At 69.6% G+C, this 55137-nt stretch carries 56 protein-coding genes (1 of these 56 running past the window's edge); 41 read left to right on the forward strand and 15 right to left on the reverse strand.

Annotated elements, in window-relative coordinates; translation table 11 throughout:
• The first annotated feature begins 1 nt into the window (after position 1).
• The 9 genes from SB816_RS12585 (at position 2) to SB816_RS12625 (ending at position 8088) form a co-directional block, all read left to right on the forward strand.
• The gene (locus tag SB816_RS12585; protein WP_410547080.1) at positions 2-760 is read left to right on the forward strand and encodes a peptidylprolyl isomerase; all 759 of its coding nucleotides are present in this window, start codon (positions 2-4) and stop codon (positions 758-760) included.
• Complete coding sequence (gene moaA, locus SB816_RS12590) at positions 757-1803, forward strand: GTP 3',8-cyclase MoaA (RefSeq protein WP_410547081.1); 1047 nt, start codon at positions 757-759, stop codon at positions 1801-1803. Before SB816_RS12585 ends, moaA begins: the two co-directional genes overlap by 4 nt.
• A gap of 3 nt (positions 1804-1806) precedes the next feature.
• Positions 1807-2466, forward strand: coding sequence for a carbonic anhydrase (locus tag SB816_RS12595; protein WP_372412409.1), 660 nt, complete (start codon positions 1807-1809; stop codon positions 2464-2466).
• Entirely contained in the window at positions 2463-2960 is a 498-nt protein-coding gene (mobB, locus tag SB816_RS12600; RefSeq protein ID WP_410547082.1) for a molybdopterin-guanine dinucleotide biosynthesis protein B, read from the forward strand. The genes SB816_RS12595 and mobB overlap by 4 nt, the downstream gene beginning before the upstream one ends.
• A gap of 89 nt (positions 2961-3049) precedes the next feature.
• The gene (locus SB816_RS12605) at positions 3050-4987 is read left to right on the forward strand and encodes a type IV pili methyl-accepting chemotaxis transducer N-terminal domain-containing protein (protein WP_116791127.1); all 1938 of its coding nucleotides are present in this window, start codon (positions 3050-3052) and stop codon (positions 4985-4987) included.
• Between the two features lie 12 nt (positions 4988-4999).
• Positions 5000-5671 carry a response regulator gene (locus SB816_RS12610; protein WP_116791128.1) on the forward strand — a complete coding sequence of 224 codons (672 nt, stop codon included), beginning with the start codon at positions 5000-5002 and terminating at the stop codon, positions 5669-5671.
• Between the two features lie 82 nt (positions 5672-5753).
• Positions 5754-6770: a peptidase U32 family protein gene (locus SB816_RS12615; RefSeq protein WP_054504250.1), complete on the forward strand. Its 1017-nt coding sequence runs from the start codon at positions 5754-5756 to the stop codon at positions 6768-6770.
• Positions 6767-7657: a U32 family peptidase gene (locus SB816_RS12620; RefSeq protein WP_410547128.1), complete on the forward strand. Its 891-nt coding sequence runs from the start codon at positions 6767-6769 to the stop codon at positions 7655-7657. The genes SB816_RS12615 and SB816_RS12620 overlap by 4 nt, the downstream gene beginning before the upstream one ends.
• On the forward strand, positions 7654-8088 hold the full coding sequence (locus SB816_RS12625; RefSeq protein ID WP_144657512.1) for an SCP2 domain-containing protein: 435 nt from the start codon (positions 7654-7656) through the stop codon (positions 8086-8088). Before SB816_RS12620 ends, SB816_RS12625 begins: the two co-directional genes overlap by 4 nt.
• Before the next feature lie 38 nt (positions 8089-8126).
• Here SB816_RS12625 and SB816_RS12630 read toward each other — a convergent pair whose 3' ends face one another.
• Entirely contained in the window at positions 8127-10286 is a 2160-nt protein-coding gene (locus SB816_RS12630) for an ABC transporter permease subunit (protein ID WP_144657510.1), read from the reverse strand.
• Positions 10287-10379: 93 nt separating this feature from the next.
• Positions 10380-11420: an amino acid ABC transporter substrate-binding protein gene (locus tag SB816_RS12635; RefSeq protein ID WP_064525386.1), complete on the reverse strand. Its 1041-nt coding sequence runs from the start codon at positions 11418-11420 to the stop codon at positions 10380-10382.
• A gap of 169 nt (positions 11421-11589) precedes the next feature.
• On the opposite strand from SB816_RS12635, the gene SB816_RS12640 reads away from it, so the two are divergent.
• Genes SB816_RS12640 through SB816_RS12650 form a run of 3 tightly spaced genes read left to right on the forward strand, consistent with a single transcriptional unit; the run spans position 11590 to position 14888 of the window.
• The gene (locus tag SB816_RS12640; protein WP_410547083.1) at positions 11590-12729 is read left to right on the forward strand and encodes an aminotransferase class V-fold PLP-dependent enzyme; all 1140 of its coding nucleotides are present in this window, start codon (positions 11590-11592) and stop codon (positions 12727-12729) included.
• Positions 12730-12768: 39 nt separating this feature from the next.
• On the forward strand, positions 12769-14064 hold the full coding sequence (locus tag SB816_RS12645) for an O-acetylhomoserine aminocarboxypropyltransferase/cysteine synthase family protein (RefSeq protein ID WP_269872600.1): 1296 nt from the start codon (positions 12769-12771) through the stop codon (positions 14062-14064).
• A gap of 5 nt (positions 14065-14069) precedes the next feature.
• A complete protein-coding gene (locus SB816_RS12650) occupies positions 14070-14888 on the forward strand; it encodes an alpha/beta fold hydrolase (RefSeq protein ID WP_231132949.1) in 819 nt (272 codons plus the stop codon).
• A gap of 94 nt (positions 14889-14982) precedes the next feature.
• Here the strand turns inward: SB816_RS12650 and SB816_RS12655 are convergent, their stop codons facing one another.
• A complete protein-coding gene (locus SB816_RS12655; protein ID WP_410547084.1) occupies positions 14983-15906 on the reverse strand; it encodes a cupin domain-containing protein in 924 nt (307 codons plus the stop codon).
• Between the two features lie 211 nt (positions 15907-16117).
• Between SB816_RS12655 and SB816_RS12660 the strand changes: the two genes are divergently transcribed.
• From SB816_RS12660 to SB816_RS12680, 5 genes are all read left to right on the forward strand, one after another.
• Entirely contained in the window at positions 16118-16675 is a 558-nt protein-coding gene (locus tag SB816_RS12660; RefSeq protein WP_054504242.1) for a carboxymuconolactone decarboxylase family protein, read from the forward strand.
• On the forward strand, positions 16672-17784 hold the full coding sequence (locus SB816_RS12665) for an acyl-CoA dehydrogenase family protein (RefSeq protein WP_343720349.1): 1113 nt from the start codon (positions 16672-16674) through the stop codon (positions 17782-17784). Before SB816_RS12660 ends, SB816_RS12665 begins: the two co-directional genes overlap by 4 nt.
• Complete coding sequence (locus SB816_RS12670; RefSeq protein ID WP_054504240.1) at positions 17781-18590, forward strand: ABC transporter ATP-binding protein; 810 nt, start codon at positions 17781-17783, stop codon at positions 18588-18590. The genes SB816_RS12665 and SB816_RS12670 overlap by 4 nt, the downstream gene beginning before the upstream one ends.
• Positions 18580-19770 (forward strand): ABC transporter substrate-binding protein, encoded by a 1191-nt coding sequence (locus tag SB816_RS12675; protein WP_175143838.1) that lies wholly within the window; start codon positions 18580-18582, stop codon positions 19768-19770. Before SB816_RS12670 ends, SB816_RS12675 begins: the two co-directional genes overlap by 11 nt.
• A gap of 128 nt (positions 19771-19898) precedes the next feature.
• Positions 19899-20597, forward strand: coding sequence for an ABC transporter permease (locus SB816_RS12680; protein WP_410547129.1), 699 nt, complete (start codon positions 19899-19901; stop codon positions 20595-20597).
• A gap of 12 nt (positions 20598-20609) precedes the next feature.
• Here the strand turns inward: SB816_RS12680 and SB816_RS12685 are convergent, their stop codons facing one another.
• Entirely contained in the window at positions 20610-21185 is a 576-nt protein-coding gene (locus SB816_RS12685; RefSeq protein ID WP_144657501.1) for a surface-adhesin E family protein, read from the reverse strand.
• Between the two features lie 173 nt (positions 21186-21358).
• Here SB816_RS12685 and SB816_RS12690 point away from each other — a divergent pair, with 173 nt between their 5' ends.
• Together SB816_RS12690 and SB816_RS12695 are read left to right on the forward strand one after the other, a co-directional pair.
• Positions 21359-22717, forward strand: a complete 1359-nt coding sequence (locus SB816_RS12690; RefSeq protein ID WP_410547085.1) for a hypothetical protein — start codon at positions 21359-21361, stop codon at positions 22715-22717.
• A 3-nt stretch (positions 22718-22720) separates the two neighbouring features.
• Entirely contained in the window at positions 22721-23176 is a 456-nt protein-coding gene (locus SB816_RS12695; protein ID WP_410547086.1) for a GNAT family N-acetyltransferase, read from the forward strand.
• A gap of 11 nt (positions 23177-23187) precedes the next feature.
• On the opposite strand, the gene SB816_RS12700 is transcribed toward SB816_RS12695, so the two are convergent.
• Complete coding sequence (locus SB816_RS12700; protein ID WP_054504235.1) at positions 23188-23877, reverse strand: GntR family transcriptional regulator; 690 nt, start codon at positions 23875-23877, stop codon at positions 23188-23190.
• Positions 23878-24032: 155 nt separating this feature from the next.
• Between SB816_RS12700 and araD the strand changes: the two genes are divergently transcribed.
• The 3 genes from araD to SB816_RS12715 all read left to right on the forward strand — a co-directional run bounded on the left by araD (position 24033) and on the right by SB816_RS12715 (position 27574).
• Positions 24033-25763 (forward strand): L-arabinonate dehydratase, encoded by a 1731-nt coding sequence (gene araD / locus SB816_RS12705; protein WP_410547087.1) that lies wholly within the window; start codon positions 24033-24035, stop codon positions 25761-25763.
• Between the two features lie 46 nt (positions 25764-25809).
• Positions 25810-26520 carry a ribonuclease activity regulator RraA gene (locus tag SB816_RS12710; protein ID WP_049073996.1) on the forward strand — a complete coding sequence of 237 codons (711 nt, stop codon included), beginning with the start codon at positions 25810-25812 and terminating at the stop codon, positions 26518-26520.
• Positions 26521-26584: 64 nt separating this feature from the next.
• A complete protein-coding gene (locus tag SB816_RS12715; protein WP_006395211.1) occupies positions 26585-27574 on the forward strand; it encodes a Bug family tripartite tricarboxylate transporter substrate binding protein in 990 nt (329 codons plus the stop codon).
• A 101-nt stretch (positions 27575-27675) separates the two neighbouring features.
• On the opposite strand, the gene SB816_RS12720 is transcribed toward SB816_RS12715, so the two are convergent.
• A complete protein-coding gene (locus SB816_RS12720) occupies positions 27676-28650 on the reverse strand; it encodes a tripartite tricarboxylate transporter substrate binding protein (RefSeq protein WP_395756532.1) in 975 nt (324 codons plus the stop codon).
• Between the two features lie 13 nt (positions 28651-28663).
• A complete protein-coding gene (locus tag SB816_RS12725) occupies positions 28664-29566 on the reverse strand; it encodes a dihydrodipicolinate synthase family protein (RefSeq protein ID WP_144657491.1) in 903 nt (300 codons plus the stop codon).
• Between the two features lie 277 nt (positions 29567-29843).
• Here SB816_RS12725 and SB816_RS12730 point away from each other — a divergent pair, with 277 nt between their 5' ends.
• Positions 29844-30566 (forward strand): GntR family transcriptional regulator, encoded by a 723-nt coding sequence (locus tag SB816_RS12730; protein WP_374700862.1) that lies wholly within the window; start codon positions 29844-29846, stop codon positions 30564-30566.
• A 212-nt stretch (positions 30567-30778) separates the two neighbouring features.
• On the opposite strand, the gene SB816_RS12735 is transcribed toward SB816_RS12730, so the two are convergent.
• A complete protein-coding gene (locus SB816_RS12735; protein WP_144657489.1) occupies positions 30779-31765 on the reverse strand; it encodes a Bug family tripartite tricarboxylate transporter substrate binding protein in 987 nt (328 codons plus the stop codon).
• 82 nt (positions 31766-31847) lie between these two features.
• Positions 31848-32972, reverse strand: coding sequence for a muconate/chloromuconate family cycloisomerase (locus SB816_RS12740; protein ID WP_006385347.1), 1125 nt, complete (start codon positions 32970-32972; stop codon positions 31848-31850).
• Between the two features lie 107 nt (positions 32973-33079).
• Here SB816_RS12740 and SB816_RS12745 point away from each other — a divergent pair, with 107 nt between their 5' ends.
• Together SB816_RS12745 and SB816_RS12750 are read left to right on the forward strand one after the other, a co-directional pair.
• Positions 33080-33964, forward strand: coding sequence for a LysR family transcriptional regulator (locus SB816_RS12745; RefSeq protein ID WP_047990854.1), 885 nt, complete (start codon positions 33080-33082; stop codon positions 33962-33964).
• Between the two features lie 99 nt (positions 33965-34063).
• Positions 34064-34561: a hypothetical protein gene (locus tag SB816_RS12750; protein ID WP_054504231.1), complete on the forward strand. Its 498-nt coding sequence runs from the start codon at positions 34064-34066 to the stop codon at positions 34559-34561.
• Positions 34562-34645: 84 nt separating this feature from the next.
• Here SB816_RS12750 and SB816_RS12755 read toward each other — a convergent pair whose 3' ends face one another.
• Positions 34646-35803 carry a hypothetical protein gene (locus SB816_RS12755; protein ID WP_269872614.1) on the reverse strand — a complete coding sequence of 386 codons (1158 nt, stop codon included), beginning with the start codon at positions 35801-35803 and terminating at the stop codon, positions 34646-34648.
• A gap of 295 nt (positions 35804-36098) precedes the next feature.
• Here SB816_RS12755 and SB816_RS12760 point away from each other — a divergent pair, with 295 nt between their 5' ends.
• Complete coding sequence (locus tag SB816_RS12760) at positions 36099-36707, forward strand: class I SAM-dependent DNA methyltransferase (RefSeq protein ID WP_410547088.1); 609 nt, start codon at positions 36099-36101, stop codon at positions 36705-36707.
• 26 nt (positions 36708-36733) lie between these two features.
• Here SB816_RS12760 and SB816_RS12765 read toward each other — a convergent pair whose 3' ends face one another.
• Together SB816_RS12765 and SB816_RS12770 are read right to left on the reverse strand one after the other, a co-directional pair.
• A complete protein-coding gene (locus SB816_RS12765) occupies positions 36734-37309 on the reverse strand; it encodes a hypothetical protein (RefSeq protein WP_269872616.1) in 576 nt (191 codons plus the stop codon).
• Positions 37306-38271, reverse strand: coding sequence for a LysR family transcriptional regulator (locus SB816_RS12770; RefSeq protein ID WP_410547089.1), 966 nt, complete (start codon positions 38269-38271; stop codon positions 37306-37308). Before SB816_RS12770 ends, SB816_RS12765 begins: the two co-directional genes overlap by 4 nt.
• A gap of 140 nt (positions 38272-38411) precedes the next feature.
• On the opposite strand from SB816_RS12770, the gene SB816_RS12775 reads away from it, so the two are divergent.
• Positions 38412-38810 (forward strand): RidA family protein, encoded by a 399-nt coding sequence (locus SB816_RS12775; protein WP_054430560.1) that lies wholly within the window; start codon positions 38412-38414, stop codon positions 38808-38810.
• An 84-nt stretch (positions 38811-38894) separates the two neighbouring features.
• Here the strand turns inward: SB816_RS12775 and SB816_RS12780 are convergent, their stop codons facing one another.
• Together SB816_RS12780 and SB816_RS12785 are read right to left on the reverse strand one after the other, a co-directional pair.
• A complete protein-coding gene (locus tag SB816_RS12780) occupies positions 38895-40436 on the reverse strand; it encodes a hypothetical protein (protein ID WP_410547090.1) in 1542 nt (513 codons plus the stop codon).
• Between the two features lie 248 nt (positions 40437-40684).
• Positions 40685-41251, reverse strand: coding sequence for a hypothetical protein (locus SB816_RS12785; protein ID WP_054504225.1), 567 nt, complete (start codon positions 41249-41251; stop codon positions 40685-40687).
• Between the two features lie 305 nt (positions 41252-41556).
• Between SB816_RS12785 and SB816_RS12790 the strand changes: the two genes are divergently transcribed.
• Positions 41557-42390, forward strand: coding sequence for a DUF4189 domain-containing protein (locus SB816_RS12790; RefSeq protein WP_054504224.1), 834 nt, complete (start codon positions 41557-41559; stop codon positions 42388-42390).
• 83 nt (positions 42391-42473) lie between these two features.
• On the opposite strand, the gene SB816_RS12795 is transcribed toward SB816_RS12790, so the two are convergent.
• On the reverse strand, positions 42474-43400 hold the full coding sequence (locus SB816_RS12795; RefSeq protein WP_054504223.1) for a LysR family transcriptional regulator: 927 nt from the start codon (positions 43398-43400) through the stop codon (positions 42474-42476).
• Positions 43401-43493: 93 nt separating this feature from the next.
• Here SB816_RS12795 and pcp point away from each other — a divergent pair, with 93 nt between their 5' ends.
• From pcp to SB816_RS12860, 13 genes are all read left to right on the forward strand, one after another.
• On the forward strand, positions 43494-44141 hold the full coding sequence (gene pcp, locus SB816_RS12800; protein ID WP_054430555.1) for a pyroglutamyl-peptidase I: 648 nt from the start codon (positions 43494-43496) through the stop codon (positions 44139-44141).
• 13 nt (positions 44142-44154) lie between these two features.
• On the forward strand, positions 44155-45042 hold the full coding sequence (locus SB816_RS12805; RefSeq protein ID WP_054504222.1) for an alpha/beta fold hydrolase: 888 nt from the start codon (positions 44155-44157) through the stop codon (positions 45040-45042).
• Positions 45043-45223: 181 nt separating this feature from the next.
• Positions 45224-46249: a Bug family tripartite tricarboxylate transporter substrate binding protein gene (locus tag SB816_RS12810; protein WP_410547091.1), complete on the forward strand. Its 1026-nt coding sequence runs from the start codon at positions 45224-45226 to the stop codon at positions 46247-46249.
• Positions 46250-46354: 105 nt separating this feature from the next.
• Positions 46355-47194 carry a transporter substrate-binding domain-containing protein gene (locus SB816_RS12815; RefSeq protein WP_054416957.1) on the forward strand — a complete coding sequence of 280 codons (840 nt, stop codon included), beginning with the start codon at positions 46355-46357 and terminating at the stop codon, positions 47192-47194.
• 34 nt (positions 47195-47228) lie between these two features.
• Complete coding sequence (locus SB816_RS12820) at positions 47229-48089, forward strand: transporter substrate-binding domain-containing protein (protein ID WP_410547092.1); 861 nt, start codon at positions 47229-47231, stop codon at positions 48087-48089.
• On the forward strand, positions 48086-49513 hold the full coding sequence (locus tag SB816_RS12825; RefSeq protein WP_410547093.1) for an FAD-binding oxidoreductase: 1428 nt from the start codon (positions 48086-48088) through the stop codon (positions 49511-49513). The genes SB816_RS12820 and SB816_RS12825 overlap by 4 nt, the downstream gene beginning before the upstream one ends.
• The gene (locus SB816_RS12830; RefSeq protein ID WP_410547094.1) at positions 49510-50754 is read left to right on the forward strand and encodes an aminotransferase class I/II-fold pyridoxal phosphate-dependent enzyme; all 1245 of its coding nucleotides are present in this window, start codon (positions 49510-49512) and stop codon (positions 50752-50754) included. The genes SB816_RS12825 and SB816_RS12830 overlap by 4 nt, the downstream gene beginning before the upstream one ends.
• On the forward strand, positions 50751-51488 hold the full coding sequence (locus SB816_RS12835; RefSeq protein WP_410547095.1) for an amino acid ABC transporter permease: 738 nt from the start codon (positions 50751-50753) through the stop codon (positions 51486-51488). Before SB816_RS12830 ends, SB816_RS12835 begins: the two co-directional genes overlap by 4 nt.
• On the forward strand, positions 51478-52296 hold the full coding sequence (locus SB816_RS12840) for an amino acid ABC transporter permease (RefSeq protein ID WP_054504219.1): 819 nt from the start codon (positions 51478-51480) through the stop codon (positions 52294-52296). Before SB816_RS12835 ends, SB816_RS12840 begins: the two co-directional genes overlap by 11 nt.
• Positions 52283-53134 carry an amino acid ABC transporter ATP-binding protein gene (locus SB816_RS12845; RefSeq protein WP_064525320.1) on the forward strand — a complete coding sequence of 284 codons (852 nt, stop codon included), beginning with the start codon at positions 52283-52285 and terminating at the stop codon, positions 53132-53134. Before SB816_RS12840 ends, SB816_RS12845 begins: the two co-directional genes overlap by 14 nt.
• A gap of 25 nt (positions 53135-53159) precedes the next feature.
• Positions 53160-53786: a cysteine dioxygenase family protein gene (locus SB816_RS12850; RefSeq protein ID WP_020927797.1), complete on the forward strand. Its 627-nt coding sequence runs from the start codon at positions 53160-53162 to the stop codon at positions 53784-53786.
• Positions 53783-54988, forward strand: coding sequence for a cystathionine beta-lyase (gene metC / locus SB816_RS12855; protein WP_410547096.1), 1206 nt, complete (start codon positions 53783-53785; stop codon positions 54986-54988). Before SB816_RS12850 ends, metC begins: the two co-directional genes overlap by 4 nt.
• Positions 54989-55110: 122 nt before the next feature.
• A protein-coding gene (locus SB816_RS12860; protein ID WP_049077856.1) for a VOC family protein crosses the window boundary here: on the forward strand, positions 55111-55137 show its beginning. It continues 321 nt past the right edge of the window; the window shows 27 of its 348 coding nt (coding positions 1-27); the start codon lies at positions 55111-55113; its stop codon lies off the right edge, out of view.

Here is a 55137-nt window from a genome sequence, read left to right on the forward strand (position 1 = left end):
CATGCCTGTGACGATCAATGGCGTCGAACTGACCGACGCCGACATGGAACAAGAACTGCCGCTGCACGCGGACGCGCCCAACCCGATACGCGCCGCCACCACGGCGCTGGTGCTGCGGCGGGTGCTGCGGGACGAGGCGGCGCGGCAGGGATTGGACCTCGCCTCGGAAGACGACGCCATCGGCGCCTTGCTGGCCCGCCAGGCGCCGGCGCCCGAGGCCGACGAGGCCGCCTGCCGCCGCTACTACCAGGCCAACCCGCAGCGCTTCATCGTGGGCGAGCTGATCGAGGCCGACCACATCCTGTTCCAGGTCACCCCCGGAGTGAACCTGGACCTGCTGCGGGCCCACGCCAGCGCGGTGCTGGCCGACCTGCTGGCCGATCCGTCCGGTTTCGCCGAGGTCGCGCGGCGACAGTCGAACTGCCCGTCGGCGACGGTGGGCGGCAACCTGGGGCAACTGGGGCGCGGCGACACCGTGCCCGAATTCGAAAAGGCCGTGTTCTCCCTGCCGGCCGGCGGCCTGCTGCCGCAGGTGCTGGAAACCCGCCACGGACTGCACATCGTGCGCGTGACGCGGCGCATCGAAGGGCGCCTGCTGCCGTTCGAGCAGGTGCGCGAATCGATCGCCTCGGCCCTGGCCGCCGCCAGCCGCGACACCGCCTGGCGCCAGTACGCCAGGCTGCTGGTGGATCGCGCCGACGTGCGCGGCATCGACCTGGGCGCGGCCGAGGACGACCGGGTGTTCGGGAGCCTGTCATGACACCCGCGCCCGCCCTGGCGGCGGCTCCGGCGGCCCCGGTCGCCCCTGTGGCGCCGACCGCGCCGCAAGGGCTGATTGACGGCTTCGGCCGCCGTATCGACTACCTGCGGGTCTCGGTCACCGACCGCTGCGACCTGCGCTGCGGCTATTGCATGCCCAAGGGCTTCAAGGGCTTCGAGGAGCCCGCCAACTGGCTGCGCCACGACGAGATGGCGCGACTGTCAGGTCTGTTCGCCGGCCTGGGCGTGCGCCGCGTGCGGCTGACGGGCGGCGAACCGCTGCTGCGCCGCGGCGTGGCCGACCTGGCGGCGGCGATGGCCGCGCTGCCAGGGGTGGACGACCTGTCGCTGTCGACCAACGGCACCCAACTGGCGCGCCATGCCGCCGCGTTGCGCGCGGCCGGCGTGGACCGTCTCAACATCAGCCTGGACACGCTGGACGCGGCCGCGTTCGGCCGCATCACCGGCCGCGATTGCCTCGACGCGGTGCTGGCCGGCCTGCGCGCCGCGCGCGAGGCCGGTTTCGCGCCGATCAAGCTCAACAGCGTGGTGCATGCCGCCACGCCCGAGGCCGACGTGCGCCGGCTGCTGGACTACGCGCTGGCGCAAGGCTTCATCCTGCGCCTGATCGAGCCGATGCCGGTGGGCGATTGCGGCCGCCGCTATGCCCATGCCGACCTCGGCGAGCTGGGCGCGCGGCTGGCGGCCGACGCCGGCCTGGTGCCGGCGCTGGCGGGGCAGGGCGCGGGCCCGGCGCGCTACTGGGGCACGGGCAGCGGCGCGCCGGCGCTGGGCGTCATCACCCCCATGTCGCGCCATTTCTGCGCCGCCTGCAACCGCGTGCGGCTGGGCGTGGACGGCACCCTGTACCTGTGCCTGGGCCAGGAAGACCGGGTGCCGCTGGGCCGGCTGCTGCGCGACGGCGCCAGCGACGCCGAACTGGAACAGGCGATCCGCGCCGGCATCGCCGCCAAGCCGGAACGCCACGAATTCACCACCCGGCCCGAGCGCATCGTGCGTTTCATGTCGCAGACCGGAGGCTGAACCATGCGCGACATCGAACGGCTGGTGGACGGCTTCCAGCGCTTCCAGCATCAATACTACGAAGAGGCGCCGTCGCTGTACCGCAACCTGCGCGACGGCCAGCACCCCAGCACGCTGCTGGTGGGCTGCTGCGATTCGCGGGTCGATCCGGCCATGCTGCTGGGCTGCGATCCGGGCGACATCTTCACCGTGCGCAACGTCGCCAACCTGGTGCCGCCGCCCGACCGCGACCAGGGCCACCACGGCGTGCTGGCCGCTATCCAGTTCGCGGTCGAGCAACTGGCGGTCAGCCGCATCATCGTGCTGGGCCATGCCCAGTGCGGCGGCATCCGCGCGCTGATGGAGCGTCCGGCGCGCGGCGGCGGCGAGCCGGACTACCTGGACCGCTGGATGGATATCGCCGAGCCGGCGCGCCTGCGCGTGTTGAGCGAGATGCCGACGGCGTCGCTGGCGGAACACCGGCGCGCCTGCGAGCAGGCGTCCATCCTGATCTCGCTGCGCAACCTGGAGGCGCTGCCGTGCGTGCAGCGGCGCCTGCAGGCCGGCGACCTGACCCTGCACGGCTGGTACTTCGACCTGGTGGCGGGCGCTTTGCTGGCATACTCGGCCCGGGCGGACGCGTTTCTGCCCATCGTCTGTCCCTTGTTCACGGAGCCCGCATGACCCCCGTTTTCGGCATCGCCGGCCGCTCAGGCAGCGGCAAGACCACCCTGATCGAGGCCATGCTGCCGCTGCTGGGCGCGCGCGGCCTGAAGGTCAGCGTCATCAAGCACAGCCACCACGATTTCGAAATGGAGCCGCCCGGCAAGGACAGCGCGCGCTTTCGCCAGGCCGGCGCGCAGGAGGTGATGGTGGCGTCGCCGTTCCGCTATGCCATCGTGCACGAGCTGCGCGGCGCGTCCGAGCCGTCGCTGGCCGAGCAGGTGGCCCGCCTGGCGCCGGCCGACCTGGTGCTGGTCGAAGGCTTCAAGCAGGCCGCCATTCCCCGCATCGAGGTCTACCGCCCGGCGCTGGGCAAGCCGCCGCTGCATGCCGAGGACGGCGGCTTCCTGGCCATCGTGTCCGACGCGGCGCTGGAGACGGATCTGCCCTGCCTGCCGCTGAACGACCCGGCGGCGGTGGCCGATTTCATCGTCCGCGCGCTGGGGCGGGGCTGAGCGAAAGGACTACACTAGATCCGGTAAACCGCGCCGCGCGCCGCCGCCGGCCACCGCCGCCACGCCCATCCACCCGCCAGTCCTTCCCGATGTCCATGCCCGATCCCGCCGCCGACGCCCACGGCCTGCCGTCGCCGCGCCACCGGCTGTCGACGCGCATCGTCGCCAGTTCGCTGGTCGCGTTGATCGTGGTGCTGGGCATGATCGGCCTGACGCTATGGCTGTCGTGGCAGTTGGAAGGGGCGGGCGCGGCCATCAACGACACCGGCAGCCTGCGCATGCGCGCCAACCGCGTGGCGGTCGAGCTGATGCGGCCCGAGGCCGGGCGCCAGGCGCGCACGGAGGAGCAGGTGCGGCTGATGGATGACACCATCGCCCGGCTGGCGCGCGGCAACCCGGCGCGGCCGCTGTTCATTCCCAACGACCCGCTCATCCGCCGGCACTGGGCGGGCGTGGCCGACTACTGGCGCGACATCATGCGGCCGGCGGCGATGCGCGCCATCGCCCGCGACGACGCGGCCGAGTACCTGCGGACGCTGCCCGATTTCGTCGCCCGCGCCGACGAACTGGTGCGCATGATCGAACAGGACAACGCCGGCAAGACCACCTCGCTGCGCCTGTCGCAGGGCGTGCTGGCGGCCATCGCCAGCGCCGGCACCCTGGCCATGATCTACCTGCTGTACTTGTGGATCATCGCGCCGGTGCTGCGCCTGCGCGACGGCCTGCAGCGCATGGCCGCGCGCGAATTCAGCACCCGCCTGCCGGTCGAGAGCCAGGACGAATTCGGCGTGCTGGCGCGCGGTTTCAACCGCATGGCCGATGAGTTGCAGAGCCTGTATGCGGGGCTGGAGCAGCGCGTGGGCGAAAAGACCGCCCAGCTCGCGGCGCAGAACCGCGACATCGGCGCGCTGTACGACATGGCGGCATTCCTGAACCAGCCCAACGACATCGAGGCGATGTGCCAGGGGTTCCTGCGCCGCGTCATGCTGCAGTTCGACGCCGAGGGCGGCAGCATCCGCGCGCTTGACCCCGACAACGAAAAGCTCAACCTGGTGGTGTCGGTGGGGCTGTCCGAGGAACTGGTGGAATCCGAGCACTGCATGCGGGTCGACGACTGCTACTGCGGCGTGGCCACCCGCCAGGCCGGCGTCATCGTGATCCAGGATCTGCGCCAGGCGCCGTCGCAGGCGGAGCTGAACTGCCAGCGCGACGGTTTCGCCAGCGTGGCGGTGTTCCGCATCGTCACGCGCGACGAGGTGCTGGGCTCGTACTCCCTGCATTTCCGCCAGCCGCGCAAGCTGGCCGCGTCCGAATCGCAGTTGCTGGAAACGCTGGGGCAACTGCTGGGCGTGGCGCTGGACAACCGCCGCCTGGGCGCCCAGGCGCGTCAACTGGCGGTCGTGCAGGAGCGTGGCCTGGTCGCGCAGGGCCTGCACGACAGCCTGGCGCAAGGCCTGAATTTCCTCAACCTGCAATTGCAATTGCTGGACGCCGCCGTCAAGCGCGGCGACCAGGCCGAGGTCGAGGAGATCCTGCCGCTGCTGCGCACCGGCGTGGACGAAAGCTACAAGGACGTGCGCGAACTGCTGACCAATTTCCGCGACAAGCTGGGCCAGGGCGACCTGAAGACGGCCATCGAGGACACGGTCGAGCGCTTCCGCCGCCAGACCGGCGTGCGCACGGAGCTGGCCTTCAGCCAGGGCGTCGGCGCGCCGCTGGCGCCGGAGCAGCAATTGCAGGTGCTGTTCATCCTGCAGGAAGCGTTGTCCAACGTGCGCAAGCATTCCGAGGCCGACCGGGTCGACGTGGTGGTGCGCAACGACCGCGACTTCAACCTGCTGATCGCCGACAACGGCCAGGGCTACGATCCGGACGAAGTGGCGCGGCGTGGCGAGGCCCACATCGGCCTGCACATCATGCGCGAACGCGCCGCCCGGATGCATGCCTTGATTACAATGAAGTCCCGGCCCGGCGGCGGCACGCGCATCGCGTTGACCCTGCCCGACGCCGAACGCCAGGCCGCCTGACCCATCAAGACCATGCCCATCCGTATCCTGCTCGTCGACGACCACACCCTGTTCCGCTCGGGGATGCGCCTGCTGTTGCAGCGCCAGCCCGATTTCGAGGTCGTGGCCGAGGCCGGCGACGGCGTCGAGGGCCTCAAGCGCGCCAAGGAACTCAAGCCCGACGTGGTGCTGCTGGACCTGAACATGCCGGGCCTGTCGGGGCTGGAGACGCTGCAACTGCTGACCCAGGATCTGCCTTCCTGTGCGGTCATCATCCTCACCGTGTCGGAAGAGGCCGACGAACTCGGCCAGGCGTTGCGCGACGGCGCGCGCGGCTACCTGCTCAAGAACATCGACGCCGAGGCGCTCACCACCGCCGTCCGCCGCGCCGCCGGCGGCGAGCCGGTCATCGCCGAAAGCATGACGGCCAAGCTGGTCGAGCAGTTCCGCGGCCAGGCCAGCCTGGCCGCGCAGGCGCCGGCGGGGCAGGCCGAGCGCCATCGCCTGACGGCGCGCGAACGCCAGATCGTGCAGTGCCTGGCGCGCGGCGCCAGCAACAAGGTCATCGCGCGCGAACTCGACGTCAGCGAAAGCACGGTCAAGATCCATGTGCAGAACGTGCTGAAGAAGCTCAACCTGACCAGCCGCGTGCAGGTGGCGGTCTACGCCGTCGAACACGGGCTGCACGGCGACGACCCGGTCTGACGGCGCCGCGCCGGCTCGCGCTGGCCGCGCGGTTTGATCTGCGACAAGGCCACGGGCCGCGCCGGCCCCTAGACTGGCCGGCATGCAAATCCGAACCACTCCCCTGGAACTGGTGGCGCCGGCCGGCAGCCTGGCCGCGCTGAAGGCGGCGGTCGAGGCCGGCGCAGACACGGTCTACCTGGGCCTGAAGAACGCCACCAACGCCCGCAACTTCGCCGGGCTCAATTTCACCGAACGCGACATCCGCGCCGGCGTCGAACTGGCGCACAGCCGCCAGCGCAAGGTGCTGTTCGCCATCAACACCTTCGTGCAGGCCGGCCGCGGCCAGGAATGGCGCGAGGCGGTCGACGCCGCGCACGGGCTGGGCGCGGACGCGGTCATCATGGCCGATGCCGGCCTGCTGGCCTACGCCCGCGACCGCTATCCCGACCTGCGCCTGCACCTGTCGGTGCAGGGCTCGGCCACCCACACCGACGCCATCGAACTGATGAAGGAGCAATTCGGCATCCAGCGGGTGGTGCTGCCGCGCGTGCTGACGCTGGCCGAGATCGCCCGCATCTGCGCCAACGTCAGTGTCGAGGTCGAGGTGTTCGGCTTCGGCAGCCTGTGCGTCATGGCCGAAGGGCGCTGCCTGCTGTCGTCGTACGCCACGGGCGATTCGCCCAACAACAAGGGCGTCTGTTCGCCCGCCGGCGCGGTGCGCTGGGTCGAGCAGGACGGCCGCCTCGATGCGCGCCTGAACGGCATCCTGATCGACCGCTATGGGCCTGGCGAAGCCGCCGCCTATCCGACGCTGTGCAAGGGGCGCTTCGAGGTCGAGGGCCACGCCGACCACGCGCTGGAGGAACCCACCAGCCTGAACGCCATCGGCCTGTTGCCCAGACTGGCCGAGATGGGCGTGGCGGCCATCAAGATCGAAGGGCGCCAGCGCAGCCCGGCCTACGTCACGCAGGTGGTGTCCACGCTGCGCGCCGCGCTCGACAGCGCCCACGGCGACCCCAATCGCTATTCCCCCCGCCCCGAATGGAACGCCATGCTGGCGCGCCATGCCGAGGGTTCCCAAGTCACGCAAGGCGCATTCGAACGTCCATGGAAATGAATCCCAAGGCTTTCCGCATCTCGGTCGGCCCGTTGCTGTACTACTGGCCGCGCCAGCGCACGCTGGCGTTCTACGCTGAACTGGCCGACAGTCCGGCCGATATCCTTTACGTCGGCGAAACCGTCTGTAGCCGGCGCCATGAACTGCGCGCCGACGACTGGCTCGACCTGGCGCGCGACCTCGCGGCCGCCGGCAAGGAAGTGGTGCTGTCCGGCCGCACCCTGATCGAGACCGGCGCCGAGGCCTCGGCCCTGCGGCGCCTGTGCGAGCAGCAGGATTTCATGGTCGAGGCTGGCGAGGCCGGCGCCATGCGCCACCTGGGCGGCCGGCCGTTCGTGGCCGGACCGCACATGAACGCCTACCACGGCGGCACGCTGGAATGGCTGGCCGCGCGTGGCGCGACCCGCTTCGTCGCGCCGCTGGAAATGCACGTCAATGCGCTGGCGCGGCTGCTGGCCGAGCGGCCGGCCGGGTTGCAGGCCGAGATCATGGTGTGGGGCCGCATGGCGCTGGCGTTCTCGGCGCGCTGTTTCACCGCGCGCCACTTCCGGCTGAAAAAGGACGAGTGCGGCTTCCGCTGCATCGAGCATCCCGACGGCCTGGACATGCGCACGCGTGAATCGCGCGAGTTCCTGGCGATCAACGGCATCCAGGTGCAGTCGGCCGCCTGTCTCGACCTGCTGGACCAGGCCGCATACCTGGCCGACATGGGCGCCGACGTGCTGCGCGTCAGCCCGCAGTCGGCCGGCACGCTCGAAGCCATCGCGGCGCTGGACGCCGCGCGCGGCGGCCGCGCGCCGCAAACGGTGCAGCCGCCGGCCGGCATCAGCCGCTGCAATGGCTATTTCCATGGACAGGCGGGGATCGCCTGGCAGGAGGCGCTATGAGCGACAGCCGATTCGCCGTGCCGGGTCTGGTCGCGCGCCTGGGCCGGCGGCTGCCCGCGCCGCTGGTGTCGCTGCACTTCGTCGCCGGGCTGGAGTTGGCGCGGCGTTTGAACTGGCTCAGCCCGCCGCCGGAACTGGAGGGCCGCAGCTTCGCCATCACCATCGAGGACCTGGGCCTGTGCAGCCGCTTCACCGTGCGCGGCGGCGTCTTTCGACCGATGTGGAGCCGCGAGGCCTGCGAGCTGGAGCTGGGCGCGGGCGTGGCGGAACTGCTGGCCCTGATGCGCGGCGAGACTGATGCGGACACCTTGTTCTTCCAGCGTCGACTGCGTATCTCCGGCGACACCGAACTGGGGTTGATCGTCAAGAACTGGCTGGACGCGGCGCCGCGTCCGGCCTGGCTGCAGCGGCTGGGCGCAGGGGTGCAATAGGCGTGGCCGCGAAGGCGGCACGCGCGCGGCCGCGGATCTCAGGACGCCGCCGGTCCTTCCATGCGCCGCGCCACCCGCGACAGCGCCAGGCTGGCGCCGAAGTACAGCAGCGCCACCGCCAGGTAGACCTCGACATGGTACGGTCGCCAGTCGGTGCCCGCCACCACCGCCTTGGCCGCGCCCAGCACGTCGAATACGCCGATGATGCTGACCAGCGAGGTGTCCTTGACCGCGCCCACGAACACGCCCAGCGCGGCCGGCGCCGCGATGCGGCGGGCCTGCGGCCAGATCACCGTCCAGTAGGCCACTGCCGGGCGCATGCCGAGCGCGCGCGCCGCCATCATCTGGCCCGGCGGAATCGCCTGCAGCGCGCCGCGCAGCACTTCGGCCAGCAGGCAGGCGGTATGCAGCGTCAGCGCGGCCAGCGCCATGCCGAACTTGGACACGCCGCCGCCCAGCAGCAGCGGCAGCACGAAGGATGCGAACAGCAATTGCGTCACCAGCGGCACGCCGCGCACGGCCTCGATCAGCGCGGCGGCGGCGAGCGACCCGCCCGGGCTGCCGCCGCGACGTAGCAGCGCCAGGCCGAAGGCCAGCGGCAACGCGGCCAGCAACGCCGCGATCGCCAGGATCAACGTCACCAGCAGGCCGCCCCAGCGCAGCGGGCCGATGGCGCTGCCGCCCCACGGCCAGCCGCCCAGCGCGGCCGCCGTGACGGCGACCATCAGTGCGATCCACGCCAGGCGCGGGCGGGCCGCGAGCCGACCCACCCCCAGCGCGACCGCCACGGCGGCGAGCAGGGCGGCGCAGGCGACCAGCGCCTGCGCGCGGTCGGCCGGCGCCATGGCGCCGAACAGCAGCAACGGCAGGTTCTCGCCCACGGCGGCCCAGCAGGCGCCCGCGGCGGCGGCGCAGGTGGCCGGGCTGCCGCTCCAGACGGCGCGCAGCAGCGCCCAATCGAGCAACGCCCAGCCGGCGGCGGCCAGCAGCAAGACCGTCAGCGCCGCGCCCAGCCAGCCGTTGATGCCGCGTCCCTCGCGCGCCAGCAGGCGCAACGCGGGCCGCTCGCCCAGGCGGGCGCCGTGGCTGTCGCCGGGGCCGTGGCGGGCGTGGCGCGCGTTCCAGGCCGACAGCGCGCCGCCCAGCGCCAGGGCCAGGCCCAGGTAGACGGCCACGGCCAGCGTGATGCCTTCCAGCGCCAGCCCGGTCTGGGTGATGGCGGTGTTGATCACGGCCATCAGCTCCTGGTAGCCGATGGCGATGGCCAGGGTGCTGTTCTTGACCAGCGCCAGGCACTGGTTGGCATACGGCGGCAGCGCTACGCGCGCGGCGTAGGGCGCGACGACGTGGCGCAGCACGCCCCAGGGCGTCAGCGCCATGGCCTGGCCGGCTTCCACCAGGCCCACCGGCACCGCCCGCACGGCGGCGCGCACGATGTCGGCGATGTAGGCGGCATGGAACACCACCAGGCCGATCACCAGGGCGGCGAATTCGATGCTGGGCTGCCAGCCGCCTTGCAGGCCCAGGCCGCGCTTGACGGGCAGATCGATGGTGACGCCGGGCAACAACGCCCAGGCCAGCGCCGTCGCCGCCAGCGCGGCCCACGGCGCGGCGCGGCCGAGGCGATGACGCAGGCGCCAGCCGAGCAGCACGGCGCCCGCCGCCGCCAGCGCGTACGGCAGCCAGCCATGCAGCGCCGGCAATGCCAGCCCGCGGTTCGACAGCAGCACGGACGGCAGCGGCGTCCACGCCTGTCGCGCGTCCGGCAGGCGCAGCAAGAGGCCGTACCAGACGAACAATTGCAGCAGTACCGGGGTGTTGCGCAACGGCGCGATGACGAGCGCGGCAGTGCGCGATGCCAGCGGCTGCGACGACAGCCGCAGCAGGCCCAGGCCGACGCCGAGCAGGGTGGCGAGCGGAACCGCCACCAGCGCGACCGTCAGCGTGTTCACCAGCCCGGCGGCGATCGACATCCAGTAGGGATCGTCGGGCGTCACCGGCAGCAGGCTTTCCGAAATGCGGAAGCCCGCCGGCTGGAACAGGAAGCCGAAGCCGCCGCGGATGCCGCGGGCCGACTGCGTGGCCTCGATGTGCAGCAGCAGTAACGCCACCAGGGCGGCAAGCCCCAGGGTCCAGGCGGCGGCTGGCCACCAGCGCCGCAGCGCGGCGTTCCAGGGCGAGGGGTGAAGGGCAATCATGTCTGTCCTGGCCTGCGCCGGAAGGCCCGGCGACTTCTCAAAAGCGCGCAGGCGAGCCGTCGGCCCGCCTGGCGGCAGCGCGTGCGTGAAGGCTTATTGGAACGGCGGCGAATACAGCAGGCCGCCCTGGTTCCATTGCCGGTTCAGGCCGCGATCGAGCTTGAGCGGCGTGGCCGCGCCCAGGTTTCGGTCCCACACCTCGCCATAGTTGCCGACGGCCTTGATCACGTTGCGGGCCCAGCCTTCGTCCAGCCCGAAACTCTTGCCGATGCCGGGGTCCAGACCCAATAGGCGGCGCACCTGCGCGTCGCTGCTTTGCGCCTGGCTGTCGACGTTCCTGGAGGTGATGCCCAGTTCCTCGGCGGCCACCAGCGCGTTGACGGTCCAGCGCACGATGGCGGTCCAGTTGGGATCGTCCTGGCGCACGAAGGGGCCGAGCGGCGACTTGTTGATGCGTTCGGGCAGGATGACGAAGTCGTCCGGATTGGCGGCGCGCGCGGCGCGGCTGGCGGCCAGCGTCGAGGCATCCGACAGGTAGACGTCGCAGCGGCCGGCGTAGAAGGCCTGTTCCAGCTCGACCAGGTTCTCGATCACCACCGGCCGATAGTTGAGCTTGTGCTTCTTGAAGTAATCGACCAGGTTCTGTTCGTTGACGGTGCCGGGCTGCACGCAGACCTGCGCGCCGTCCAGTTCGGTGGCGCTTTTCACGCCCAGCTTCTTCGGCACCAGGAAGCCCTGGCCGTCATAGAACACGATGCCGGCCGAGACGATGCCCAGGCCCGCGTCGCGGCCGGAGGTGATGGTGGTGTTGCGGTTGAGCACGTCGATCTCGCCGCCTTGCAGAGCGGGAAAGCGCTGCTGCGAGCTGAGCGGCACGAAGCGCGTTTTTTCCGGATCGCCCAGCACCGCCGCAGCCAGCGCGCGGCACAGGTCGGCGTCCAGGCCGGTCCAGCGGCCCTGCTTGTCGGCGATCGACAGGCCGGCCGAGCCCTGGCTCACGCCGCACACCAGTTCGCCGCGCTTCTTGATGGCGTCGACCGTGGCGCCCGCCGTGGCGGCGTTGGCCGTGGACATCGTCATATGCGCCAGCGCCGCCGCCACCCCGGCGGCTTTGAGTAGAGAGATCAACCGCATGCCGTTCCCGTATTTGAAGTATGCAAGAAAGGCATGAATTCTAGGGCTGCGCATCGCCATTGTGAGCGACTGTATCGTCATATGGTTATGAGAACTTAGCCTTATCCAAATTCGCGTCATATACCTAGAATCCGTCCATACCAAGTTGCAGGATTGAAGAAGGTTGCGCATGAGCTGGCAGGATGAATTCCGGGAATGGTTTCCCATCACTCGCGACAAGGCCTACGCCAACATCGCCTACACCAGCCCGCTGGCGCCCAAGGTGGCCGACGGCGTGGCCGCCTTCTTCGACGACATCACCCATGCCCGCAGCGACAAGCCGCAATGGCTGCGCGATGCCGGCGCGCTGCGCGCGCGGCTGGCGCGGCTGATCGGCGGCGACGCGCGCCGGCTGGCCTTCACCAAGAACACCACCGAGGGCCTGAATACCGTGGCGCAGGGCCTCTCCTGGCAGGAGGGCGACAACCTGGTGGTCGACGACCAGGAACATCCCACCAATGCCTTGCCCTGGCTCAACCTGCGCCGTCGCGGCGTGCAGGTGCGGGTGCCGCCGTCGCGCGCGCGCCGCTATACGGTCGATGACCTGTGGCAGCACGTCGACGCGCGCACGCGGCTGATCGCGGTGTCGTGGGTGCAGTACGGCACGGGCCTGCGCACCGACATTGCCGAACTGGGCCGGCGCTGCGCCGAGCGCGGCATCTGGCTGGTGGTCGATGGCATCCAGGGCGCGGGCCTGTTGCGCGCCGAGGTCGATGCCTGGGGCGTGGACGCGTTCGCCAGCGGCGCCCACAAGGGCTTCCTGGGACCGCTGGGCGTGGGCCTGCTGCACGTGTCGCCGCGGCTGCTCGACGCGCTCGATCCGCTGTATGTCGGCCCCTCGGAAGTCACCACGCTCGACAAGGCCGGCCTGCAGTGGCAGGTGGGCGTGTCCGACGCCGGCGACGCCCGCCGCCTGGAGACCGGCAACCTCAACTATCCCGGCATCGCCGGCTGGGCCGCGGCGCTGGACCTGATCGAGTGGGCGCGGCCAGAGCGCATCGAGCCGTGGGTGCTGGAGCTATCCGCCGCATTGAGCGACGGTTTGCGCGCCCAGGGCCTGCAGGTGGTATCGCCGGCCGACACGGCGCTGCGCAGCACCACCACCGCCGTGCGCGTGCCCGATCCCGCCGCGGCGCTGGCGCACCTGGCCCGCGAGGGCGTGGTGGCCAGCATTGTGGAGTATGGTTACCTGCGCCTGTCCGTGGGCGCCTATAACAATCACGGGGACATCGACCGCATCCTGCGCGCCGCGCGCGGGTTCGCCGCCTGATCCCATCACCGATAACGCATTTTCGAGGAGCACTACATCATGACCGAAGCGAAGAAGCCCGACTGGCGGCTGGAAACCATCGCCGTGCACGGCGGCTACAAGCCGGACCCGACCACGCGCGCTGTGGCCGTGCCGATCTACCAGACCGTGGCCTACGCCTTTGACGACACCCAGCATGGCGCCGACCTGTTCGACCTGAAGGTCGCGGGCAACATCTACACCCGCATCATGAACCCGACCACCGACGTGCTGGAGCAGCGCGTCGCGGCCCTGGAAGGCGGCATCGCCGCGCTGGCGCTGGCCTCGGGCCAGGCCGCCGTGACCTACGCGATCCTGACCATCGCCGAGGCGGGCGACAACATCGTCTCGTCCAGCACGCTGTACGGCGGCACCTACAACCTGTTCGCCCACACGCTGCCGCAGTACGGCATCACCACGCGCTTCGCCAACCCCAGCGACCTGGCCGCCTTCGAGGCGCAGATCGACGAGCGCACCAAGGCCATCTTCGCCGAATCGGTCGGCAACCCGCTGGGCAACGTCACCGACATCGCCGCGCTGGCCGAGCTGGCCCACCGCCACGGCCTGCCGCTGATCGTCGACAACACCGTGCCGTCGCCGTACCTGCTGCGACCGATCGAGCATGGCGGCGACATCGTGGTGCAGTCGCTGACCAAGTACCTGGGCGGCCACGGCACCAGCCTGGGCGGCGCCATCATCGACTCGGGCAAGTTCCCCTGGGCCGAGCACAAGGCCCGCTTCAAGCGCCTGAACGAACCCGATGTCAGCTACCACGGCGTGGTCTACACCGAAGCCTTCGGCCCGGCCGCCTACATCGGCCGCGCCCGCGTGGTGCCCCTGCGCAACACCGGCGCGGCGATCTCGCCGTTCAATGCGTTCCAGATCCTGCAGGGCATCGAGACGCTGGCGCTGCGCGTGGACCGCATCGTCGAGAACGCGGTCAAGGTGGCCGGCTATCTGCGCGAGCATCCCAAGGTCGAGTGGGTCAACTACGCCGGCCTGCCGGACCACCCGGATCACGCCCTGGTGCGCAAGTACCTGGGCGGCAAGGCGCCCGGCCTGTTCACGTTCGGCGTGAAGGGCGGCCGCGAAGCCGGCGCGCGCTTCCAGGACGCGCTGCAGTTGTTCACGCGCCTGGTCAACATCGGCGACGCCAAGTCGCTGGCCACGCACCCGGCGTCCACCACCCATCGCCAGCTCAATCCCGAAGAGCTGCAGAAGGCGGGCGTGCGCGAGGAAACCGTGCGCCTGTCGATCGGCATCGAGCACATCGACGATCTGCTGGCCGACCTCGACCAGGCGCTGGCAAAGGTGTGAGGGGCATGAACATGATTTCCCGCAGGACCCTGTTGCAACTGGCCGCCGGGCTGCCCGCCCTGGCGGCGGCCCCGTCCATCGCGGCCCAGCCGGCCGCCGGCCGCGCCAAGACCTACGTGCTGGCGCACGGCTCCTGGCATGGCGGCTGGTGCTGGCGGCCGGTGGCCGAGCGGCTGCGCGCCGCCGGCCATCGCGTCCACGCGCCCAGCTTCACCGGCATGGGCGACCGCGCCCACCTGCTGCACAAGGGCATCACCATCGACACCTTCGTCGAGGACCTGGTGCAGGTGATCCAGAGCGAAGAACTGAACGACGTGATCCTGGTGGGCCACAGCTTCGGCGGCATCCCGATCTCGGGGGTGGCCGACCGCATTCCCGAGCGGCTGGCGCACCTGGTGTACTTCGATTCGATCGTGCTGCAAAGCGGCCAGGATGCGTTCTCGGTGTACCCCAAGGCCGACGCCGAGGCGCGCATCGCGGCCGCGTCCAAGGCCACCAACGGCCTGGCCGTGCCGATTCCCGACCCGCTGCCGGCGGCCTGGGGCTTCAAGCCGGGCAGCGCCGACGAGGCCTGGGTCAAGCGCCGCCTGACGACGCACCCGCTGGCCAGCTACACCACGCCCTTGACGCTCAGGCATCCCATCGGCAACGGCCGGCCGCGCACCTACATCCATTGCACCCAGCCCGAGCTGCCGGTGCTGGAGCAGTCGCGCCAATTGGTGAAGTCGCAGCCGGGCTGGAATTGGGTCGACATCGCCGCCCCGCACGAGGCCCACATCACGCACCCGCAGGTGCTGGCCGACCTGCTGCTGGGCCTGTCCTGACGCGCGGGCAAGTTGGGGGCCACGGCGCGCCCGATAGCGAGTGTGCCAGGGTGCGCCGCGCGCCCGCCGGCCGCGGACGGCACCGGCGTTCAGTTCAGGCGCCGCCGCGACGCCAGGCCGAGGGCGCCACGCCCTCGGTGCGTTGGAACACGCGGCTGAAGGCCGCCTGCGAGCGATAGCCGACCCGTTCGGCGGCGTCCGCGATGGCGGCGCCCTGGGCCAGCAGGCGCCGCGCCACGCGCATGCGCAGCAGTTGCAGCAATTGCGCCGGCGTGGTGCCGCTTTGCAGCGTGAAGCGGCGGTGGAAGGTGGCTTTGGACATGTGCACGTGGCGCGCCATGTCGTCCATGCTCCAGGGATCCGCCGGCCGCGCCAGGATCGCCTGCAGCAGGCCCGCCATGGCCGGGTCGCGCGCCAGCACGAACAGGCCGTGGGCCTGGCGGTCGTGGATCGCCAGGTGGCGCAGCATGAAGAAGATCAGCATGTCGGTGAGCCGCTCCAGCACCACCTCGGATGCGCCACCGTCGCGCGCGGTCTCGCCCAGGATCAGGTCGAACACACCGCGCGCGCTCGCGTAGCGGGCATCGTCGGCGCGCAGCACCAGTATGTCGGGCAGCGTCTCGGCCACCAGGTCCGCCAGGCCCGGGCGGAACTGGAAGAAGCCGCAGGCCAGGCCGGTGCCGTCGGGCTGGCGCGGCAGCAGCGGCCGCATGTCCCGGCATGCGGGCGCGGCCGGAGCGGGCGCATCCAGTGGCGTCAGCGTGTGCGGCTGGTCGCGCAAAAAGAATATGCCGTCGCCCGCCGCCAGGGTCAGCGGCGCCTGACCCGTTCCCAGCTCGACGCGGCAGCGGCCGTGCAGGATAAGGTGGAAACTGGCGCGGGCCCGGCCGCTGGTGCTGGCCGACCAATTGCCGCAATACTGGCCCAGGTGATACAAGCTGGACTGCACCTCCAGGCTCGACAGCAGCAGGGCGTCGACGGCGGCTTGATCGGCGTTCGGGGCGGGCGAGGGCGGCATGGCGAAGTTGGCAAGGCGTGTGGCGGCCGTACTGGTATGGCGTCACGGCCGGATCAGTTTGGCGCGATGATACGCGGGGCGCCTGGCTGGTTATAAGCGCATAGCTGAAAGTCGATAAGATCGAGCATCAGCTTGCGATCCGCGTGCATTGTCGCGCGGGGCGGGGCGCCCGCACAATCGAGTTTTCGTTGTTCCCATTCCGGAGACCCTCATGGCCCGTTTGCCCGTCCATACCGCGCAGAGCGCGCCCGAACCCACCCGCGCCGCCCTGGCCGCCGCCGAGCAGGGCGCCGGCTACCTGTCCAACCTGCTGGGCGTGCTGGCCAATGCGCCGGTGGCCCTGGAGGCCTACCAGACGCTATCGCAGATCAACGCCCGCGCCGGGCTGACGCTGCAGGAGCGCGAGGTGGTCCAACTGGTGGCCGGCACCCGCCATGGCTGCACCTTCTGCGTCGCCGGCCACACGGCGCTGGCGCGCAACAAGGCCAAGCTGTCGCCCGAGGTGGTCGACGCGCTGCGCGCCCAGGGCACGCTGCCGGACGAGCGCCTGCAGGCGCTGGCCGCTTTCACCGAAGCCGTGATCCGCACCCGTGGCCGCGTCAGCGACGCCGAACTGCAGGCGCTGCGCGAGGCCGGCTACAGCGACGGCAACGCGCTGGAGGTGATCGTCGGGGTGGGTCTGGCCACGATCTGCAACTTTGGCAACAACCTGGCGCAAACCCCGCTGAACGAGCAACTGGGCGCCTACGCCTGGAGCGGCGCGCAATGACGGCGCGGCAACCGGACCCGCGACTGGCGCCCGGATTGGCCGCCTGGCTCGACGACCATGCCGGCGCGCTGGACGACGGCAGCCATGACGCCGCCGAGGTCCTGCCGCGATTGGCCGCGGCGGGCGTATTCCGCCTGGGTGTGCCGGCCGCGCACGGCGGCGCGCCGGGCACCGACATCGGCGACGCCATCGAGGCCGTGTCGCAGGTGGCCGAGCATTCCGTGGCCGCGGCCTTCGTGGCCTGGGGCCAGCGGGTTTTCATCGAGTACCTGCTGCGCAGCCCCAATGTCGCCTTGTCGCAGGCCTGGCTGGCGCCCTTGCTGGCGGGCGAGGTGGCCGGCGCCACCGCGCTGTCGAACGCCATGAAATTCCTCAGCGGCATCGAGTCGCTGCAGATCGGCGCGCGACAGGATGGCGCGCACTGGGTGCTGGATGGCCGCATGCCGTGGGTCACCAACCTGCGCAAGCAGGGCTTCCTGGTGGCCGCGGCCGTCTCGGCCCCCGACGGCACGCCGGCCGTGGTGGCCTTGCCGCATGATATCGAAGGCCTGACGCGCAGCGCCGACCTGGATCTGTTGGCGCTGCAGTCCAGCAACACCGCGGCGCTGGATGTGCGCGGCGTGCGCATCGATCCGCAATGGCTGATTCACCCGGATGCGCGCCAATATCTGCCGCAGGCGCGGCCTGCGTTCGCGGGGCTGCAATGCGGCCTGTCCATCGGCCTGGCGCGACGCGCGTTGCGCGCCGCCGGCGAGGCGGGTCAGGGCCAGGCGTCGCGCGGCATCCTCGGCGAACCCTTGCAGGCGCTGGCGCGCCAGCTCGACGAGGCGACCGCGCGCCTGGTCGACGGCGTGCGCAGCGAACGTTTCGTGGCCGAACCCTGGCTGCTGTTCGAAAGCCGCATCGCGCTGGCCGAGATCGCCAGCCAGGCGGTGCAGCTCGAATTGCAGGCCAGCGGCGGCGCGGCCTACCTGAAGCCTGCCGGCGACGGTTTTGCGCGCCGCTGGCGCGAGGCCGCTTTCCTGCCCATCGTCACCCCCAGCCTGGTGCAGCTCAAGACCGAGCTGGCCAAGCGCCGGGCGCGTCTGGCGGCCGAGGGCGCCGCATGAGCGCGCCGCGTCCGGTGTTGCAGGCGCAGGGCCTGGCGCTGCGCTATGCGCAGGCGCCGGCCGACGTATTCCAGGATGTGGATCTGGTGCTGGACCGGGGCGAGGTAGTGGCGGTGCTGGGCGCCAGCGGCGCCGGCAAGTCGAGCCTGTTGCGCGTGCTGGCCGGACTGCAGCCTGCCAGTGCCGGCACGCTGCTGATGGAGGGCGCGCCACTGACTGGCGTGCATCCGCGCGTGGCGGTGGCGTTCCAGGATCCCGGCCTGCTGCCGTGGCTGTCGCTGGAACGCAATGTCGCTTTCGGCCTGGATTTCACCCATCAGCCCAGGCTGACCGCCGCCGAGCGCCGGTTGCGGATCGACCAGGCCATCGACGAGGTCGGCCTGTCGCACGCGCGCCAGTTGCGGCCGGCGCAGTTGTCCGGCGGCATGGCGCAGCGCACCGCGTTGGCGCGTTGCCTGGCGCGCCAGCCGGCGGTGCTGCTGCTGGACGAGCCGTTCGGCGCGCTCGACGAGGTCACGCGCGGCGAGATGCAGACACTGCTGCGCAAAGTGGTGGCCGACTTTCATACCGCCGCCGTCCTCATCACCCACGATATCGACGAAGCGCTGCTGCTGGCCGACCGCATCGTGCTGCTGGGCGGCGCGCCCGGACGCATCCTGGGCGTGTGGCCGGTGGACCTGCCGCAGCCGCGCGCCGATCTGTTGCCTGAAATGGGCGCGTTGCGCCTGGAAATCCTGACCCGCCTGCGCGATGCGCTTCGGGTCGCACGCGGCCAAGCCGCCAAGGAGCCTGTTGATGTGCCTTGAACACATGTCGCGTCGCGACTGGTTGAAACTGTCGGCCCTGCTGACCGCGGGCGGCGCCGCGCCGCTGTTGTCGGCATTCAATGCCCGCGCCCAGAGCGAGCCCGACGCGCCGGTGCGCATCGGCTACCTGCCGATCACCGACGCCGCGCCGCTGCTGGTGGCGCATAACAATGGCCTGTTCGACAAGGCCGGCGTCAAGGCCGAGAAGCCGACCCTGCTGCGTAGTTGGGCGCAGGTGATCGAGGCCTTCATTTCCGGCCAGGTCAACGTGGTGCATCTGCTGTCGCCCATGACGGTATGGGCGCGCTTCGGCAGCCAGGTGCCCGCCAAGGTGGTGGCCTGGAACCACGTCGGCGGCTCGGGCCTGACGGTGGCGCCGGCCATCAACGGCGTCAAGGAACTGGGCGGCAAGACGGTGGCGATCCCGTTCTGGTATTCCATCCACAACGTGATGCTGCAGTACCTGCTGCGCGAGAACGGCCTGACGCCGGTGTCGCGCAAGGACGGCGCGCCGGCCGCCAACGAGGTCAACCTGGTGGTGATGGCGCCGGCCGACATGCCGCCGGCGCTGGCGCAGAACCGCATCGCCGGCTACATCGTGGCCGAGCCTTTCAACGCCGTGGCCGAGACGCTGGGCGTGGGCAAGGTGTTGCGCTTTACCGGCGACGTCTGGCGCAACCACGCCTGCTGCGTGGTGTTCATGCACGAGCGCGACCTGCAGCAGCGGCCCGAGTGGTCGCAGAAGGTGGTCGACGCCATCGTCCAGGCGCAGTTGTGGATCCGCGATAACCGCGAAGAGACCGCCAGGCTGCTGTCCAAGGAAGGCATCAACCGCTATACCCCGCACGGTCTGCCGGCCTTGAGCAAGGTGCTGGCGCCGCCGCCATCCGACCGCGAGCAATACCTGGCCAGTGGCGCGATCCGCCATGCCGACTGGGACGAACGCCGCATCGACTTCCAGCCATATCCGTTCCCCAGCTACACCGAGGAACTGGTGCGGCGCCTGCGCGACACGCTGATCGAGGCCGACCGGGGCTTCCTGGCCGGGCTGGACCCCGCCCGCGCCGCGGCCGAGCTGGTCGATGACCGCTACGTCAAGCGCGCCATCGAGGCCGCGGGCGGCCTGCGGCGCTTCGGCTTTCCCGACGCCTACACCCGGACCGAGACGGTGCAGGCGTGACGGCGCGCGAGTCTGCCGCGGCGGGCGCGCGCGTCGCCGCGCCGGTGACCGGCCCGGCGCGCGCCAGGCCGCCGCGCCAGGGGCTGCTCGCGCGCTGCGCGCTGGGGCTGGCCGGCCTGGCGGCGCTGATGGCGCTTTGGTGGCTGGGCACCGACGCGCTGGCGCCGGCCGGCGGCATGGCGCGGCGTTTCGCGCCGGGCCCCACCTTCGCCAGCCTGTGGGCATTGCTGACCGGTTCGGACCTGCCGTTGCATGTGCTGGTGAGCCTGCGCCGCGTGGCGGTGGGCCTGGGGCTGGCGTTGGCGATCGGCGTGCCGCTTGGCCTGGCCATCGGCAGCTACCGCCGTCTGGAGGCGGCGCTGTCGCCCGCGATGCAGTTCCTGCGCATGATCTCGCCGTTGTCGTGGATGCCGATCGCGGTGATGGTGTTCGGGGTAGGCGACGATCCGGTGTATTTCCTGCTGACCTTTGCCGCGGTCTGGCCAATCGTGCTGAACACGGCGGCCGGCGTCCAGCAGTTGGACGCGCGCTGGATGCTGCTGGCGCAAAGCGTGGCCGCGACCCGCTGGGAGACCCTGCGCCACGTGATCCTGCCGGGCGTGCTCGGGCATATCCTGACAGGCGTGCGGCTGGCGATCGGGATTCTCTGGATCGTGCTGGTGCCGTGCGAAATGCTCGGCGTGTCGGCCGGCATGGGGTACTTCATCCTCGACACCCGCGACCGCCTGGCCTATTCGGAATTGATGGCCATGGTGTTGTTGATCGGCGCGCTGGGCTTCCTGCTGGACGCCGCGGCGCGGGGCTTGTACCGCTACTGGCGCGGGTAGAGGCCGGCGGAGCTACTTGCGCGAACTCCTGCCCGGCGGGCAGATCAGGGCGCGCAGCTTGCGCTGGACCGGGTCGCGCGCGACCGGCGCGTTCGAAATGCCGGCCACCGGCAGCGATTCCACCAGCTCCCCGGTGGCGTCCGGGCCGGCATAGTGCTGGGTCGCGGTGATCGTGTAGGTGTTGTTGGTGCAGTTGATGGTGACGGGCTGCGTCACCGAGCCGTAGGGCTGGCCATTGGCCTCGGAGACCCGCGGCTGCGCGTAGAACCACGCCACCGTCGCCAGCATCACCAGCGGCCGCTCGGTCAGTTGCACGATCGAATCGCGGTCGTAGAACACGCCGGGCATGGACTGCGGCGCCAGCGGCTGCCAGGCCGGCGCGCCGCCAAAGACGATGCCGCGGGCATCCGGCGTGGCCTGCACGGCGCTCGCCGCGCAGGCGTCGGAGGGGACCGGATCGCCTTCGCGCGCCGTCACCACGGCGCAGGCATCGGCCGGCGTGGCCGGCGCCGCGTCCCCTGCCTGCGCCCAGGCAGGTCCCGCCAGTACAGCCAGGACCAGGGTGAGTTGCGCTTGCCTTGCTGTCATGGGGTCTTTCCTGTGGCACATCGGTGTGGGGTTTCCCCAGTATAGAGAAAGAAACCATGACGGCCGGAACCCGGCGGGGAGCGCGTCGCGGGGGTATAGTCTCGTCCGTTCGACAAGCGATGCCGACGCCGTGCCACGGGGCGCCGGCCGGGGTCGGAGGAGAGGCGACGACGATGAATATCAGGGTGCTCGCCGGTGCGGCGGCCATCGCCGTGACCGGGGTGCTGGCTTACGGGTTCTACCAACTCATGCCGGAAGGCGAGCCGCTGGCGCGCAGCGAAGTCATCGGCGAGCTCGACGGCCCGCCGCTGGCCGGCTATTCGCGCACGCGGCTGTACCGCTACGGCGAACATCAGTTCCTGGTGGGGCAACTGATCGCGGGCGACAAGGATGTCACCGGCCTGGCCAAGGCGCCGGTGCTGGACGCGTTGCTGCCGATTGCCTCGGACTGCTGCCAGCCGGAGGGCGCCGCCCGCGCCGAGGCCGCCTCGGCCGATCCGGCCCAGGGCATGCTGCAGGCGGCGGCGACAGCCCGCGACGTGCGCAACCTGGTCTACGGTGGCCGTGACAATGGCCGCTACGCGCTGCTTGGCTCGATCGGCGGCGACACCGGCGTCACGCTCATCGGCGGGCCGCAGGGGCAGACCGTGTACCTGCTGGGCGGCAACGCGCGTGGCGGCGACCGGTCCGCCGCCAGCGATGTCTGGCGTTCCGACGACCAGGGCGCGCACTGGCGCTACGAGCCCGACGTGCAACTGGGCGGGCCGCGTCGGTTCACCGTGTTCCTGACGGGCGACCGGGTCATGGCGCTGGCGGACGGCGCCGGCGACGAGCGCCTGCTGGTCAGCGAGGACGGGGCGCGCCACTGGTCGGCGCTGTCCTTGCGCGAGCAGGTCTGGCCCGACGCCGACAGCTACGGTCGGGCGTTCCAGGAACACCTGGGCCCGGGCCGCGCCGACACCGATCAACTGGCGTACGGCTGGTCGCTGTACCCGCTGGCCGCCGACCGCGCGGTCGGCTGGAGCTGGCGCGACCGCGTCACGGCCGGCGTGGCGCGCCGTATCGAGACCCGGCGCTTCGAGATACGGTTCCAGGACGGCGCCTCGCCAGCGTTCCGCATCGCCCACGACGTGGCGGCCGTGCCGCCTCAGGATCCGCGCTCGCAACCGCGGGTGGGGCAAGCCGAATACGCCACCGCCGACAACCGCATCTACCGGCTCGATCCGGCCGACAGCAACTGGCACGAGCTGGCGGCCATGCCCGCGGTGCGTGGCCAGCGTACCTGGATCGGCCAGGCGTGGTTCGGCCGCAACGGCTGGGTGGTGCAGACTTATGCCGACCACCTGTTCTCGTTCAATGACTACACCCGCACCTATTTCCACACGCGCGACCAGGGCCGCACCTGGCGGCCGTTCCAGCTATCGCCGGACCAGGAGCGCGGCCTGCTCGGCCTGGACGCCGCGGGCGAGGGCGTGCTGGTGCACGTCGAGCGCGGGGGCAAGACCATCATCGTGCGCTATGCGCTGGAGTGAGACATGACGCTGACCGTGCGCGAGGCGCGGGCCGCCGACCTGCCGGGGTTGCGCGCGCTGTTCCTGGCGACGCGCCGCGAGGCCTATCCCTGGCTGGCGCCGGCCAGCCTGCGCGCAGCCGACCTGGACGCGCAGACCGAGGGCGAACGGCTCTGGGTCGCGCTGGCCGCGGACGACGCCCTGGCAGGCTTCGTGTCGCTGTGGGAGCCGGACGACTTCATCCACCACCTGTATGTGGGCCGCGCCTGGCAGCGGCGGGGCGTGGCGCGGGCGTTGCTGCGCGCCTTGCCCGGCTGGCCGTTGACGCGCTACCGACTCAAGTGCCTGCGGCGCAACGCCGCGGCGCTGGCCTTCTACCGGGCCTGCGGTTTTGTGGAAATCGGCGCGGGCACGGGCGAGGACGGCGACTACCTGCTGCTGGAATCGCGCGGCGACCAGCCGCCGCGCGCCGAGGCCTGAGCCTCGCGGCCTCAATCGGCCTGCACGTAGTCCGGATAGCGCTTGCAGATCTCGGCCACCTGGCTGAGCGTGCCCGACAGGTGCTCGCGCAACGCCTGCTGCGCGCGCGCCGCATCGCCCGCCGCGATCGCGTCCAGCACCCGCTGGTGGTCGTCCATGATGCGCTCGGCCTTGCCGGCCTCGGGCAGGTGCAGGCGGCGCAGTCGGTCGACGTGGCCGCTGTAGCGTTGCTCCATGTCCCACAGCGCGGCGACGCCGGCGGCCGCGTGCATGTCGCGGTGAAAGGCCTGATCGGCCGCCATGAATTCCTGGTACTGGCCGGCGGCGTGGCAGACGCGCTGGCGGTCGATGCTGGCCTGCAGCCGCTGGACCAGCAGGGGGTCGGGTTGCTGCGCCAGCACGTGCACGATTTCCAGCTCGATCGACCGGCGCAGGAAATGCGCCTGGCGCGCCGCGGCGATGTCGATGCGGCTGACCACCGTGGTGTGCTGCGGATAGATCTCGACCAGGGCTTCCTCGGCCAGTTTCATGAGCGCGTCGCGGATCGGCGTCTGGCTCAGGCCGTAGGCCTCGGCCAGCGTCACGCGAGACAGCGGCGCGCCGGGCGCCAGTTCGAGGGACATGATCTGTTCGCGCAGATGTTCAAAGACTTGCGGCGCGGCGTGTCGCGAGCGGTCCAGTCTGAGCTTGGGGCTGGGCATCGGAGCGAAGTTCGGTAAAGGGGCGGGACGGGGGGAATGCAGCCGCAGTGTAGCGGGTTTTCACCTAGCTGACGCACTAATGTATTAGTGTTTAAATGGTTCGGTCAATGATTTCGTCTTCTTCCTTTCACCGCATCCCAGGATCCGCTTCCCTCATGAAACGCACCTACGAAAGCCTGCGCAGCGCCGCCTGGATGGCCAAGGACGACCTGCGCTCGTTCGGCCATCGTTCCCGCATGATGCAGATGGGCTACGGCCCCGACGACTGGGCCGGCCGCCCGATCATCGCCATCATCAACACCTGGTCAGACCTGAACCCCTGCCACAGCCACTTCAAGCAGCGCGTCGAAGACGTCAAGCGCGGCGTGTTCCAGGCCGGCGGCTTCCCGGTGGAACTGCCGGCCATCTCGGTGTCGGAATCGTTCGTCAAGCCCACCACCATGCTGTACCGGAACATGCTGGCGATGGAGGCCGAGGAACTGCTGCGCAGCCACCCGGTGGACGGCGCGGTGCTGCTGGGCGGCTGCGACAAGACCACGCCGGGCCTCTTGATGGGCGCCATCAGCGCCGGGCTGCCCTGTGTCTACGTGCCCGCCGGCCCGATGCTGCGCGGCAACTGGAAGGGCAAGATCCTCGGCTCCGGTTCGGATGCCTGGAAGCTGTGGGACGAGCGCCGCGCCGGCAAGATCACGCAGGAACAATGGACCGAGGTCGAAGGCGGCATCGCCCGCAGCTACGGCACCTGCATGACCATGGGCACGGCCAGCACCATGACCGCCATCGCCGAAGCCATCGGCATGACCCTGCCGGGCGCCTCGTCGATCCCGGCGGCCGACGTCAACCACATGCGCATGTCGGCCGAATGCGGCCGCCGCGTGGTCGAGATGGTGTGGGACGACCTGACCCCGCAGCGCATCCTGTCGCTGGCCTCGTTCAAGAACGCCATCAACGTGGCCATGGCCATGGGCTGCTCCACCAACGCCATCATTCACCTGGTGGCCATGTCGCGCCGCGCCGGCCATCCGGTGGGCCTGGACGACTTCGACGCCGCCAGCCGCAAGGTGCCGGTCATCGCCAACATCCGGCCCAGCGGCGACAAGTACCTGATGGAAGACTTCTTCTACGCCGGCGGCCTGCCGGCGCTGATGTCGCGCCTGGAAGGGCTCCTGGACCTGTCCGCCATGACCGTCACCGGCAAGACGCTGGGCGAGAACATCGCCGGCGCCGAGGTCTACAACGACGATGTCATCCGCAAGCTCGACACCGCCATCTACGACGAGGGCGCGCTGGCGGTCCTGCGCGGCAACATCGCGCCGGACGGCTGCGTCATCAAGCCCAGCGCCTGCGCCCCGCAATACCTGCAACACACCGGCCCGGCACTGGTGTTCGACGATTATCCCAGCATGAAGGCCGCGGTCGACGACGAGAACCTGGACGTCACCGCCGATCACATCATGATCCTGCGCAATGCCGGCCCGCAGGGCGGACCCGGCATGCCGGAGTGGGGCATGCTGCCGATCCCCACCAAGCTGGTCAAGCTGGGCGTGCGCGACATGCTGCGCCTGTCCGACGCCCGCATGAGCGGCACCAGCTACGGCGCCTGCATCCTGCACGCGGCGCCCGAAGCCTACATCGGCGGCCCGCTGGCGCTGGTCAAGACCGGCGACCTGATCACCGTCGACGTGCCGGCCCGCAGCATCCACCTGAACGTCAGCGACGAGGAGCTGGCCGCGCGCCGCGCCGCCTGGACGCCGCCGCCCAAGCGCTACGAGCGCGGCTACGGCTGGATGTACTCGCAACACATCCTGCAGGCCGACGAGGGCTGCGACTTCGACTTCCTCGAAACCAGCTTCGGCGCGCCCGTGCCGGAACCGGAAATCTTCTGAACCCTTCAACCCCGAATCGCTAGCCCTGGAGTTTTCCGTGTCAGACATGAATCCCGCCACCCGCGCCAAGCTGGCCGGCATCAGCACCGCCACGCTGTGCACCGCCTTGTTCAAGCGCGGCCTGCGCAACCAGTTCATCCAGGACGTGCGGCCGCTGAACGCGACGCTGCCCAACATGGTCGGCCCGGCCTTCACGCTGCGCTACATCCCGGCGCGCGAGGACCTGAACACCATCAAGGTGTTCGAGGATCGCGCCCATCCGCAGCGCGCCGCGGTCGAGACCTGCCCGCCCGGCGCGGTGCTGGTGATGGACAGCCGCAAGGATCCGCGCGCGGCCTCGGCCGGCTCGATCCTGGTGACCCGCCTGATGAAGCGCGGCGTGGCCGGCGTGGTCACCGACGGCGGTTTTCGTGACTCGCCCGAGATCGCCGAACTCGGCTATCCCGCGTACCACAACCGGCCGTCCGCGCCGACCAACCTGACGCTGCACCAGGCGCTGGACATCAACGCGCCCATCGGCTGCGGCGACGTGGCCGTGTTTCCCGGCGACATCGTGGTGGGCGACCGCGAGGGCGTGGTGGTGATCCCCGCGCACCTGGCCGACGAGATCGCGGACGAAGCGGTGGAAATGACCGCGTTCGAGGACTTCGTCACCAGCCAGGTGCAGGCCGGCGCGTCGATCCTGGGCCTGTATCCGCCCACCGACCCGGCCACCAAGGACAAGTTCGCCGCCTGGCGCAAAGAACAGGGCCGTTGAGCCCTGGCGCCGGCCGACCGGCCGGCGACCCATGCCTATAAAACACAGAGGGCAGGAGACAAGCATGAACAAACAACGTCGCAGCGCGCTGGCCGCGCTGCTGGCAGGACCGCTGCTGGGCGCGTGGGCGCTGCCGGCCGCGGCCGCCGAGTGGCCGGCGCAGAAGCCGATTTCCTACGTGGTGCCGTTCACCGTGGGCGGCTCCACCGACGTGGTCGGCCGCGTGCTGGCGCAGAAGCTGGGCGACCGGCTGCACCAGAACGTTATCGTCGAGAACAAGCCCGGCGCGGCCGGCGGCATCGGCGCCACCTACGTGGCCAAGGCCGCGCCCGACGGCTACACGCTGTTCGGCGGCACCATCAGCACCCACGCCATCAACGCCAGCCTCTACAAGAACCTGAAGTACGACCCGGTCAAGGACTTCGAGCCGGTCTCGCTGATTGCCTACCTGCCCAACGTGCTGCTGGTCGATCCGAACCTGGGCGTGAACTCGGTGGCCGACCTGATCGCGCTGCTCAAGAAAGACCCGTCCAAGCGCACCTTCGCCTCGTCCGGCGCCGGCACCTCCACCCACCTGGCCGGCGAATTGTTCTCCAGCATGATCGGCGTGCCGCTGACGCACGTACCCTACAAGGGCACGCCGCCGGCCATGGTCGACGTGTCCTCGGGCGCGGTGACGTTCATGTTCGACCAGATGACCGCCGCCTTGCCGCTCTTGCAGACCGGCAAGCTCAAGCTGCTGGCCGTCACCACCAAGGACCGCATCTCGCTGGCCCCCGACGTGCCCACCATGCAGGAGGCCGGCGTGCCCGGCTTCCAGATGGCCTCGTGGCAGGCGGTGTATGCGCCCAAGGGCACGCCCAAGCCCATTCTCGACAAGCTGGCCGCCGAGATCGCCGTGATCGTGAAGGAACCCGACGTGCAGGAAAAGCTCGGCAAGACCATGGGCATGGAACTGGTCGGCAGCACGCCCGACGAACTGCGCGCCCTGATGGCCACGGAGATTCCGCGCTGGGCGGAGGTGGTGAAGAAGTCGGGGGCGACGGTGGAGTGATGGCTGCCAATGGGCGCAAGCCTACGCCCCATCATGTAAGACCTGATTCCCACCCCGGCCTGGAGCCGGGGTTTTTGTTTTCCGCGTCCGGATTCGCCGCGTCAGGGTTTCAGGTTCAGCTTCGGCACCAGCGCATTGAAGGCCTGTTCCTGCCGCGCCACGTCGGCCGCGAATTGCGGTTGGTCGGCGTATGACGGCGTCAGGTTCTGCTTGCGCATCAGGGCCTGGAAGTCCTGCGACTGCGCCACCTGGCGCGCGGCGGCGCGCCATTTCTCGATGGCGTCGGCCGGGGCCGACTTCGGCAGGCCGATGCCGCGCCAGACGCTGAACTGCAGGTCGGCGCCGCGTTCCTTCATGGTCGGCACCTCCGGCAGGGTGTCGAGCCGCTTGGGCGCCATCACGGCCAGGGTGCGCAGCTTGCCGGTGTCCACGTGTTGCTGCAGTTCGGCATAGGCCACGGTGGTGGCCTGCACGTCGCCGGACAGCAGGCCCATGATGGCCGGAGCGGATCCCTGGTACGGCACGTGCACGAACTTCACGCCGGTCTGCTCGCCCAGCGCCGCGGCCGCCATGTGCGGCACGGTGCCGATGCCGGCGTTGGACACCGCCACCCGTTCCGGATTCTTCCGCGCGTAGTCGAGGAATTCCTCCACCGTCTTCCACGGCGCGTCGGCGCGCACGGTGACCGACGACGGATCGTCGGTGAAGCGGGCGATCGGCTGGAAGTCCTTGACGGTGGTCTTGCCGATGCCCATCAGCGGCACCACCAGCATTTCCGGCGTCATCAGCACCAGCTTGTAGCCGTCGGGCTGGGCGTTGGCCACGTACGACCAGCCGATCGAGCCGCTGGCGCCGGGCTTGTTGATCACCACGGTCGGTTGCGCCAGCAGCGGCGGGCGCACCGCCTCGGCGATGGCGCGGGCGGTGTTGTCGCTGCCGCCGCCGGGCTGGTAGGCGACCACCAGCTCCATCGAGCGGCTGGGATAGTCGGCCGCCATCGCGGCGGGGGCGGCCGCGACGCAGGCCAGGAAGGAGAGGGCGCTGAAGGCCAGCGCGGGCAGGCGGGTGCGGGTCATGGTGGCTCCGGTATCAGTAGCCCAGGGCTGAAAGATCCGCCAGTGTCTGGCGGGTGATGGCAAGGGTGCGTTCGCGTTCGGCGCCGGCCAGGTCCAGGCGCGGCGGCTTGACGGTTTCGGCGCTGCCGGTGATCAGGTGCTCGGCCAGCTTGATGTGCTGCACCAGCTTGACCACCGTGTCCAGGTGGAACAGCGGCGTCAGCGCCGCGTACAGCTTGCGGGCGCGCTTGAAGTCGCCTTCGACCGCCAGCCGCAGCAGGTCCACCGACGCTTTCGGCACGGCGTTGGCCATGCCCGAGACCCAGGCGGTGACGCCCAGCGCGGCGCTTTCCAGCACCAGGTCGTCGACGCCGCAGACCACCGCCAGGCGGTCGCCGAAGCGCGTGATCAGGTCGGTGACGCGGGTGGTGTCGTAGGATTCCTCCTTGATGGCGACGATGGTCGGCTCCTCCAGCAACTGCGCCACCAGGTCCGGCGTCAGGTCGACGCCGTAGCCGCGCGGGTTGTTGTACAGCAGGATCGGCAGGGGGCTGGCCTGCGCCACGCTGCGATAGAACGCCACCGTTTCGCGCTCGTCCGACTTGTACGTCAGGCCGGGGAACACCATCAGCCCATCGACGCCGATCTGCGCCGCCTGGCGCGCGAAGGCCGCGGCGCGCGCGGTGCCCGTCTCGGCCACGCCGGACACCACCGGCACGCGGCCGCGCACGGTCTCGACCGCGATGCGCAGCACCTCCAGCTTTTCCTCGGGCGAAAGCTGGGCGTTCTCGCCCACCATGCCCATCATCACCACGCCGCCCACGCCGTTGGCGATCAGGCGCTCCAGGCCCTGGCGGATGGCGTCCACATCCAGCGAGAAATCGGGTTTCAGTTTGGTGGTGACCGCGGGAAATACGCCTTGCCATTGAATGCTCATGCTGCCGCTCCTGTTGCGTGATCCGCCCGGTTTGTATTGTCGGGCTATTGATTGGATATTGGATCCAAAATAAAAGGGCCAGAAAAACGAGGCGCGCGGCCTCGAACCATCGCCCCGGCGAGGGCGCAGATTTCTGTTGGATCATGGATCCAATATACTCACATTAAACGGGTTCCGGACACCGGCTGTCTCTCGGGGTTTTCCTGGGCGTGGGGCAGGTGGAACGGATCCGCCGCCGCCCGGCGTCCGCCGGGCGGAATCCTCCACCGGATGTGACGTGTCCCAGAATTCCTCTCCCGCCAGCGCCACCCAACCCCGCGCCGCCGCCGGATCCGCCGGCCGCCTGGTGCGCAAGACCGCCGTCGACCTGGTGGTCGACGAACTGCGCGACCGCATCCTGTCCGGCGCGATCGCGCCGGGCTCCGCCCTGCGCCAGGAACTGCTGGCCGAGGAACTGGGGGTGAGCCGGCTGCCGGTGCGCGAGGCGATCCGCCAGCTCAGCGCCGAAGGCCTGGTGGACATGATCGCGCATCGCGGCGCGTACGTCTCGATGCTCTCGCGGGCCGAAGTGCAGGAGTTCTTCGACATCCGCTTGCGGCTGGAACCCTGGCTGCTGCGGCTGGCGGTGTCGCAGCACACGCCCGAGGAACTGGACGAGGCGGCGCGCATCGTGGCGCGGATGGACAGCGCCGAACCGCAGCAGTGGGGCCGGCTCAATTGGCAGTTGCACGAGCTGCTGTACCGCGCCGCGCAGCGGCCGGCGGCGCTGGCCATGGTGCGCGCGCTGCATGAGAAATCCGAACGCTACTTCCGCTTCCAGATCGTCAACGCGCCGATCCGCCAGCAGGCCCACGACGAGCACAGCGCCCTGATCGCGTTCTGTCGCCAGGGCCGCGCCGGCGAGGCCGAGGCGGCGCTGGAACACCACATCGCCGAAGCCGCCGAGCAGATCCTGGCGATTGTCGATCATCTGCTGGATACGACGGCCGCGCCGGCCTGAGCGCCGATCGCCTGCCACCCGTGATTGCGATGGCGGGGCGGCAATCGTGATGACAGGGGCGGGCGCCAGCAGGTCCGAAGATCGCCAGGCCATAGCGCGCCACGCGCCGGATTTCCGGCCTCGCCAAAAAAAACGCCGGCCCGGAATGACTTCCAGCCGGCGTTCGTGACGATGCGGGTGTGCGCGACGCCCGGTTCGAGTCCGCGCGGGACTCAGTTGATTTTGATATTGCGTTCCTTCACCAGCACCTTCCACTGCGCGGTTTCCTTGGCCAGGTAGTCGCGCAGTTCGTCGGGCGTGCCGCCGATGGATTCGGCGCCGATCGAATCCAGCGTCGCCTTGACCTTGGGCTCGTTCAGGGCCTGGCGCATGGCGGCGTTGAGCTTGGCCACGACCTCGGGCGGCGTGCCGGCCGGCGCGAAGGCGGCGAACCAGGGCATCAGCTCGTAGCCGGGCAGGCCGCTTTCGGCCACGGTGGGCACGTTGGGCAGCGCGGCCGAGCGCTTGGCGGTGGTCACCGCCAATGCGCGCAGCTTGCCGGCCTCGATGTGCGGCTTGGCCGAGGTGATGCTGTCGAACATGTAGTCCACCTGGCCGCCGAGCAGGTCGGCGATGGCCGGGCCGCTGCCCTTGTAGGGCACGTGCAGCATGTCGATCTTGGCCATCGACACGAACAGCTCGCCCGCCAGGTGGATCGAGGTGCCGACGCCGGCCGAGGCGTAGGTGTAGTGGTTGGGCTGCGCCTTGGCTTTGGATATCACTTCGTCCACGCTCTTGACGTCGTTGCGCGCGGGGTTGGTGACCAGCACGTTCGGCACCACCGCCAGCAGCGAGATCGGCGCGAAGTCCTTGATCGGGTCATAGTTCAGGTCGGCGTACAGCGCCGGGTTCACGGCCATGCCGTTGGCCACGATCAGGATGGTGTAGCCGTCCGGCTTGGCACGCGCCACGCTGGCCGCGCCGATGTTGCCGCCGGCGCCGGCGCGGTTCTCGACGATGAACGAGGTGTTCAGTTGCTTGCCCATCGACTCGCCCAGGGTGCGGGCGATGCTGTCCATGGCGCCGCCCGGCGGGAACGGCACGATCCACTTGACCGGCCGGTCGGGATAGCCGTCGGCCATCGCGCCGCTGGCGGCGCCGAGCAGGGCCAGGCCCATGCAGGCCCGGGCGAGGTGTTTGAAAGCGTGGCGCAAAACCATGTCGTGTCTCCGTGTGCTTGAATTATTTTTCCGCGCGCCGATGCGTGGCCGGCGCGCGGGAACAACCGTGGGGCAGGGCGCGTCAGCGGTCCCTGCGGTAGAAAGCCAGTTTGTCTTCGTCCAGTTCCAGGCCCAGGCCCGGGCCGGTGGGGATCTCCATCTCGAAATCGGCGTAGCGCGGCGGGTTGGCGACGATGTCGTCCTTGAGCAGCAGCGGGCCGAACAGCTCGGTGCCCCACGACAGCCGCGGCAGGCAGGCAAAGCCATGCGCCGAGGCAATCGAGCCGACCGAGCCTTCCAGCATGGTGCCGCCGTACAGCGACATGCCGGCGGCGTCGCCGACGGCGGCGGTGCGCAGCATTTCGTGGATGCCGCCCGACTTGGCGATCTTCAGCGCCAGCACGTCGGCCGCGCCCAGGCGCGCGATGGCCAGCGCGTCCTCGGGGCCGTTGATGGCTTCGTCGGCCATGATGGGCACCACGAAGCGCGCCGCCAGCCGCGCCATGCCGGCCAGGTTGGCGCGCGGGATGGGTTGTTCGATCAAGTCGACGCCGGCCGCTTCCAGGCGCGCGATGGCGCCGGCCGCGTCGGCCTCGTTCCAGGCCTGGTTCACGTCCACCGTGACGCGGGCGCGCTCGCCCAGCGCCTGCTTGATGCGCGACACGTGGGCCACGTCGTCGGCCACGGCGCGGCGGCCGACCTTGAGCTTGAAGGTGTTGTGCCGGCGGCTGGCGAGCAGCGATTCGGCTTCCTCGATGTCGCGCGCGGTATCGCCGCTGGCCAGGGTCCACAGCACCGGCAGGCTGGCGCGCACGGCGCCGCCCAGCAGGGTCGAGACCGACACGCCCAGGCGCTTGCCCTGGGCGTCGAGCAGCGCGCTTTCCAGCGCCGACTTGGCGAAGCGGTTGCCGCGCGCCACGGTTTCCAGGCGCCGCATGGCGGCGTGGATGTTGGCCGCGTCCAGGCCGGCCAGCGCCGGCGCCAGGTAGGTGTCGATGGCCAGCTTGATGCCTTCCGGGCTTTCCTCGCCATACGACAGGCCGCCGATGGTGGTGGCCTCGCCGATGCCCTCGATGCCGTCGCTGCAGCGCAGGCGCACGATCACCAGCGTCTGGCGCTGCATCACGGCCATGGCCAACTGGTGGGCGCGGATGGTCGGCAGATCCACCAGGATCGCCTCGACCGAATTTATCGTTACCGGATTCATACTTTCCAAAGCAGGTTCTTCAGGGCAAGCGCAGTATCGCTTGCGTTACGCCGCTGAGTCCAAGACTATATGGGTCTTCATTTATACCTTCAGGGTTTGGATAAACCATGGAACTCAGGCACCTGCGCTACTTCCAGGCGGTGGCGCGCGAGGGCAGCTTCACCCGCGCCGCCGAAGCGCTGCATATGGCGCAGCCGCCGCTCAGCCGCCAGATCCGCCAGATGGAAGAGGAACTGGGCGTCGCGCTGTTCGAACGCACCACCCGCGCCCTGCGCCTGACGGAGGCCGGGCGCTTTCTGCTGGAGCAGTCGCGGCTGCTGACCGCAAGGCTGGACGAAGTGCTGGAGGGCACGCGCCGGCTGGGCCAGGCGCGGCGGCGCTGGTTCGGCATCGGCTTCGTGCCCTCGACGCTGTACGGCTTCGTGCCCGAGCTGATCCGCCAATTGCGCGGCGCCGACGCGCAGGTGGAGGTCGGGCTGATGGAAATGACTACGCTGCCGCAACTGGAGGCGCTCAAGGCCGGCCGCATCGACCTGGGTATCGGCCGCATTTTGCTGGACGATCCGGCGATCGAGCGCCGTGTCCTGATGACCGAGCCGCTGATGGCCGCCGTGCCGCTGCGGCATCCGCTGGCCGGCTGCGACAGCGTGTCGGTCGACCGGCTGGCGCAGGAGCCGTTCCTGCTGTATCCGGCGCGGCCGCGGCCCAACTTCGCCGACCATGTGCTGGACCTGTTCCGCGCCGCCGGCCACGCGCCGCAGGTGGCGCAGGAGGCCAACGAGCTGCAGACCGCCATCGGCCTGGTGGCGGCCGGACTGGGCGTGACGGTGGTGCCGGCCTCGGTGCAGCGCCTGCAGCGGCGCGACGTGGCTCACGTGCGCATCGACGCCGAGGCCTTCGTGTCGCCGGTGATCGCCAGCTATCGCAAGGACGACGCCTCGCCGTTCCTGGCGCAGGCGCTGGCCCTGGCGGCGCAATTGGCCAAGGGGTAACAAAGCGTAGACGGAACGGTTACGGCCCGCCCGCTTGCGGCACACTACGCGCTTGCCATTCCCGTGCTTCCAATAACAACCGTCATAGGGACTCTCGCAATGCTGACCGTCAACATCCAGAACAAGGCCAAATGGCTGTTTTCCCAATTGGGGCAACTGGTCATCGCCGTGGGCCTGCTGTCGCTGGTATTCAACTATGCCTACCGCTACACGGTCGACCGAGACATCAATACGCCGGGCTTCTATCTGGCCACCGTGGCGCTGGCGCTGGTCGTGTTCCTGGCGGTCCGCAAGGACTATGTGTTCGTGAACCGATACGCCTTCAGCGACAGCGAAATCCAGGTCGGCACGCTGCTGGGCGTGAAGAAAACCTACCCCACGTCGCAATATGAATTCGTGCCGTCGCTGCACAAGGCGGTGAACGTGCCCGAGCAGAAAGCGTCGCTGTCTTTCTACGTGCGCGATGCGCAGAGCAAGAAGAACGTGCGCAACTATTCCTGGGCCGGCTTCTCGCCCGAGGATTTCCAGGCGGTTTCGCGCCTGTACGGGTATCGCGGCGAGACCGATTTCAAGCAGAAGGACTTCGGCAAACGCTAGCCGCGCGTCATGCCGGCGACGGGGCGGCGCGGGGATTCAGGGGCCGCCGCCCGTTGAGGCATTCAAGCCGAGCGGCTCGGGGAATCAGGCCGCGATGGAGAGCGCCCGCGCCGCGCCGGGAAAGTCCGGCAGCACGATGTCGCAATGGCCGGGGCGGACCCAGCGCACCCGCTCGCGGGTGGCGTCGATGCAGCCGCCTTCGGCGTACACGCCCTGCGGGTCGCGGATCCGCATCATGCGTTCAAGGATGATGGCGGTGGCCTCGGGGTCGGCCAGGGTCTCGTGCACGCGTTCCTTGACGATCTGTTCATCGATATGGCGCTTGCCCGCGGCGTCGGTGCGCAGGCCGTGGCGCCAGTGGTAGATCTCGACGCACTTGGACGTCAACGTGTACGGCGCGCCGCGTTCCCAGAAATTGTTGAACAGGCCGCCGCCCAGGTAAAACACCCAGGACCCTTCGTAGCCTTCGACGTCCGACGATTCGGCGTCGGGGTTGCGGAACCAGAGCCGGTCTCCCGGCACGTAGAAGCGCTGCGGCAAGGGCGCGTCGAGCGCGCCGTATTCGTGCAGGAAGGTGTCGTGGAAACTGCCGGACATGACCGCGCGCGTTTCCCATTGGCGCTGCAGCCGGCGGCCGAGCTCGGGGTTGGCGGTCTGCAGTTCCTGCGCGATGCCGAGCACGGTGACGTATTCGGTGGCGCGGTAGCACGAGAACGAATACAACTGGCCCGAGGCCTCGGGCTGGGTGGCCTTGCGCAGCCCGTCGATCAGCGAGCGGCCCGGCAACACCGTGAAGCCGCGCGCCTCGTCGTAGGTCCAGTAGTCCTCGGGCCGCTCGGCGTGTTCGGTGTCGAAGGCCAGCGCGGTCTTGCCGGCAGCCTGCACGATGTAGCGACGGATGCGCACGGCCGAGGCCAGTTCCGCCACGCTGGGGAAGTCGAAGGCGACCGGGCTGGCCAGCATCGCCAGCACGATCTCGCGGTCCAGGTCGGCTTCGTTGGCGTCGGTGCGCAGGCTCAGCGCCCGCGCCACGCCGGTGGTGTCGTGGTCGGGCAGGTAGCTGGCGGCGAAGCCAGGGGTGAGCGCGGCATGCACGCCGGTGGCGCCGGTTCGCGCGTGGCAATTGGCGGCGGCGCGCAGCCCAAGGTCGGACAGGAAGCGTTGCGTCGTTTCCAACGCCTCGGCGGCGTGGATGACAATTCCGCCCTGATCGGGAGAAGGCTGCTGCGGGGATGACGGCATGGAATACGAACCGGAAGGCAACGGACAGATTATGGATAAGCGCACACGGGGCAGAGTTCCCGTCAAGCTGCAAAGGCGCGTGAATATCTGTTTCAGGCCGTGCCGGCTCGTGGAAGCCATCCCGTGGGGTCTGATCGATTGTAGGGGTGATGCCTTAATATCAGCTGTATGAATACGGCTCGCCAGCCGCAAGATTGTCATGGCGCTGTCACGCGCTAGGGCATCCGGCGCCTGGCATGACAGGCCGGCACGGTGCCGGTCCGAGACTGGATTGACGTCGGGAGGCGACGCGCAGATGATCCATCCCCTGTCCGCCGGCGTGATGGCCTTGTATCAGGCGCATGCGGCGGCGTTCGAGCGCGACCGCGGCGCCGCGTTGATCGAGCGCGCCTGGCTGGCCGACTTCCTGGCGGCGTTGCCGACGGCCACGCCGCGGGTGCTGGACATCGGCTGCGGCACCGGCGTGCCGATCGCCGGCCACCTGATCGAGCACGGCTGCCGGATTACCGGTGTCGATAGTTCGACCGCATTGCTGGCGCGCGCCGCCGCGCGCTTTCCCGAACAGGCGTGGATTGCCGCCGACATGCGCCAACTGCCTTGCGCCGGGCCGTTCGACGGCCTGATCGCGTGGCACAGTTTCTTCCATCTGTCGCCCGAGGACCAGCGGCCCATGTTCGCGCAGTTCCGGCGCCTGGCCGCGCAGGGCGCGGCGCTGATGTTCACCAGCGGCACGACCCTGGGCGAGGCCATCGGCCAGCTCGACGGCCAGCCGCTTTATCACGGCAGCCTGGACAGCGCCGAATACCGCGAGCTGCTCGCGGCCAACGGCTTCGAGGTATTGCGCCACGTCGAATGGGACGCCGCTTGCGGCAACGCGACGGTGTGGCTGGCCAGGCGGACCTGAGCCAGGCGGGGCGACGGGCCGTCAGGTCATAGATGCGGATCGCGCAGGATCGCCCGGATCCTGAGGAAGGCGTAGGCGGCGCAGCCCAGCGCGATCAGCACCACGAGCCAGGCATACGCCTTCTTGCGCTGCTTGTTGGACCAGGCGCTATCGTAGGTGGCCACCGGATCCCACAACACCTTGCCGTCCATCTGGCGCACCCCATGAACCCTGATGGGCACGTGCACGCTGAACATCTGGCCCTCGTAGACGTTCTTCAGGTCGTTCGGCTCGCGGTCGGTCAGCAGTTCCAAGGTCCGTGGCAGGACGAGGCCGGTCACAACGGCGCCCGCCTCGAACGCCACGTCGGGATAGTCGTTCGAGAAATAGCAAAGGGGCCTGTAGCCGCTGTTCTGCCGGGAACTGGCGGTCCGCGAGTAGGGGCATACGGCCAACCTGTCCACGCGCACGGCGACGGCGTGCAGCGTGGCGGGATCGGGCGGCAGGTACGCCTTGGCCGCGGCGTCGAAGAGATCGCGGGACAAAATCAGCAGCATCAGGCAGAGGAACAGCGCACTTAGCGGGCGCTTGAAGCGCGCCTTGATCTCGCTCCATTCGCTCATTGGTCTGGCCTCTTCGATTGCCGTATTGTGGTGGGCGGGGGTAGGCGCGCGAATCCGGGTGGCGCATGCTCCGCCATCAGTTCCGCGACCCAGTCGATGAACACCCGCAGCTTGGCGCTGACGTGGCGGTTGGGCGGGAAGGCGATGTAGAGCGGCATCGGGTCCAGTTGCCAGTCCTCGAATAGCGGCATGAGCTCGCCGCGCGCGGCATGTTCGCGCGCCATGTAGTCGGGCAGCCACAGAATGCCCATGCCGGCCAGCCCCGCCGCCAGGTAGGCGTTGCCGTCGTCCACCGCGACCACATAGCGTCCGTGCGCGTGGATGCTTTCGTCGCCGCGATGCATGGCGTAGGGCAGGGGCTTGCCGCTGCGCGACCAGAGGAAGCCGACGATGCGGTGGTGGCTGTCATCGAGGTCGCGCGGATGCGCGGGCGCGCCGGCCCGTTGCAGGTAGGCGGGCGCGGCATAGACGCGCAATTGCAGGTCGCCGACGCGCCGCGCCATCAGTGACTGGTCGGTCAGTTCGCCGCCGCGCACCACGCAGTCGACGTTTTCGCCGATCACGTCGACGATGCGGTCGCTCACGCCCATGTCGAGCTGAATATCCGGGTAGCGCGCGTGGAAGGCGGGCAGGGCGGGTACCAGGATCATGCGCGCCAGCGGGCTGGGCACGTCGACCCGCAGGCGCCCGCGCGGCACGGACGCGGCCACGGACAGGCTGGTTTCGGCGTCGTCCATGTCGGCCAGCAGCCGCAGCACGCGCTCGTAGTAGACCGCGCCGTCGGCGGTGACGTTGACCTTGCGGGTGGTGCGGTTGAGCAGCCGCACGCGCAGGCGGGCCTCGAGCTGCTGCACCAGTTGCGTGACGCTGGTCTTGCTCATGTGCAGCGTCTCGGCCGCTTTGGTGAAGCTGCCGGTTTCCACCACGCGGGCGAAGGCCTGCATTGCGTCGAAACGGTCCATCGCCACTCCAGGGGATCAGGGGATTGTTTGCATTTTACAAACAGTGATGGACAAGCTTGCCCGTTTATCGGCGGCGGCGCCGTCCGTACAGTGCCTGCATCATCAATACGGGCTTTAAGGCCCGGGACAGGAGAATGAGTATGGCAACGCGTGATGTGGTTTTTCCGGCCGGGCGCCAGGCGCTGTATGAACGCAACCGCTATTCGCCGGCGGTGCGGTCGAATGGCTTTCTGTTCGTATCGGGCCAGGTGGGCAGCCGCGAGGACGGCTCGCCCGAACCCGATCTGCAGGCGCAGGTGCGGCAGGCGTTCGACAACCTGAACGCGATCCTGAAGGCGGCGGGCGCCAGCTTCGAGGACGTGATTGACGTGACGGTGTTCATGGTGGATCCGGCGTCCCGCTTCGAAACCATCTGGCAGGTGGTGCCGGAATACTGGGGCCAGGCGCCGCATCCGACGCTGACGGCGGTTGGCGTGACCTGGCTGTACGGCTTCGATTTCGAGATCAAGGTGATCGCGAAACTGCCGCAGGACGCCTAGCCGGCCCTGGCGGCGGGGCAAGAAAAGCGACGGGGCAGGCCGGCGGGATCGCCGGGCCTGCCCCGTTTTGCGTGCCTCGTCGTATCAGCCGCGCAGACGCGCCACGGCTTGCGCCAGGTCTTCCTGCTTGCGGATCAGGTCGGCCTCGACCTGGTCGCGCGGGGTGCGGGTGTCGTCGCGGTGGCTGGTCAGGTCGGCCGCGCGCAGCAGGCCCATCAGGTCCTGGGTGCGGGTCTGGGTGGTGGGCGTGATGCGGCTCTGGTCGACCAGCTTGCCCTTGATGAACTTGCTCACCAGGGTCGACATGGTGCTGGACTCGGTGAACGAGGCCTTGGCCAGTTCGCCGTCTTCGTAGGCGATGTCGGTGCGGTTGCTGTAATCGTCGCGGATCTGGTGGAACGCGTAGTTCTGCGACTCGGGGTCCTTGGTCAGGTTCAGCTTCTGATCGGGCGAGAGCGCGCGGTGGAAGCTGGCGTTCAGCGACGATTGCTGCTGTTGCGTGATCGCCAGGTCGAGCTGGGGCCGGCCGCTGGAGGTGGTGTTCTGCGAGGTCTCGTAGGAGAAGGTGTCGAATTCGCGCGGCCGCAACGGATTGGACGCGACCGGCGCCTGGTTGATCGAGGCGGAGAAGTCGGCCAGGCCGGACAGCATGGTGCGATGCACTTCGGCCGGCATGCCCAGGCGCGTCGTGGCGGTGCCTTGCGGCGCCCAGTCGCCGTAGCTCTTGTGCAGGTCCGCGAAACCCGACTTGAACAGGGCCATCAGCGTGGCATCGCCTTCGCCGCGCTTCTGGGCGCTGTCGAACTTGCTCAGGTAGTTGTTGATGGCGGTCGTCTGCTGCTGGGCGCTGCCGAACTGGCTGGGCTGGCTGGCGTCGACGTTGATCCGGGCCGAGCCGGCCACGGTCTTGACCGTCAGCGAGCGTTGACCCGCGTCGGCCTGGAAATTGAAGCTGACGCGGTCGGGGCCCTCGGCGCCGACCGTGGCTTCCAGCGACACCGACGACAGCACGCTGGTGTTGAACTTGGCCAGCGCGCCCAGCGCCAGCTTGGGCGGCACCGAGGCCAGGCCATCGACGGCGTCCTGGAACGATTTGGACAGGCCGGCGATGGCGCTGCGTTCTTCTTCGGTGAGCTTGGCATCGCCCACGTCGATCTGCACGCCCAGGCCCTTTTCATTGCTTTCCAGGGTCACCGTGACCTTGGCGCCGCTGGCGGTGGTGATGCGCAGCGCGACCGAGTTGTCGGCCACGGCCGCGCCCTGGGGCGCGGCGATGCCGTCCACCGGGGCGGCGGCGCGGGCCGAGGGGATCGTCAGCGCGTAGTTGCCGCCATCGTTCTGCATGCGGCCCAGCAGGGCCGCGGCCAGGCCCTTGAACTGGCCGGTCAGCGAGGAGGCGCGGACGTTGTCGGACATCAGCGAGGAGAGCGCGTCGGGTTCCTGCACCTGCCCGGCAGCGACCGACTCGGGAGAATAGGTCAGCACGTTGGTCGGCTGGCCCAGCGTCACCGAGGTGGACGCGGGGATGTCGGGGCTGCGGTTGACGGTGGTGACGCGGGACACCCCGGTCGCCGGCGCCTGCGGGGCGATGACGAGCGGCGGGGTGTAGCTGGAGATCGTGGTCATGTCAGTGGTAGTCCTGGCGGGCAACAACTGCCCAATGAGGCTTGCCGGGGAGTATCACCATGACTAACGGCGGGCGCGGCGAAAAATTAATCTGCCGGTGATATTTATTTTTGCTTTTTTGAAGGCCTTTATATTCAGTTAAGTGACAGTTTTGGGGGATTCCAAAAATAATGTCGACAAAAAAGATGCTGCGCATCGCGACATAATCGATTCGCGCGGGCGACGCCTGTCATGCGCCGCCGCGGGCTTTATTTCACGACATAATTCTTCGCTTCATTTTCACCGGCCCATTTACGCAGCGCGGCGATGAATTCCGGGCAGACGTTGCCGTCGACCGTGGAATCGACAATCACGCTGTCTTTCATGCGCATCAGCACCTTGCATTCATAAATGCGGGTGCGGCCCTGGTAATAACCGCTGGTGCTTTGCTGGAATACCGGCGTCGCGGCGGTCGTGTTGGTGGCCGGGATCATGCCGACGACCTGCTGGCTGGTGCCGGTCGTCACCCATTCCTGGTAAGGCGCGGCCTGGTAGTCGGACCACTCCAGTTCCATGGTGTTGCCGACGGCGCGTTTCCGGGACGGCTCGCCCAGCGCCGCGATGGCGTCGTTGATCGAGCGGCCCTGCATGTTGCGGGCGACGTTGACGCTGGGCGAGAACGACAGGCCTTCCGAGAAGACCCGGCTGAGCGAGGGCAACGAGGAGCTGCCGCCGGAGGGCATCGGGGCGCATCCGGCCAGGCTGGCGGCGGCGATCAGGCTGGCGGCCAGGCGCAGCGTCGGACGGCGGGCGGAAAGGGGCGAGGGGAAGATCATGGCTTGTGGTCGGCGCTCCGTGTCGGTCGGGCGCGGCGGCTGCGATTGCGGGCCGGGCGCCAGGCGTTTTGTTTCTCTTCGTGACAGGCCGGGGTGGCCAGCCCTGCGACGGGAGAATGATTGCAGACTGACAGCCTGCTTACGAAATGTCCGCCATTTTTACCGATAAACGGGGCCAGCTTCCTTGCGCCAATGGTGAAATTTGTTACTCAATATGCCCGCGTCGTATTGGCAAAGGGGACGGACCGACCGATCCGCTTTGCTAAGATCGTGGCCGCTGAATCCACCCGATCCGGACACTGACCATGCTATTTGCCCGATTTTCCCCGACCATCCGCGCGGCGCTCGGCGCGCTGGCGTTGATGGCCGGCCTGTTCGCGCCGCAGGCGCACGCCGACAAACTGTATGGCGGCATTGCGACGGATGGCAAGCACGCCAAGATCTATTGGGCGCTGCCCGAGGATTCGGAAAAGGCGGCCGAAGCGGCGGCGTTGGCGGCCTGCCGCAAGGGCGGCGGCAAGGACTGCAAATCGCTGAGCTGGTTTTCGGACAGTTGCATGACCTATGCCCGCAATACCTCGAACGACCTGTTCCCCGGCAACAGCGTGTCGCCGGAAATGGCGGCCAAGAAGGCGATCCGACGCTGCACCGCCGGCAGCCCCAACGGCAAATGCTGGCTGACCACGATGCCGCTGTGCGTCGGGCCGGGCTACAGCGCGCAGGACATGGAGGCGGCCAGAAGGGCCACGCCCGCCGAGCTGGAAGCCCTGTCCGCCAAGCTCAACGACCGCGAATACTGGGGCGCCGTCGCCGAGAAGGACTCGGGCGACCTGACGTACTCGGACGGCTACCCCAATGAGAAGGACGCCCTCAACCAACTGCTGGAATGGGATGAATGCACCGGCTGCACCAAGGTGCTGACCTACCGCGACACCTGCGTCGGCATGGCCTGGGCCAAGGGCGTGAAGGGGCGCGGCACCAGCTACACCGCGCTCGATCCGGATCCGAAGGCGGCGCGCGATGCGGCGCGCAACACCTGCAGCACCAAGAGCGGCCTGCCCAATTGCGTGGCGATGGTGCGCTGCTCGGGCCGTCCCTACATCAGCGGTTATGCCGGCGAGGACGAAAAAGCCAATTGAGATCGCCGTGAGGCGGCAGCGCGCCGCCCGGCACGCCAAGCCGGCTCCCGTACAGGGGGCCGGCTTTTTTCATGGGCGCCCGGTCAATCCGCCAGCCGCGCGGCGGCGTCGCGGACCACCTGTTGCAGCCACGCCAGCGCCGCGTCGCCGGGCGCGCGCCGGCTGCACACCATGTCGATATCGAAAGGGCCCGGGTCGACCTCGGGCGGCAGCGGCCGCAGCGTCAGTCCGGGGCCGGCCAGCCGCAAGGCGGCGCGCCGCGCCAGCGTGGCCACCAGGTCGGTGCCTTGCACCGCGTGCGGCAGCGCGACGATGTGGGCGAAGGTGCAGGCCACCCGGCGCCGCTGGCCCAGCCGCGCCAGGCTGGCGTCGACCACGCCGCGCGCCGAGCCGTCGTCGCTGGGCGTGAACAGCGCGTGCGGCAGCGCCACGTAGCGCGCCAGGTCCAGCTTGCGGCCGCGCAGCGCTGGATGCTGCCTGTCGGCGATGCAGACGAAGTGTTCCTGGTACAGCCGTTCGCGCAGCATGCGCTTGGGCGGCGCCAGGTGGCCGCCGATGGCCAGGTCTACGCTACCGTTGTCCAGTTGCTCGTAGAGGGCGGCGCGGTCGAGCCGCGCGATGCGCAGGTCGATGCCGGGCGCGTCGCGCCGCAGCGCCGCGACGATGTGCGGCACGATCACCACGTCGGCGTAGTCGCTGGCCGCCACGGTGAAGCGGCGGCCGGCGGCGGCCTGGGGATCGAAGCCGGCGCCTTGCGCCAGCGCCTGGCGGATCTGGTCCAGCGCCGCGCTCACGGCCGGCATCAGCGCGACGGCCTTGGGCGTGGGCTGCATGCCGTCGGCGGTGCGCAGGAACAGCTCGTCCTGGAACAGCAGGCGCAGGCGGCCCAGCGCGCTGCTGACCGAGGGCTGGGCGCGGTTGATGCGCTGGCCGGCCAGGGTCACGTTGCGGGTGTCGTAGAGCGCCTCGAAGGCGACCAGCAGGTTCAGGTCGACGGCGGAAAGATTCATGCCATCAATAATACGAATAGCGATTATGGATTTCAACAATCCCATGGCGCGGTCCTACCATGGCTGGCAGCAATGGAATCGAAGGACTGCGCAATGACGACCGTACTGATTACCGGCATCGAACCGTTCGATGGCGAAACCCTGAATCCCTCCTGGGAAGCCGCGCGGCGGCTCGATGGCGCGCAAGTGGCCGGCGCCACCCTGGTGGCGCGCCAACTGCCGTGCGTGATCGGTAAGGTGGTGGGCGTGCTGCGCCAGGCCATCGAGGACACGCAACCGGACCTGGTGATCTGCCTGGGCCAGGCGGGCGGCCGCGGCGACGTGTCGATCGAACGCGTCGCGATCAACGTGGTGGACGCGCGCATCCCCGACAACGAAGGCCGCCAGCCGATCGACGAACCGGTGGTGGCGGGCGGCCCGGCGGCCTATTTCTCGACCCTGCCGATCAAGGCCATCGTGCGCGACCTGCGGCGCGCGGGCGTGCCGGCGTCGGTGTCGTCGACGGCGGGCACCTATAACTGCAACACCATCTTCTACGGCCTGTCGCACTACATCGCCACCGAGCGTCCGGCGTTGCGCGGCGGCTTCGTGCACGTGCCGTACCTGCCGGAGATGGCGGCCCATCATCCCGGCCAGCCCAGCCTGGCGCTGGAGACGCTGATCGAAGGCGTGAAGGTGATGGTGGCGACTTCGCTGGCCGTCACGGCGGATGTCAAGGAAGGCGGCGGCGCGCTGCATTGAAAGGAGACGGACGATGGATACCTTCAACGACGCCGACGCCTTCGCGCTGGACGGCGTGCCGTTCCGCCACCGGCAGGTGCGGGTGGACGGCCTGGGCTATCACGTGGTGGAAGGCGGCGCCGGGCCGGCGCTGATCCTGCTGGCGGGGTTTCCGCAGAGCTGGTACGCGTGGCGCCGGGTCATGCCCCTGCTGGCGCCGCACTTCCGCCTCTATGCGGTGGACCTGCCCGGGCAGGGCGACTCGGACAAGCCGCTGGACGGCTACGACACTCGCGCGGCGGGCGAGCGCCTGCGGGCGCTGTTCCACACGCTGGGGCTGACGCGCTACGCGCTGGCCGGGCACGACATCGGCGCCTGGATCGCCTATCCCTACGCGGCGCGCCACGCCGACGAGGTCGAGCGCCTGGTGCTGCTGGACGCGAACATCCCCGGCGTGACGCTGCCCGCCAGCTTCGAGCTGGGACCGGACAACTGGAAGCGCTGGCATTTCCTCTTCAACACCGTGCCGGACCTGCCCGAAGCGCTGTTGCAGGGACGCGAGCGGGTGCTGATCGAGTGGTTCTTCAGCCGCAAGACCGCCAACAAGCCGGGCGTGTTCAGCCGCGCCGACCTGGATGAGTACGAGCGCGTCTACCAGACGCTGGGCGGCTTGCGCGGCATGCTGGGCTATTACCGCGCGGCGCACCAGTCGGCCGAGCAGAACCGGGCGCTGCGCGAGACGCCGTTGACGCAGCCGGTGCTGGCGCTGGGCGGCGAACACGGCAGCGCGCCCGATCTGTACGAGGCGCTGGGGCCGCTGGCGCGCGACCTGCGCGGCGGGGTGCTGGCCGATTGCGGCCACTATCTGCCGGAAGAGCAGCCGCGCGAACTGGCGCGGCGCATGCTGGCGTTCCTGGCGTAGCCGGGCGCGACCGCCGCGGCAGACGACCGCCCCGGAAAACGGCGGCGCGGCAAACGGCTGCCCCGGCAAAGGGCCGCCCCGGCAAAGGGCCGCCCCGGCATTTCCACATTGCGCATCGGTATTTGTCCGGCGCGCGGCGCGCTCCTATCCTGGCCTGCTTGGAATTTCCGCAGGGAGCAGGATGATGGGCAATCGACGCAGATCCGTACTGAAGGCCGCGCTCGGCCTGGCCGGCGGCGTGGTGGTGGGCGCGGGCTTGTTGAGCAACATGACCGGCGCCGCGCCGGCCGCCACCGACGACGCCACGCGCTATCCGAGCCGGCCGGTCAAGCTGATCGTGCCGATCGCGGCCGGCGGCAGCGCCGACAAGCTGGCGCGCACCGTCGCGCAGAAGCTGAGCGAGAAGTGGGGGCAGAGCGTGGTGGTGGAGAACCAGCCCGGCGCCAGCAGCGCTATCGGCAATGCCGCGGTGGCGCATGCGCGCGGCGACGGCTACACGCTGCTGCTGGGCGGCGACGCCTTGTCGCTGAACGCGCTGCAACCCGGCAAGCCGCTGTACGATCCGCTGCGCGACCTGCGCGGCTTGACCAAGGCGGTGGTCAATCCGCAGTTGCTGGTCGTGCGCCCGGGCCTGGGCGTGAAGACCTTCCAGGAATTCGTGGCGCTGGTGCGCAGCCGGCCCGGCGAGATCTCGCTGGCGCTGCCTGGCGGCAATGGCAGCCTGCAGCACCTGGCGGTGGAACTGCTCAACGAGCGCATCGGCGCCAAGACCAACCAGATTCCCTATCCGGGCGGCGGGCCGGCCACGCTGGATGTGCTGGGCGGCCACGTGGACGCCATGCTGATCACGCTGGCCGCCGCCACCGAGAACGTGCGCTCGGGCAAGCTGGTGGCGCTGGCGGTGACCACGCCGTACCGCTCCAAGGCGCTGCCCGAGGTGCCGACCATGCAGGAGGCGGGGCTGGCCGACTACGCGGTCGAGAGCTGGCAGGGCTTCGTGGTGCCGGCTTCGACGCCGAGCGCGCTGGTCGAGCGCATCCATCGCGACGTGGTGGCCGTGCTGCGCGAACCGGAGACCGCCACGCTGCTGGAGAACCTGGGTTTCGCCATCGCCGCCTCGACGCCCGAAGCGGTCGACCAGACCGTGCGCGACGACATCGCCACCTATCGCCGCGTGATTGCCACGGCCGACGTCAAGCTCCAGTAGATGCGCCGCAACAGCGGTTTCATATTCATATCTGAAAGTCTTCTTTGTGTTGTGCGGCGCCGGACCGCAGCATAGAACTTCGTTCAATGCCTACGACACAACAACATGAAGACTCGCAATATCTCCGGCCGTATCCTGCAGGCGGCCGTCGCGCTGGCCCTGGCGGCCGGCGCCACCGGCGCCCATGCCGACGCCACGCTGGACAAGATCAAGGAACGCGGCACCGTCACCATCGGCGTATTGGCCAACGGGGGCGTGTTCGGCTCGATCGACCCGGCCACGCAGCAGCTCGTCGGCTGGAACCCCGACCTGGCGCGTGAACTGGCCAAGGGCCTGGGCGTGAAGGCCGAGCTGGTGCAGGTGCAGACCGCCACCCGCACCCAGTTCCTGATCTCGGGCAAGGTCGATCTGCTGATCGCGTCGATGGAGCTGAATCCGGAGCGCGCCGAGATCCTGGGCTACGCGCCGACGCCCTTCTTCCGCGTGGGCGGCGCGGCCGCCACCCGCAAGGACAGCGGCATCGCCAAGTGGGAAGACCTGCGCGGCAAGCCGGTCTGCGTGTCGCAGGGCAGCAGCTTCGCGCGTCCCCTGCAGGCCGACTACGGCGCGGTGGTCAAGGGCTACAAGAGTTCTTCGGACTCGCTGCTGGCGCTGCGCGGCGGCCAGTGCGTGGCGGCGGTGCACGATTCGACCCTGATCCATCCGCTGTTGCGCACCAATCCCGAATGGGCCGACTACCACGCGCCCATCGCCACGGAAGTGCTGCCGGCCAATTCGGTGGTGTGGACCCGCAAGGGCGAGGCCGACACCATCGCCGCCGTCGACAAGGTGATCCAGGGCTGGCACCGCAGCGGCTGGCTGATCGCCACCGAGAAGCGCCTGGACATCCAGCCGCCGCAGCCGCTGCTGCAGGAACTGCACGACAAGTACAAGCAGGGCAGCTGAGCCTCGCGCCGCCCGCCCGTGTTGGAAAAGACCGATGAATAGACAAGCAATCAAGTGGGCCGGCGCGCTGGCGCTGGCGGCCCTGGCGACGGCGGTGCACGCCGACGCCACTCTGGACCGCGTCAAGCAGCGCGGCAAACTGGTGGTGGGCGTGGACGGGGCCAGCCCGCCGTTCGGCCTGCTCGATCCGGCCACTGGCAAGGTGGGCGGCTTCCAGACCGAGCTGGGCGGCGATATCGCCCGGCGCCTCGGCGTCACGCTGGAGACGGTGCCGGTGACGGCCGCGACCCGGGTGCAGTTCCTGCAGGCGGGCAAGGTCGATCTGCTGATCGCCAACATCCAGTGGACCCAGGAGCGCAGCGAGATCCTGAGCTATGCGCCAACCCCGTACAACCTCGTGGGCGGCGCCGCCATGGTGTCCAAGCGCAGCGGCATCAAGCGCTGGGAAGACCTGAAGGGCAAGGTGGCCTGCGTGTCGCAGGGCAGCAATTTCGCCAAGCCCTTGCAGGAGACCTACGGCGCGGTGGTCAAGGGCCTGCGCAACATCCCTGAATCGCTGCTGGCGCTCAAGGGCGGCAGTTGCGATGCGTCGGTGCACATCCAGCCGGCGCTGTACGAGACGCTGCACGGGCCCAATGGCAAGGAATGGGAAGGCTTCGAGCTGGCCACCCCGGACCAGTTGATCCCGTCGCCCACGGTGATCTGGACCCGCCGCAACGAGGCCGATACCCGCGCCTTCGTCGATGGCGTGATCCGCGACTGGCACAAGTCCGGCCTGCTGGTGAAAGAGGCCGACAGGTTCGGCGTGCCAGCCGATTACCTCAAGCAGGCCAACGCCGACGCGCAGGCGGGCAAGTTCGATAGCGCTCCCCCCGAGGCCCAGGCCAAGCCATGACGACGGCCGCCAGGGACACGCTGCTGGCCGCGTTGCGCGCGCGGTTGGGCGCCGATTGGGTCTTGACGGGCGCGGACGCCGCGCCGTTCCTGACCGACCAGCGCCGCGTGCTGCACGGACAGGCGCTTGCGGTGGCGCGTCCGGCCGACGCCGAGGGCGTGGCGGCGGTGTTGCGCCAGTGCCGCGCCGCGCGGGTGCCGGTGGTGCCGCAAGGCGGCAATACCGGCCTGATGGGTGGCGCCACGCCGGACGCCAGCGGACAGGCCGTGGTGCTGTCGCTGGGCCGCCTGAACCGGGTGTTGGGCATCGATACCGACAACGACACCATCACGGTACAGGCCGGCTGTGTGCTGGCCCAGGTGCAGGAGGCGGCCAGCCAGGCCGGCCGCCTGTTCCCGCTGAGCCTGGGGTCCGAAGGCAGCTGCACCATCGGCGGCAATCTCTCGACCAATGCCGGCGGCACCCAGGTGCTGCGCTACGGCAATGCGCGCGAGCTGACGCTGGGGCTGGAGGTGGTGACGGCCGAAGGCGAAGTCTGGAATGGCCTGCGCGGCCTGCGCAAGGACAACACCGGGTATTCGCTGCGCGACCTGTACATCGGCAGCGAGGGCACGCTGGGGGTGATCACCGCGGCCACGCTCAAGCTGTATCCCAAGCCGGCCGAGCAGGCCAGCGCCCTGGCCGGGCTGCCGTCGATCGAGGCGGCGTTGGGGTTCCTGTCGCTGGCGCGGCGGCGCCTGGGCGCGCAGCTGACGGCGTTCGAACTGATCGGCCGGCCGGTGCTGGAATTGGTGGCGCGCCACGTGCCGGACCAGCCGCAGCCGCAGCCGCTGCCGGCGCTGGCGCAGCCCTGGTACGCCTTGCTGGAAGTGTCGGCCAACGAGGCCGGCGCGGCCGATGCGCTGCAACGCCTGGCCGAGGCGGCGTTGAGCGAAGGCCTGCTGGAAGACGCGGCCGTCGCTCACAGCCTGCAGCAGGCCGCCGCGTTCTGGCGGTTGCGCGACGAGGCCATCGGCCTGGCGCAGGCGCGCGACGGCGGCAACGTCAAGCACGATATCTCCGTGCCGGTCTCGCGCATTCCTGCCTTCCTGCTGGGCGCCGCGCGGGCGTTGCATGCGCTCGATCCGGGCCTGCGGCCGATGGCGTTCGGCCACCTGGGCGACGGCAACCTGCACTACAACGTGTCGCACGACCCCGCCGGTCCCGTGGCGCGGCTGTTCGCCAACGAGGCGCGCATCCACGACCTGATGCATGCCCAGGCCCATGCGCAGGGCGGTTCGATCAGCGCCGAGCACGGCATCGGCCAGGTCAAGCGCGACGCCTTGCCCCATTTCAAGAGCCCGCTGGAACTGGCGCTGATGCGCCGCGTCAAGCAGGCGCTCGATCCCCTGAACCTGATGAATCCCGGAAAGGTCCTGTCATGACTGAATCCCTGTTTCCCGGCGTGTTCGCGCGCCGCGTCCGCGGCGTGGAACTGTCGCCGATTGCCGCGGCCGGCGCGCGCGCCGCGCGGCTGGCGGCCGAGGGCCGCTCGATCGTGGTGCTGACCTCGGGCGAGCCCGACTTCGACACGCCCCAGGCCATCAAGGACGCCGCCGCGCTGGCGCTGGCGCAAGGCCAGACCAAGTACACGCCGACGGCCGGCACCGTCGCGCTGCGGCGCGCCGTGGCCGATGACTACCGCCAGCGCCACGGCCTGCCGACCGAGTCGGCCAATGTCATCATTTCCAACGGCGGCAAGCAGGTGATCTACCTGGCCCTGGCCGCCACGCTCGACGAGGGCGATGAGGTGATTGTGCCGACGCCGTACTGGCCCACCTTCCTGGATTCGGTGCGGGTCAACGGCGGCACGCCGGTGCTGGCGCCGACGGCCCCGGCCGATGGCTTCAAGCTCACGCCGCAGGGCCTGCGCCAGGCGCTGACGCCGCGCACCAAGTGGCTGATCCTGAATTCCCCCGGCAACCCCTCCGGCGCGGTCTACAGCGAGGCCGAGCTGGCGGCCTTGGCCGCGGTGCTGCGCGAACATCCGTCGGTGCTGGTGCTGTGGGACGAGATGTACGAACAGATCTGGTTCGACGAGGCGCCCACGCACCTGCTGCGCGCTGCGCCGGACCTGGCGGGGCGCATGCTGGCGGTCAACGGCGTGTCCAAGGCCTACGCCATGACCGGCTGGCGCATCGGCTGGGGCGTGGGGCCGGCGGCGCTGATCGGCGTGCTGGAGGCGGTGCAGTCGCAGGTGTCGTCGGGCCCCAGTTCGCTGGGCCAGGCCGCCGCGCTGGTGGCGTTGCAGGGCGTGGCCGACGACTTCGTCGAGAACGCGCGGCTGGCCTATGCGCGCCGGGCGCGAGTGATCGTCGACGGCCTGGGCGCGGTGCCTGGCCTGAGCGTGACGGCGCCGCGCGGCTCATTCTTCGCCTGGATTGGCGTGGCCGGCCTGATCGGCCAGGTCAGGCCCGATGGCGCCGTCATCGCCGACGATGGCGACGTGGCCGACTGGCTGCTGGAGGCCGAGGGCGTGGCGGTGGTGCGGGGCGCGGCCTATGGCTTGTCGCCGTACCTGCGGCTGTCGTTCGCCGCCTCGGACGCCAAGGTGGCGGAGGCCGTCGCGCGCATCGCCCGCGCGGTCGCGGCGCTGCGGCCGGCGGCGCTGGAGGCGGCCGCATGATCGAACAGGCATTGCAGGCCTGGGTGCATTTCTTCAGGCCCCTGGGCCTGAACTACGGCTTCGTGCTGGATCCGGGCGAGCTGTCCGCCTTCGGCCACGGCCTGCTGGTGACGCTGCAACTGTGCGCCTGGACGATTCCCGTCAGCCTGCTGTTCGGCGTGCTGATCGCGGCCGGGCTCACCAGCGGCCGGCCCTGGCTGGCGCGGCCGCTGCAGGCCTTCGTCGAGCTGACCCGCAACACGCCGACGCTGGTGCAGCTCTATTGCGCCTTCCTGGTGCTGAACATGCTGATCACGCAGAAGCTGGGCGGCGGCAGCCCGATCACGCCGTTCATGTGGGTGGTGATCGTGGTGGCGCTGCACAAGGGCGTGTTCCATGCCGAGGCGCTGCGCGCCGGCATCGAGGCGGTGCCGTCGGTGACGCTGGAGGCGGCGCGCTCGCTGGCCTTCTCGCGCCGCCAGATCCTGACGCAGGTGCAACTGCCGCTGGCGCTGCGCTTCGCGCTGCCGGCGCTGGTCAACAACCTGGTGGACCTGGTGAAGATGACCGCGATCGCCTCGGCCATCGCGGTGGGGGATGTGACCTACGAGTCCATCATGATCTGGTCGCACCGCGACAACGTGCTGGAACTGCTGCTGCTGATCCTGCTGTATTTCGGCCTGCTGACCTGGCTGGTGAGCGTGGGCGGACGCTGGCTGGAAGCGCGCTTGAGGATGCCCGGCTATGGCCAATGAACTGGTATTGAATGGCGCTGCCGCGCATCGCGCGGGCGGCGGCTGGCGGGCGCTGCTGCGGGATCCGTGGGTGGTGCTGCTGCTGGCGCTGGTCGCGCTGGGCGTCGCCTGGGCGCTGACCGACAGCGCGCCGGCCGCGGTGCGGCACCTGTGGCACTGGTCGCCGGCGCTGCTGCGCGGCCTGGGCATGAACGTGCAGATCAGCGTGCTGGCCATGGCGCTGGGCACGGCTGCCGGGCTGGTGGTGGGCGCGCTGTCGCTGTCGCCTTCGGCCTTGCTGCGGCGCCTGACGCGGATCTACGTGCTGGCGTTCCGCAACGCGCCGATCCTGGTGCTGGTGTACTTCACCACCTACGTGTTCCCGTTCGAACTGAACCTGGGCGGCTGGAACCTGCCGTTCCCGGACTGGATCAAGGTGGTGATCGGGCTGGGCCTGCCGGCCAGCGCCAACGTCGCCGAGATCTTCCGCGGCGCGATCCAGTCGATCCCCGAGGCGCAGTGGGAGGCGGCGCAGTCGCTGGCGTTCCGGCGCGCGCAGATCTTCCGCATGATCGTGCTGCCGCAGTGCGTGCGGCGCATGCTGCCGTCGTGGATGAACCTGTACGCCAGCATCACCATGAGCACCTCGCTGGCCTCGCTGGTCGGCGTGCACGACCTGGTCGACACCGCCACGGTGGCCAGCAACACGGTGGCGCGCAGCGACTTCACCATCCTGGTCTATTTCACGCTATTGGCGCTGTTCTTCGCCTATTGCTATCCCATCGCGCGCTGGACGCGCCATCTGGAACGACGTTATGCGCATCACTGACAGCGGCGGCCACGCCGCGACCGACACCCCGCTGGTGAGCCTGCGGGACGTGCACCTGGCATTCGGCCAGACCGAGGTGCTCAAGGGCATCGACGTCGAGGTCCGGCCTGGCAACGCGGTGTCCATCATCGGCCCGTCGGGCTCGGGCAAGTCCACCATCCTGCGCTGCATCACCGGCCTGCTGCGGCCGCAGCGCGGCGAGATCGAGGTCGGCGGCGTGCGGGTCGACGCGCTCAAGAGCGAGTCCGAACTGATCGCCCTGCGCAAGCGGGTGGGCTTCGTGTTCCAGCAATACAACCTGTTCCCGCACCTGAGCGTGCTGGAGAACCTGGTGATCTCGCCCATCAAGGTCAACGGCCAGCCGCGGGCCCAGGCCCAGGCGCTGGCGCGCGAGCTGCTGGCCAAGGTGCGCATGGACCACAAGGAAAACGCCTATCCGGGCGAGTTGTCGGGCGGCCAGCAGCAGCGCGTGGCCATCGCTCGCGCGCTGGCCCTGCGGCCCGAACTGATCCTGTTCGACGAAGTGACCTCGGCGCTGGATCCGGAAATGGTGGGCGAAGTGCTGACCGTGATCCGCGACCTGGTGCAGGACGGCCTGACCTGCGTGCTGGTCACGCACGAAATGCGCTTCGCCCAGGAGGTGAGCGACACGGTGTACTTCACCGAAGCCGGCCGCATCGTCGAGCACGGCCCGCCGGCCCGGATTTTCGGCCGGCCCGACAGCGAGCGCACCCGCGCCTTCCTGCAACGCGCCTCGGCCGAGCCGCCGGCGCGGCGCGCCCAGGCCGATCCGATCGACGCCTACCTGACCTTTGACCCGCTGCGCCTCGCAGTGTGATGCCTTTCCGCAACCCGGAGCCGACATGACCACCGAATCTTCCGTTACTCTCGAACGCCGCCAGCAGGTGCAGGACGCCCTGGCCGACATCCGCGGCCTGCTGGCCGCCGCGCCGCTGACGCGCGACCTGCTGGCGCGGATCACCACGCGCCTGGAACAACTGGCGCAACAGCGCGCGCTGTTTCCCGCCACCGAATTCGCGCCGCCGGCGCCGGGGCAGGGCGTGGGCGCCTCGACCCGCTACCGCCTCAATCCCGACGCCGCCGCCGGCGAACCTGCGCTCTACCTGAACTCGATCAACCCGGGCAAGACCACCTTGCCGCACAACCACACCACCTGGGCGGTGATCGTGGCCCTGTCGGGCCAGGAACTGAACCGCGTCTACCGCCGCAGCGACGACGGCTCGCAGGCCGGCCGCGCCACGCTGGAACAGGTGCGCGAAGTGGTGGTGCAGCCGGGGCAGTCGGTGTCGTTCCTGCCGGACGACATCCACAGCATCCACGTCACCGGCGATGCGCCGACCCTGCATTTCCACCTGTATGGGCAGCCGCTGGAGACGCTGTCGGGCCGCATCGGCATCGACCTGGCCACCGGCGAGATCGTCAACTACAACGCCACCCAGATGAAGCCGGGCCAGGAGCAGCGCGCATGAGCCTCGATCACGCCCACGTGCAGACCCGGCTGGTGCATGCCGGCAGTCCCGACCTGAAGCAGGGCGCCGGCCCGGTCAACGTGCCGGTGGTGCGCACCAGCACCGTGCGCTTCGCCGATACCGCCACCCATGCCGCGCTGAACGCGCAGCGCGCCGCCGGCGAACGCGTCGCCACCTACGGCCGCCACGGCCTGGACACGCACCAGGCGCTGGAAGCGGCGGTCGCGTCGCTGGAAGGCGGCCATCGCAGCATCCTGGCGCCGTCCGGCCTGTCGGCCATCGTGCTGGTGCTGCTGGCCACGCTGGCGCCCGGCGAGCATGCGCTGGTGTCGGACAGCGTCTATTCGCCGGTGCGGCGCGTCGACAAGGCGCTGCTGCAGCGCTACGGCATCGAGGTCGAATACTTCTCGCCCGGCCGCGACGATCTGGCCGAACGCTTCCGCCCCAACACGCGGCTGCTGTACCTGGAATCGCCCAGCTCGCTGCTGTTCGAAGTGCTGGACCTGCCGGCGCTGGCCGCCCAGGCGCGCAGCCGCGGCGTGCTGGTTGCCACCGACAACACCTGGAGCGGCGGCCTCTACTACCAGCCGCTGGCGCTGGGCGCCAACATCTCGATCCAGGCCGCCACCAAGTACCTGGCCGGCCATTCCGACGTGATGATGGGCGTGGTCACGGTCGACAGCCCCGAGCTGGCGCGGCAGGTCGGCGCCACCTACGACGCGCTCGGCCTGGCGGTGGGCGCGGACGATGCCTACCTGACGCTGCGCGGCCTGCGCACGCTGGACGTGCGCCTGGCGCGCCACCACCAGAACGCGCTGAGCGTGGCTGAATACCTGTCGCGCCATGGCGACGTGGAGCGGGTCTTTTACCCGGCGTTGCCGCAGGATCCGGGCCATGCGCTGTGGCGGCGTGATTTCAGCGGCGCCAGCGGCCTGGTGTCGTTCGCGTTCAAGGCCCGCCAGCCGGGTGCCGCGGCGCGCTTCATCGACGCGCTGCGCTATTTCTCCATTGGCGCGTCCTGGGGCGGCTACGAGAGCCTGGCGCTGGAAGCGGCGCCGGAACGGCTGGCCGAGCACAGCGTGTGGCAGGGCGGCCATGAAGTGGTGCGCCTGCACATCGGCCTGGAGCATCCGCTGGACCTGGTCGAGGACCTCGACCGGGCCTTCGGCGCGGTCCGCGACGGCCTGCGCCGCAGCGCCTGATGCATATGCAAATGACTGCGTTTCCTTAGGGATTCTGATTATGTAGAAGCAATTACAACCTCTTTGTCCGGTTGTACCCTCGGGGTCTAGAATTTGCCTTGTTCCACGGTTGGCGGCAGGGCATGTCTTCTATTTCTTCGATCGGATCG

Origin of the sequence: Achromobacter sp. SIMBA_011, assembly GCF_046535435.1 — a bacterium.
Classification (GTDB): Bacteria; Pseudomonadota; Gammaproteobacteria; order Burkholderiales; family Burkholderiaceae_B; genus Achromobacter; species Achromobacter dolens.

Bases quoted from the DNA above. Each gene is read 5' to 3' on its own strand.
- SB816_RS12750 (WP_054504231.1), top strand. From the start codon at position 34,064: ATGCTGACCGTCAACATCCAGAACAAGGCCAAATGGCTGTTTTCCCAA.
- SB816_RS12615 (WP_054504250.1), top strand. From the start codon at position 5,754: ATGCAAATCCGAACCACTCCCCTGGAACTGGTGGCGCCGGCCGGCAGC.
- SB816_RS12850 (WP_020927797.1), top strand. From the start codon at position 53,160: ATGACCACCGAATCTTCCGTTACTCTCGAACGCCGCCAGCAGGTGCAG.
- SB816_RS12825 (WP_410547093.1), top strand. From the start codon at position 48,086: ATGACGACGGCCGCCAGGGACACGCTGCTGGCCGCGTTGCGCGCGCGG.
- SB816_RS12595 (WP_372412409.1), top strand. From the start codon at position 1,807: ATGCGCGACATCGAACGGCTGGTGGACGGCTTCCAGCGCTTCCAGCAT.
- SB816_RS12745 (WP_047990854.1), top strand. From the start codon at position 33,080: ATGGAACTCAGGCACCTGCGCTACTTCCAGGCGGTGGCGCGCGAGGGC.
- SB816_RS12795 (WP_054504223.1), bottom strand. From the start codon at position 43,400: ATGAATCTTTCCGCCGTCGACCTGAACCTGCTGGTCGCCTTCGAGGCG.
- SB816_RS12720 (WP_395756532.1), bottom strand. From the start codon at position 28,650: ATGACCCGCACCCGCCTGCCCGCGCTGGCCTTCAGCGCCCTCTCCTTC.
- SB816_RS12625 (WP_144657512.1), top strand. From the start codon at position 7,654: ATGAGCGACAGCCGATTCGCCGTGCCGGGTCTGGTCGCGCGCCTGGGC.
- mobB (WP_410547082.1), top strand. From the start codon at position 2,463: ATGACCCCCGTTTTCGGCATCGCCGGCCGCTCAGGCAGCGGCAAGACC.
- SB816_RS12635 (WP_064525386.1), bottom strand. From the start codon at position 11,420: ATGCGGTTGATCTCTCTACTCAAAGCCGCCGGGGTGGCGGCGGCGCTG.
- SB816_RS12725 (WP_144657491.1), bottom strand. From the start codon at position 29,566: ATGAGCATTCAATGGCAAGGCGTATTTCCCGCGGTCACCACCAAACTG.
- SB816_RS12740 (WP_006385347.1), bottom strand. From the start codon at position 32,972: ATGAATCCGGTAACGATAAATTCGGTCGAGGCGATCCTGGTGGATCTG.
- SB816_RS12695 (WP_410547086.1), top strand. From the start codon at position 22,721: ATGACGCTGACCGTGCGCGAGGCGCGGGCCGCCGACCTGCCGGGGTTG.
- SB816_RS12765 (WP_269872616.1), bottom strand. From the start codon at position 37,309: ATGAGCGAATGGAGCGAGATCAAGGCGCGCTTCAAGCGCCCGCTAAGT.
- moaA (WP_410547081.1), top strand. From the start codon at position 757: ATGACACCCGCGCCCGCCCTGGCGGCGGCTCCGGCGGCCCCGGTCGCC.
- SB816_RS12770 (WP_410547089.1), bottom strand. From the start codon at position 38,271: ATGGACCGTTTCGACGCAATGCAGGCCTTCGCCCGCGTGGTGGAAACC.
- SB816_RS12645 (WP_269872600.1), top strand. From the start codon at position 12,769: ATGACCGAAGCGAAGAAGCCCGACTGGCGGCTGGAAACCATCGCCGTG.
- SB816_RS12665 (WP_343720349.1), top strand. From the start codon at position 16,672: ATGACGGCGCGGCAACCGGACCCGCGACTGGCGCCCGGATTGGCCGCC.
- SB816_RS12685 (WP_144657501.1), bottom strand. From the start codon at position 21,185: ATGACAGCAAGGCAAGCGCAACTCACCCTGGTCCTGGCTGTACTGGCG.
- SB816_RS12775 (WP_054430560.1), top strand. From the start codon at position 38,412: ATGGCAACGCGTGATGTGGTTTTTCCGGCCGGGCGCCAGGCGCTGTAT.
- SB816_RS12670 (WP_054504240.1), top strand. From the start codon at position 17,781: ATGAGCGCGCCGCGTCCGGTGTTGCAGGCGCAGGGCCTGGCGCTGCGC.
- SB816_RS12805 (WP_054504222.1), top strand. From the start codon at position 44,155: ATGGATACCTTCAACGACGCCGACGCCTTCGCGCTGGACGGCGTGCCG.
- SB816_RS12650 (WP_231132949.1), top strand. From the start codon at position 14,070: ATGAACATGATTTCCCGCAGGACCCTGTTGCAACTGGCCGCCGGGCTG.
- SB816_RS12610 (WP_116791128.1), top strand. From the start codon at position 5,000: ATGCCCATCCGTATCCTGCTCGTCGACGACCACACCCTGTTCCGCTCG.
- SB816_RS12585 (WP_410547080.1), top strand. From the start codon at position 2: ATGCCTGTGACGATCAATGGCGTCGAACTGACCGACGCCGACATGGAA.
- SB816_RS12640 (WP_410547083.1), top strand. From the start codon at position 11,590: ATGAGCTGGCAGGATGAATTCCGGGAATGGTTTCCCATCACTCGCGAC.
- SB816_RS12700 (WP_054504235.1), bottom strand. From the start codon at position 23,877: ATGCCCAGCCCCAAGCTCAGACTGGACCGCTCGCGACACGCCGCGCCG.
- SB816_RS12830 (WP_410547094.1), top strand. From the start codon at position 49,510: ATGACTGAATCCCTGTTTCCCGGCGTGTTCGCGCGCCGCGTCCGCGGC.
- SB816_RS12735 (WP_144657489.1), bottom strand. From the start codon at position 31,765: ATGGTTTTGCGCCACGCTTTCAAACACCTCGCCCGGGCCTGCATGGGC.
- SB816_RS12810 (WP_410547091.1), top strand. From the start codon at position 45,224: ATGATGGGCAATCGACGCAGATCCGTACTGAAGGCCGCGCTCGGCCTG.
- SB816_RS12755 (WP_269872614.1), bottom strand. From the start codon at position 35,803: ATGCCGTCATCCCCGCAGCAGCCTTCTCCCGATCAGGGCGGAATTGTC.
- SB816_RS12820 (WP_410547092.1), top strand. From the start codon at position 47,229: ATGAATAGACAAGCAATCAAGTGGGCCGGCGCGCTGGCGCTGGCGGCC.
- SB816_RS12630 (WP_144657510.1), bottom strand. From the start codon at position 10,286: ATGATTGCCCTTCACCCCTCGCCCTGGAACGCCGCGCTGCGGCGCTGG.
- SB816_RS12710 (WP_049073996.1), top strand. From the start codon at position 25,810: ATGAATCCCGCCACCCGCGCCAAGCTGGCCGGCATCAGCACCGCCACG.
- araD (WP_410547087.1), top strand. From the start codon at position 24,033: ATGAAACGCACCTACGAAAGCCTGCGCAGCGCCGCCTGGATGGCCAAG.
- metC (WP_410547096.1), top strand. From the start codon at position 53,783: ATGAGCCTCGATCACGCCCACGTGCAGACCCGGCTGGTGCATGCCGGC.
- SB816_RS12815 (WP_054416957.1), top strand. From the start codon at position 46,355: ATGAAGACTCGCAATATCTCCGGCCGTATCCTGCAGGCGGCCGTCGCG.
- SB816_RS12690 (WP_410547085.1), top strand. From the start codon at position 21,359: ATGAATATCAGGGTGCTCGCCGGTGCGGCGGCCATCGCCGTGACCGGG.
- SB816_RS12680 (WP_410547129.1), top strand. From the start codon at position 19,899: ATGGCGCTTTGGTGGCTGGGCACCGACGCGCTGGCGCCGGCCGGCGGC.
- SB816_RS12835 (WP_410547095.1), top strand. From the start codon at position 50,751: ATGATCGAACAGGCATTGCAGGCCTGGGTGCATTTCTTCAGGCCCCTG.
- SB816_RS12675 (WP_175143838.1), top strand. From the start codon at position 18,580: ATGTGCCTTGAACACATGTCGCGTCGCGACTGGTTGAAACTGTCGGCC.
- SB816_RS12715 (WP_006395211.1), top strand. From the start codon at position 26,585: ATGAACAAACAACGTCGCAGCGCGCTGGCCGCGCTGCTGGCAGGACCG.
- SB816_RS12790 (WP_054504224.1), top strand. From the start codon at position 41,557: ATGCTATTTGCCCGATTTTCCCCGACCATCCGCGCGGCGCTCGGCGCG.
- SB816_RS12785 (WP_054504225.1), bottom strand. From the start codon at position 41,251: ATGATCTTCCCCTCGCCCCTTTCCGCCCGCCGTCCGACGCTGCGCCTG.
- SB816_RS12780 (WP_410547090.1), bottom strand. From the start codon at position 40,436: ATGACCACGATCTCCAGCTACACCCCGCCGCTCGTCATCGCCCCGCAG.
- SB816_RS12845 (WP_064525320.1), top strand. From the start codon at position 52,283: ATGCGCATCACTGACAGCGGCGGCCACGCCGCGACCGACACCCCGCTG.
- SB816_RS12655 (WP_410547084.1), bottom strand. From the start codon at position 15,906: ATGCCGCCCTCGCCCGCCCCGAACGCCGATCAAGCCGCCGTCGACGCC.
- SB816_RS12620 (WP_410547128.1), top strand. From the start codon at position 6,767: ATGAATCCCAAGGCTTTCCGCATCTCGGTCGGCCCGTTGCTGTACTAC.
- SB816_RS12605 (WP_116791127.1), top strand. From the start codon at position 3,050: ATGTCCATGCCCGATCCCGCCGCCGACGCCCACGGCCTGCCGTCGCCG.
- SB816_RS12760 (WP_410547088.1), top strand. From the start codon at position 36,099: ATGATCCATCCCCTGTCCGCCGGCGTGATGGCCTTGTATCAGGCGCAT.
- SB816_RS12660 (WP_054504242.1), top strand. From the start codon at position 16,118: ATGGCCCGTTTGCCCGTCCATACCGCGCAGAGCGCGCCCGAACCCACC.
- pcp (WP_054430555.1), top strand. From the start codon at position 43,494: ATGACGACCGTACTGATTACCGGCATCGAACCGTTCGATGGCGAAACC.
- SB816_RS12840 (WP_054504219.1), top strand. From the start codon at position 51,478: ATGGCCAATGAACTGGTATTGAATGGCGCTGCCGCGCATCGCGCGGGC.